The 57,026-nt window shown below is 71.8% G+C and carries 47 protein-coding genes, 1 tRNA gene, 1 other RNA gene and 1 pseudogene; 15 read left to right on the forward strand and 35 right to left on the reverse strand.

The annotated features are described in order from the left end of the window. Positions 1-74 (forward strand): annotated as a pseudogene (locus tag IE212_RS35700) (PucR family transcriptional regulator); the annotation flags it as partial. A gap of 137 nt (positions 75-211) precedes the next feature. Here IE212_RS35700 and hppD read toward each other — a convergent pair. Continuing rightward, positions 212-1,357: a 4-hydroxyphenylpyruvate dioxygenase gene (gene hppD, locus IE212_RS32165; protein WP_190201518.1), complete on the reverse strand. Its 1,146-nt coding sequence runs from the start codon at positions 1,355-1,357 to the stop codon at positions 212-214. Between the two features lie 122 nt (positions 1,358-1,479). On the opposite strand from hppD, the gene IE212_RS32170 reads away from it, so the two are divergent. The 7 genes from IE212_RS32170 to IE212_RS32200 are packed head-to-tail and all read left to right on the forward strand — an operon-like array spanning position 1,480 to position 6,496. Then, a complete protein-coding gene (locus IE212_RS32170; RefSeq protein ID WP_190201519.1) occupies positions 1,480-1,950 on the forward strand; it encodes an Lrp/AsnC family transcriptional regulator in 471 nt (156 codons plus the stop codon). A 19-nt stretch (positions 1,951-1,969) separates the two neighbouring features. Further along, positions 1,970-2,617, forward strand: coding sequence for an ABC transporter permease (locus tag IE212_RS32175; protein ID WP_190201520.1), 648 nt, complete (start codon positions 1,970-1,972; stop codon positions 2,615-2,617). Continuing rightward, the gene (locus IE212_RS32180; protein ID WP_190201521.1) at positions 2,610-3,869 is read left to right on the forward strand and encodes a betaine/proline/choline family ABC transporter ATP-binding protein; all 1,260 of its coding nucleotides are present in this window, start codon (positions 2,610-2,612) and stop codon (positions 3,867-3,869) included. Before IE212_RS32175 ends, IE212_RS32180 begins: the two co-directional genes overlap by 8 nt. Beyond that, positions 3,866-4,714 carry an ABC transporter permease gene (locus tag IE212_RS32185; protein WP_229864672.1) on the forward strand — a complete coding sequence of 283 codons (849 nt, stop codon included), beginning with the start codon at positions 3,866-3,868 and terminating at the stop codon, positions 4,712-4,714. Before IE212_RS32180 ends, IE212_RS32185 begins: the two co-directional genes overlap by 4 nt. Next, on the forward strand, positions 4,711-5,673 hold the full coding sequence (locus IE212_RS32190) for a glycine betaine ABC transporter substrate-binding protein (RefSeq protein WP_190201522.1): 963 nt from the start codon (positions 4,711-4,713) through the stop codon (positions 5,671-5,673). The genes IE212_RS32185 and IE212_RS32190 overlap by 4 nt, the downstream gene beginning before the upstream one ends. 54 nt (positions 5,674-5,727) lie before the next feature. Beyond that, positions 5,728-6,312: an ArsR/SmtB family transcription factor gene (locus IE212_RS32195; RefSeq protein WP_190201523.1), complete on the forward strand. Its 585-nt coding sequence runs from the start codon at positions 5,728-5,730 to the stop codon at positions 6,310-6,312. 1 nt (position 6,313) lies between these two features. Next, complete coding sequence (locus IE212_RS32200; RefSeq protein WP_190201524.1) at positions 6,314-6,496, forward strand: hypothetical protein; 183 nt, start codon at positions 6,314-6,316, stop codon at positions 6,494-6,496. Between the two features lie 343 nt (positions 6,497-6,839). Here the strand turns inward: IE212_RS32200 and IE212_RS32205 are convergent, their stop codons facing one another. After that, positions 6,840-7,229: a RidA family protein gene (locus IE212_RS32205; protein ID WP_190201525.1), complete on the reverse strand. Its 390-nt coding sequence runs from the start codon at positions 7,227-7,229 to the stop codon at positions 6,840-6,842. Between the two features lie 72 nt (positions 7,230-7,301). Between IE212_RS32205 and IE212_RS32210 the strand changes: the two genes are divergently transcribed. Further along, complete coding sequence (locus tag IE212_RS32210; protein WP_190201526.1) at positions 7,302-8,210, forward strand: LysR family transcriptional regulator; 909 nt, start codon at positions 7,302-7,304, stop codon at positions 8,208-8,210. On the opposite strand, the gene IE212_RS32215 is transcribed toward IE212_RS32210, so the two are convergent. The 4 genes from IE212_RS32215 to IE212_RS32230 form a co-directional block, all read right to left on the reverse strand. Then, positions 8,207-9,001, reverse strand: coding sequence for a S16 family serine protease (locus IE212_RS32215; protein WP_190201527.1), 795 nt, complete (start codon positions 8,999-9,001; stop codon positions 8,207-8,209). The two genes, IE212_RS32210 and IE212_RS32215, sit on opposite strands and share 4 nt — an antisense overlap. Positions 9,002-9,143: 142 nt before the next feature. Further along, positions 9,144-9,785 carry an IclR family transcriptional regulator gene (locus tag IE212_RS32220; protein ID WP_190201528.1) on the reverse strand — a complete coding sequence of 214 codons (642 nt, stop codon included), beginning with the start codon at positions 9,783-9,785 and terminating at the stop codon, positions 9,144-9,146. Positions 9,786-10,123: 338 nt separating this feature from the next. Beyond that, entirely contained in the window at positions 10,124-11,923 is a 1,800-nt protein-coding gene (locus tag IE212_RS32225) for a DEAD/DEAH box helicase (RefSeq protein WP_190201529.1), read from the reverse strand. A 115-nt stretch (positions 11,924-12,038) separates the two neighbouring features. After that, complete coding sequence (locus IE212_RS32230) at positions 12,039-13,553, reverse strand: MFS transporter (protein ID WP_190201530.1); 1,515 nt, start codon at positions 13,551-13,553, stop codon at positions 12,039-12,041. 192 nt (positions 13,554-13,745) lie between these two features. Here IE212_RS32230 and IE212_RS32235 point away from each other — a divergent pair. Further along, positions 13,746-13,820: transfer RNA gene (locus tag IE212_RS32235), tRNA-Cys, on the forward strand. Between the two features lie 104 nt (positions 13,821-13,924). Here IE212_RS32235 and IE212_RS32240 read toward each other — a convergent pair. The 7 genes from IE212_RS32240 to IE212_RS32270 all read right to left on the reverse strand — a co-directional run bounded on the left by IE212_RS32240 (position 13,925) and on the right by IE212_RS32270 (position 24,059). Further along, positions 13,925-15,118, reverse strand: coding sequence for an SUKH-4 family immunity protein (locus IE212_RS32240; protein WP_229864673.1), 1,194 nt, complete (start codon positions 15,116-15,118; stop codon positions 13,925-13,927). Between the two features lie 292 nt (positions 15,119-15,410). Beyond that, on the reverse strand, positions 15,411-17,729 hold the full coding sequence (locus tag IE212_RS32245; RefSeq protein WP_190201531.1) for a xanthine dehydrogenase family protein molybdopterin-binding subunit: 2,319 nt from the start codon (positions 17,727-17,729) through the stop codon (positions 15,411-15,413). After that, positions 17,726-20,221: a 2Fe-2S iron-sulfur cluster-binding protein gene (locus tag IE212_RS32250; RefSeq protein WP_190201532.1), complete on the reverse strand. Its 2,496-nt coding sequence runs from the start codon at positions 20,219-20,221 to the stop codon at positions 17,726-17,728. Before IE212_RS32250 ends, IE212_RS32245 begins: the two co-directional genes overlap by 4 nt. Next, positions 20,218-21,111 carry an FAD binding domain-containing protein gene (locus IE212_RS32255; RefSeq protein WP_190201533.1) on the reverse strand — a complete coding sequence of 298 codons (894 nt, stop codon included), beginning with the start codon at positions 21,109-21,111 and terminating at the stop codon, positions 20,218-20,220. The genes IE212_RS32250 and IE212_RS32255 overlap by 4 nt, the downstream gene beginning before the upstream one ends. Before the next feature lie 260 nt (positions 21,112-21,371). Then, a complete protein-coding gene (locus IE212_RS32260) occupies positions 21,372-22,997 on the reverse strand; it encodes a beta-N-acetylhexosaminidase (RefSeq protein WP_190201534.1) in 1,626 nt (541 codons plus the stop codon). A gap of 178 nt (positions 22,998-23,175) precedes the next feature. After that, the gene (locus IE212_RS32265; RefSeq protein WP_190201535.1) at positions 23,176-23,457 is read right to left on the reverse strand and encodes a DUF3039 domain-containing protein; all 282 of its coding nucleotides are present in this window, start codon (positions 23,455-23,457) and stop codon (positions 23,176-23,178) included. A gap of 29 nt (positions 23,458-23,486) precedes the next feature. Continuing rightward, the gene (locus IE212_RS32270; protein WP_190201536.1) at positions 23,487-24,059 is read right to left on the reverse strand and encodes a YqgE/AlgH family protein; all 573 of its coding nucleotides are present in this window, start codon (positions 24,057-24,059) and stop codon (positions 23,487-23,489) included. 253 nt (positions 24,060-24,312) lie between these two features. Here IE212_RS32270 and murA point away from each other — a divergent pair, with 253 nt between their 5' ends. After that, the gene (murA, locus tag IE212_RS32275) at positions 24,313-25,653 is read left to right on the forward strand and encodes a UDP-N-acetylglucosamine 1-carboxyvinyltransferase (RefSeq protein WP_190201537.1); all 1,341 of its coding nucleotides are present in this window, start codon (positions 24,313-24,315) and stop codon (positions 25,651-25,653) included. Between the two features lie 164 nt (positions 25,654-25,817). Here the strand turns inward: murA and IE212_RS32280 are convergent, their stop codons facing one another. The 8 genes from IE212_RS32280 to IE212_RS32315 all read right to left on the reverse strand — a co-directional run bounded on the left by IE212_RS32280 (position 25,818) and on the right by IE212_RS32315 (position 36,005). Next, complete coding sequence (locus IE212_RS32280) at positions 25,818-26,099, reverse strand: HU family DNA-binding protein (RefSeq protein WP_003990598.1); 282 nt, start codon at positions 26,097-26,099, stop codon at positions 25,818-25,820. A gap of 340 nt (positions 26,100-26,439) precedes the next feature. After that, positions 26,440-27,873 carry an NAD-dependent malic enzyme gene (locus tag IE212_RS32285; RefSeq protein ID WP_190201538.1) on the reverse strand — a complete coding sequence of 478 codons (1,434 nt, stop codon included), beginning with the start codon at positions 27,871-27,873 and terminating at the stop codon, positions 26,440-26,442. A gap of 333 nt (positions 27,874-28,206) precedes the next feature. Next, positions 28,207-30,492: a HelD family protein gene (locus IE212_RS32290; RefSeq protein ID WP_190201539.1), complete on the reverse strand. Its 2,286-nt coding sequence runs from the start codon at positions 30,490-30,492 to the stop codon at positions 28,207-28,209. A 60-nt stretch (positions 30,493-30,552) separates the two neighbouring features. Next, positions 30,553-31,386, reverse strand: a complete 834-nt coding sequence (locus tag IE212_RS32295; RefSeq protein WP_308430264.1) for an anti-sigma factor family protein — start codon at positions 31,384-31,386, stop codon at positions 30,553-30,555. Next, positions 31,386-31,907 (reverse strand): sigma-70 family RNA polymerase sigma factor, encoded by a 522-nt coding sequence (locus IE212_RS32300; protein ID WP_019056398.1) that lies wholly within the window; start codon positions 31,905-31,907, stop codon positions 31,386-31,388. Before IE212_RS32300 ends, IE212_RS32295 begins: the two co-directional genes overlap by 1 nt. A 451-nt stretch (positions 31,908-32,358) precedes the next feature. Further along, the gene (locus IE212_RS32305) at positions 32,359-32,952 is read right to left on the reverse strand and encodes a CGNR zinc finger domain-containing protein (protein WP_190201541.1); all 594 of its coding nucleotides are present in this window, start codon (positions 32,950-32,952) and stop codon (positions 32,359-32,361) included. A 309-nt stretch (positions 32,953-33,261) separates the two neighbouring features. Further along, positions 33,262-34,425, reverse strand: a complete 1,164-nt coding sequence (locus IE212_RS32310) for a uroporphyrinogen-III synthase (protein WP_190201542.1) — start codon at positions 34,423-34,425, stop codon at positions 33,262-33,264. 194 nt (positions 34,426-34,619) lie between these two features. Continuing rightward, positions 34,620-36,005, reverse strand: a complete 1,386-nt coding sequence (locus tag IE212_RS32315) for a nitrate/nitrite transporter (RefSeq protein ID WP_190201543.1) — start codon at positions 36,003-36,005, stop codon at positions 34,620-34,622. 452 nt (positions 36,006-36,457) lie between these two features. Here IE212_RS32315 and IE212_RS32320 point away from each other — a divergent pair, with 452 nt between their 5' ends. Further along, complete coding sequence (locus IE212_RS32320) at positions 36,458-38,959, forward strand: Ig-like domain repeat protein (protein WP_190201544.1); 2,502 nt, start codon at positions 36,458-36,460, stop codon at positions 38,957-38,959. Continuing rightward, positions 38,956-39,486, forward strand: a complete 531-nt coding sequence (locus tag IE212_RS32325; protein WP_190201545.1) for an Ig-like domain-containing protein — start codon at positions 38,956-38,958, stop codon at positions 39,484-39,486. The genes IE212_RS32320 and IE212_RS32325 overlap by 4 nt, the downstream gene beginning before the upstream one ends. Positions 39,487-39,511: 25 nt before the next feature. On the opposite strand, the gene IE212_RS32330 is transcribed toward IE212_RS32325, so the two are convergent. The 10 genes from IE212_RS32330 to ftsE form a co-directional block, all read right to left on the reverse strand. Beyond that, positions 39,512-40,714, reverse strand: a complete 1,203-nt coding sequence (locus IE212_RS32330) for an acyltransferase family protein (RefSeq protein WP_190201556.1) — start codon at positions 40,712-40,714, stop codon at positions 39,512-39,514. A gap of 2 nt (positions 40,715-40,716) precedes the next feature. Further along, positions 40,717-42,912: a bifunctional polysaccharide deacetylase/glycosyltransferase family 2 protein gene (locus IE212_RS32335; protein ID WP_190201546.1), complete on the reverse strand. Its 2,196-nt coding sequence runs from the start codon at positions 42,910-42,912 to the stop codon at positions 40,717-40,719. Positions 42,913-43,220: 308 nt separating this feature from the next. Beyond that, on the reverse strand, positions 43,221-44,264 hold the full coding sequence (locus IE212_RS32340; RefSeq protein ID WP_229864674.1) for a hypothetical protein: 1,044 nt from the start codon (positions 44,262-44,264) through the stop codon (positions 43,221-43,223). A gap of 282 nt (positions 44,265-44,546) precedes the next feature. After that, positions 44,547-45,554, reverse strand: coding sequence for a hypothetical protein (locus tag IE212_RS32345; protein WP_229864675.1), 1,008 nt, complete (start codon positions 45,552-45,554; stop codon positions 44,547-44,549). Between the two features lie 12 nt (positions 45,555-45,566). Next, positions 45,567-45,812, reverse strand: coding sequence for a hypothetical protein (locus IE212_RS32350; protein ID WP_190201547.1), 246 nt, complete (start codon positions 45,810-45,812; stop codon positions 45,567-45,569). Positions 45,813-46,022: 210 nt separating this feature from the next. Then, positions 46,023-46,427, reverse strand: a transfer-messenger RNA (tmRNA) gene (gene ssrA / locus IE212_RS32355). Between the two features lie 120 nt (positions 46,428-46,547). Continuing rightward, positions 46,548-47,027 carry an SsrA-binding protein SmpB gene (gene smpB, locus IE212_RS32360; protein ID WP_190201548.1) on the reverse strand — a complete coding sequence of 160 codons (480 nt, stop codon included), beginning with the start codon at positions 47,025-47,027 and terminating at the stop codon, positions 46,548-46,550. Positions 47,028-47,073: 46 nt separating this feature from the next. Continuing rightward, positions 47,074-48,243: a S41 family peptidase gene (locus IE212_RS32365; protein ID WP_190201549.1), complete on the reverse strand. Its 1,170-nt coding sequence runs from the start codon at positions 48,241-48,243 to the stop codon at positions 47,074-47,076. 68 nt (positions 48,244-48,311) lie between these two features. Next, positions 48,312-49,229, reverse strand: coding sequence for a permease-like cell division protein FtsX (gene ftsX, locus IE212_RS32370; RefSeq protein WP_190201550.1), 918 nt, complete (start codon positions 49,227-49,229; stop codon positions 48,312-48,314). 41 nt (positions 49,230-49,270) lie between these two features. Continuing rightward, positions 49,271-49,960 carry a cell division ATP-binding protein FtsE gene (gene ftsE / locus IE212_RS32375; protein ID WP_003990615.1) on the reverse strand — a complete coding sequence of 230 codons (690 nt, stop codon included), beginning with the start codon at positions 49,958-49,960 and terminating at the stop codon, positions 49,271-49,273. A gap of 313 nt (positions 49,961-50,273) precedes the next feature. Here ftsE and IE212_RS32380 point away from each other — a divergent pair, with 313 nt between their 5' ends. Continuing rightward, positions 50,274-50,465, forward strand: a complete 192-nt coding sequence (locus IE212_RS32380) for a hypothetical protein (RefSeq protein WP_190201558.1) — start codon at positions 50,274-50,276, stop codon at positions 50,463-50,465. Positions 50,466-50,564: 99 nt separating this feature from the next. On the opposite strand, the gene IE212_RS32385 is transcribed toward IE212_RS32380, so the two are convergent. The 4 genes from IE212_RS32385 to IE212_RS32400 form a co-directional block, all read right to left on the reverse strand. After that, positions 50,565-51,251 (reverse strand): hypothetical protein, encoded by a 687-nt coding sequence (locus IE212_RS32385; RefSeq protein ID WP_190201551.1) that lies wholly within the window; start codon positions 51,249-51,251, stop codon positions 50,565-50,567. A 290-nt stretch (positions 51,252-51,541) separates the two neighbouring features. Next, positions 51,542-52,648: a peptide chain release factor 2 gene (gene prfB, locus IE212_RS32390; RefSeq protein WP_190201552.1), complete on the reverse strand. Its 1,107-nt coding sequence runs from the start codon at positions 52,646-52,648 to the stop codon at positions 51,542-51,544. A 59-nt stretch (positions 52,649-52,707) separates the two neighbouring features. After that, the gene (locus IE212_RS32395; protein WP_190201553.1) at positions 52,708-53,955 is read right to left on the reverse strand and encodes a serine/threonine-protein kinase; all 1,248 of its coding nucleotides are present in this window, start codon (positions 53,953-53,955) and stop codon (positions 52,708-52,710) included. Between the two features lie 149 nt (positions 53,956-54,104). Next, positions 54,105-55,781, reverse strand: a complete 1,677-nt coding sequence (locus IE212_RS32400) for a serine/threonine-protein kinase (RefSeq protein WP_190201554.1) — start codon at positions 55,779-55,781, stop codon at positions 54,105-54,107. A 361-nt stretch (positions 55,782-56,142) separates the two neighbouring features. On the opposite strand from IE212_RS32400, the gene IE212_RS32405 reads away from it, so the two are divergent. Further along, on the forward strand, positions 56,143-57,026 hold an 884-nt coding region (locus IE212_RS32405; RefSeq protein ID WP_190201559.1), incomplete at its 3' end, for an FHA domain-containing protein.

The raw sequence follows: 57,026 nt of genomic DNA on the forward strand, positions 1-57,026 counted from the left end.
GGCACGCGGCCGAGACGGCCACGGCGGCCCAGGGCCTGCCCGACCGGCCCTGGTACGACGCGCGCCGCCTGGACACCACTGCGAGCCGACGCGCCGGCGGCCGGCCGCGGCGCCGTGGGCCGGCCACCGCGTCGCAGGCCCGCGGAGTCGAACCAGCGGGCGAGCGCTCCCCGGGCGTCCACCCGGGGGTCTGCCCGGGCGGGCCGCCGGGCTACAGGTTGCCGCGGCGGGCCTGTTCGCGCTCGATCGCCTCGAAGAGGGCCTTGAAGTTGCCCTTGCCGAAGCCCATCGAGCCGTGGCGCTCGATGATCTCGAAGAAGACGGTCGGGCGGTCCTGGACCGGCTTGGTGAAGATCTGCAGCAGGTAGCCGTCCTCGTCGCGGTCGGCGAGGATCCTCAGCTCGCGCAGGGTGTCGATCGGGACCCGGGTCTCGCCGACCCACTCCCCCAGCGTGTCGTAGTAGGAGTCGGGCGTGTTGAGGAACTCGACGCCGGCCGCGCGCATCGTGCGGACCGTCTGCACGATGTCGTTGGTGTTGAGCGCGATGTGCTGGACGCCCGCGCCGCCGTAGAACTCCAGGTACTCGTCGATCTGGGACTTCTTCTTGGCGATGGCCGGTTCGTTGATCGGGAACTTGACCTTCAGCGTGCCGTCCGCGACCACCTTGGACATCAGCGCGCTGTACTCCGTCGCGATGTCGTCGCCCACGAACTCCTTCATGTTCGTGAAGCCCATCACCTTGTTGTAGAAGCCGACCCACTCGTTCATGCGGCCGAGTTCGACGTTGCCGACGCAGTGGTCGATCGCCTGGAAGGTGCGCCGCGCGGGCGGTTCGACGATCGGCTTGGCCGCGACGTAGCCCGGCAGGTAGGGGCCGTCGTAGCCGGAGCGCTCGACCAGGGTGTGGCGGGTCTCGCCGTACGTGGCGATCGCGGCCAGGACGACCGTGCCGTGCTCGTCCTTCCGCTCGTACGGCTCCGCCACGGAGCGGGCGCCGTGCTCGAGGGCGTAGGCGTACGCGGCGCGGGCGTCCGGCACCTCGATGGCGAGGTCGACCACGCCGTCGCCGTGCTCCGCCACGTGCCTGGCGAGGAAGTGGCCCCAGTCGGTGACGGGCTTGATGACCGAGGTGAGGACGAAGCGGGCGGAGCCGTTCTCCAGCACGTAGCTCGCGGTCTCGCGGCTGCCGTTCTCCGGTCCGGAGTAGGCGACCAGCTGCATGCCGAAGGCGGTGGAGTAGTAGTGCGCCGCCTGCTTGGCGTTGCCCACGGCGAAGACGACCGCGTCCATTCCCTTGACCGGGAAGGGGTCGGCCTGCCGGGCGGTGTCGGGAGTGTGGTGTGTGGTCTGCGTCATGGCGGCAGGGTCTCCCCGCTCGGCAAGGTGCGCAATAGTTTGTGTTTCAGTTGGGCAATCTGTTCAGCGGAACGGGCGCGGTACCGGTCTTTCTGTACAGGATGACCACTCGGGAGGCTGCTGTGGCGATCGATCATCTGGACGGCCGGATCATCCTGCTGCTGGCGCGGGAACCGAGGATCGGGGTGCTGGAGATGTCCCGGCGGCTGGGGGTGGCCCGGGGCACGGTGCAGGCGCGGCTGGACCGGCTTCAGTCGAACGGAGTCATCCGCGGGTTCGGCCCCGAGGTGGACCCGGCCGCGCTCGGCTACCCGGTCACGGCGTTCGCCACGCTGCAGATCCGGCAGGGCCAAGGGCCGGACGTACGGGCCCACTTGGCGACCGTGCCCGAGGTGCTGGAGCTGCACACCACCACCGGCAGCGGGGACATGCTGTGCCGGCTGGTGGCCCGCTCGAACGCGGATCTCCAGCGTGTGATCGACCGGGTCGTCGGTTTTGATGGCATCGTCCGGGCCTCCACGGCGATCGTCATGGAGAACCCCGTTCCGCTGCGGATCATCCCGCTCGTGGAGCAGGCAGCGGAGGAGACCTGACGCCTTGGGGTGAGCGCGTGTGACGTTCTGGGAGTATCTGGACAACCGGCACCAGCAGCTGCTGACGGACGCCTACCAGCACGCGAGCGTCGTCTTCCAGTGCATGGTCGTGGCGACCGCCCTCGGGGTCCTGATCGGGGTCGCCACCTACCGCAGCGAGTGGGCCGGGAGCCTGGCGACCACGAGCACCGCCACCGTCCTCACCGTCCCGGCGCTGGCTCTGATCGGTCTGCTCGTCCCGGTCGTGGGGCTGGGCGTGCCGCCGACGGTGATCGCGCTGACGCTGTACGGGCTGCTCCCGGTCGTGCGCAACGCGATCGTCGGGCTGCGCGGGGTCGACCCGTCGCTGGTGGACGCGGCCACGGGCATCGGGATGTCCGGCACGTCCCGGCTGCTGCGGATCGAGCTGCCGCTGGCCTGGCCGCCGATCCTGACCGGCATCCGGGTGGCGACCCAGATGCTGATGGGGATCGCGGCCATCGCGGCGTACGCCTCGGGGCCGGGCCTCGGCAACGTCATCTTCCGCGGCCTCGCCTCGCTGGGCAGCGCGAACGCGCTCAACCAGGTCCTCGCGGGCACCCTCGGGATCATCATCCTCGCGCTGCTGTTCGACGCCGCGTACGTGCTGATCGGACGGCTGACGATCTCCAGGGGGATCCGTGTCTGAGACCGGTGACCACGGTGCCTCCATCGAGCTGGAGAGCCTGACCAAGTCGTTCCCCGGCAGCGCGCGGCCGGCCGTGGACAACGTCAGCATGGAGATCAGGGCGGGCGAGGTCGTCGTCCTGGTCGGCCCGTCCGGCTGCGGCAAGTCGACCACGCTGAAGATGATCAACAGGTTGATCGAGCCGACCGGGGGCCGTATCCGGATCGGCGGCGAGGACGTCACCGACATGGACCCGGTCGAGCTGCGCCGCAAGCTCGGCTACGCGATCCAGTCCGCCGGGCTCTTCCCGCACATGACGGTCGCGCAGAACATCGCGCTGGTACCGAAGCTGATCGGCTGGCCCAAGGCCCGCATCCGGCAGCGGACCGAGGAACTGCTCGACCTGGTCGGCCTCGACCCCGGCGAGTTCCAGGGCCGCTACCCGCGCCGGCTCTCCGGCGGTCAGCAGCAGCGCGTGGGCGTGGCACGGGCCCTCGCCGCCGACCCCCCGGTGCTGCTGATGGACGAGCCGTTCGGGGCGGTGGACCCGATCACCCGCGAACACCTCCAGGACGAGCTGATCCGGCTGCAGCACGAGCTGCGCAAGACGATCGTCTTCGTCACCCACGACTTCGACGAGGCGATCAGGATCGGCGACCGTATCGCCGTCCTGCGCGAACGGTCCCGCATCGCCCAGTTCGACACCCCGGAGGCCATCCTGACCGACCCCGCGGACGACTTCGTCTCCGGGTTCGTGGGTGCCGGGGCGGCGCTGAAGCGGCTGAACCTGACCCGCGTCCGGGATGTGCAGATCACCGACTGTCCGACGGTCACGATCGACGACCCGTGGCAGCAGATCTTCAACCGGCTGCGGGCCGGGGGCACCGGTGAGGTCCTCCTGCTCGACCGGCGCGGCCGGCCCTGCAAGTGGCTGCGGCGGGGCGACCTGATGCGGGCCCGGGGCTCGCTGGCCCGGGCCGGGACGCCGGTGCACGACACGGTGACCCGGGACGCGACCCTGCGGGACGCCCTGGAGGCGGTGCTCACCGACAAGGCGGGGCGGGTGGCGGTGACCGGGCGGCGCGGCGAGTACACGGGCGTCGTCGACATGGAGACCCTCCTGAACTCCGTGCACGGCCTGCTGGAGGCCGACCGGCTCGACGCGACGGAGCACCAGCACGAGCCGGCGGAGCTGCGGGCGGCGCGGAAGCACCCGGAGCGGCAGGGCGGCCAGGGAGTCACCGGCGCGGGCGGCCCCGGAGGGGCGCGGTGACGGCCTTCGAGGTGGAGGGGACCGAGGCGGAGAGCACCGAGACCGCGCGGACCCAGGCGGCGCGGGCGGCCTCCGGGCCGACGCGGGAGGCGCCGCCCCCGACGTCACCACGGCCCCGCATCGGCTGGCAGAAGCTGACCGTCCTGCCCACCGTTCTGGTCGCCGTGCTGCTCGCCACCTGGCTCTGGTTCGAGCAGGCGGACCTGGACGCGCTCACCCGGAACGCCCTGTCCGGCGGCCAGGTCACGAAGGCGTTGTGGCAGCACATCCAACTGACCGTGATCTCCACGTTCTTCGTGCTGGTCATCGCGATCCCGCTGGGCGTCCTGCTGACCCGCGGGGGGTTCCGCAAGGCCACCCCGGTGGCGACGGCGCTGGCCGGCACGGGCCAGGCGACCCCGGCGATCGGCCTGCTGGCGCTCCTGGTCATCTGGCTGGGCATCGGCCGCAGGGCCGCCCTGATCGGCATGGTCATCTACGCCGTCCTGCCCGTGCTGTCGAACACGATCACCGGCCTCGAGGCGAACGACCCGACCCTGCTGGAGGCGGCACGGGGCATCGGCATGTCCCCCGTGGGCGTGCTGGCCCGGGTCGAACTCCCGCTGGCCATCCCGCTGATCCTCGCGGGCGTGCGCACGGCCCTCGTCCTGAACGTCGGTACGGCGACCCTGGCGGTCTTCGGCGGGGGCGGCGGACTGGGCGTACTGATCACGACCGGGATCACCAACCAGCGGATGCCGGTACTGGTGCTGGGCTCGGTCCTCACGGTCGCCTTGGCGCTGCTGGTGGACTGGCTGGCCTCGCTGACGGAAGTGCTGCTGGGGCCACGCGGGTTGCGGGCATGAGGGCCCGGGCCGGCCTTCTCGCGCTGGCGCTGCTGGCGGTTTCCGGTTGCGGCCTGACCAGCGGCTCCCCCATGGCCGACGACGTGCGCCCCGGGTCGATCGGGCGGGGCGAACCGCTCCGGGGCGCGAGTCTGACGGTGACGTCCAAGTCGTTCACCGAGGGGCTGATCCTCGGCACAATCATGGGCATCGCCCTGGAGGCGGCCGGGGCGGAGGTGCTCGACCGCACGGGCATCCAGGGCTCCATCGGCAGCCGGGAGGCCGTACGGAAGGGCGACGCGGACGCCGGGTACGAGTACACGGGCACGGGGTGGATCACGTACCTGGGCCACACCGATCCGATCGCCGACCCGCATGAGCAGTGGGAGGCGGTGCGGAAGGAGGACGCGGCGAACGGCCTGACCTGGCTGCGGCCGTCGTCCCTCGACAACACGTACGCCCTGGCGATGAGCCAGGAGAACGCGAAGAAGTACGGCACGAAGACCATGTCGGACGTGGCGAAGCTGGCGAGGTCCGACCCGGGGGCCGTGCGGCTGTGCGTGGAGGTGGAGTTCGCGAACCGGGCGGACGGGCTGCCGGGCATGCAGAAGCGGTACGGGATGGACCTCCCGGCGCGGAACGTCACACAGATGGACACGGGGATCATCTACACCCAGACCGCGAAGGGCAACTGCACGTACGGGGAGGTGTTCACGACCGACGGGCGCATCAAGTCCATGCACCTCGAGGTCATGGAGGACGACCGGACGTTCTTCCCCAACTACAACGCCGCGCCGATGATCAACACGAAGACGCTGAGGAAGTGGCCGGCGATGGCGGACGTGCTGGATCCGGTGACGGCGCGGCTGAGCGACGAGGTGGCGCGGACGCTGAACGCGAGGGTGGATGTGGACGGGGAGGATCCGCATCAGGTGGCGTTGGAGTGGATGGTGGAGGAGGGGTTCGTGCGGGAGGGCTAGACGAGTTACAAAGAAACCCTTGCATAGAAACCTTTGCAAGGATAGCTTTGTATCGTGACCGATCCCCAGAACCCACAGGTACGGCAACTCGACGCCCGGTCCCTCCGCGGACTCGCGCACCCCCTGCGGATGCAGCTGCTGGACGCCCTGCGCTTCGGCGGCCCGGCCACCGCTTCGCAACTGGCCGTCAAGCTGGGCGAGTCCAGCGGCGCCACCAGCTACCACTTGCGCCAACTCGCGGAGTACGGCTTCGTCGAGGACGCCCCCGAGCGGGGCAAGGGACGCGAGCGCTGGTGGAAGGCGACCCATCACGGCCTCCGCTTCGACGACGCCCTGCTCACCGATTCGGACCCGGCCGTACGCGGGGCGGCGGACCTCTACCTGCACGAGATCGCCACCACGCAGACCAGGGACCTGTCGACGTGGCTGGGCAACCGCGACTCATGGCCGGAGGAGTGGAGTCGCGCCTGGGACATGAGCAGCGCGACGCTGCGACTGACGCCCGAACTGACGCAGGAACTCGTCGAGAAGATGCACGCGCTCGTCGAGACCTACCGCGACCGCGCGGCCTCCGAGAACACCCCCGGCGCCGAGCAGGTCCGCTTCCACACCCACGCCTTCCCGATCAGGACGGACTGAGATGCACCCCGACATCCACCTCGCCATGCACCACGCCCGCGCCGCCGAACTCCGCGCCGGAGCCGGCACACACCGCCCCGTCGCCGCCGTCCGGCGTTCACAGCTGCGGACCCGTCTCGGCTGGACCCTCGTGGAGGTCGGACTGCGACTCGCCGCCCGCCCCGGAACGGCGGCAGTCGCCTAGTGACCTGAGTCGGAGATATTCGGGTAGTTCTCGTGAGCTGCCTGGCGTGCCGGAGGCCGGGTTCCAGCAAGCCTGTCCGGACCCGGCAGCCGCACGGCATCCGGTTGACGGCCTCGGATCTGACGAGGAATCTCTGACTCAGGCCACTAGGTGTGCTGTCCGGACAGGTTGGTAACGCGGCTGGCTGGGGTGTGGCCGCTGATTCCGGTGATCGCTCCACCGGCTGCCCGGCCGGCCGCTGCTGGGGCAGCAGCGGCTCCAGCCGAGTCCACTCCTGATGGGTCAGATCGCCCCGCCCGCCGTCGGGCACGACGCCCCCGTTTCTCCAACGCAGATCGGGCTGCTACGCGATGACCCGCCGCGCGTACACCTCTATCTCGATCTTCATGCGGGGGTCTGAGAGGCCGCACATGAGCATCGTGGCGGCCGGCCGGACGTCGCCGAAGTAGCGGCGTAGGACCGGCCAGCAAGGCTCGAAGTCTGCGCGGTCGGGCAGCAAGTAGCGCACCCGCACCACGTCGGCGAAGGTGCACTTCGCCTCGGCCAGCGCGGCCTCGATGTTCCGCAGACACTGCTCGGCCTGCTCCACCACGTCGTCGGAGATCGTCATGGTGGTGTAGTCGAAGCCGGTCGTCCCGGACACATGCACCCAGTCGCCGTCGACCACGGCACGGGCATAGCCGATCTGCTCCTCAAAGGTCGAACCGCTGAGGATCGCACGTCGCTCTGTCATGCGCGGAACGCTAAGTGACCAGCACAGATACGTCTAATACAGCTGAAGGCATGGCCTGATATCTCTAGGCGTATGGAGCGCCCCGAACTCCCCCTCCCACAGCTGCACGCCTTCGTCGTGCTCGCCGAGGAACTTCACTTCGGCCATGCGGCCGCCCGCCTGGGCATCGCCCAGCCACCGCTGAGCCAGCAGATCCGCCGCCTCGAAGACAAGGTCGGCCACGCGCTGTTCAGCCGCGAACCAGGACGCGTCATGCTCACCCCAACGGGCCTCGAACTGCTGCCCGCCGCGCGACGGGCGCTCACCGATCTTGCGGACGGGCTGGCCGCCGCCAGGGCCGTTGGCAGCGGCCGAGCCGGCCACCTACGGATCGGTTTTGCCGCCTCCCTCGCCCTGACCGTCCTGCCCGGCCTGCTGTTCAACTTCCGGCAGCGGTTCCCCGGGGTTCATCTGGACATCCGTGAGATGACCACCGCGCCGCAGATCGCAGCCCTACACGACAAGACCATCGACATCGGCCTGCTGCGCGAACCCCCCGCCGACGAGGCAGAGCTCGGCCTCAGGACGGTACTCAGCGAGCCCTTTGTGGCCGTGCTACCGGCCACGCACCCTCTGGCCGCCCAACGGACCGTGAAACTGGCGCAGTTGGCGGACTCGCCCTTCGTGCTGCTGCCCCGCGCGGTCGGCCCACAGCTGCACGACCAGATCACCGGCCTGTGCACCGCAGCAGGCTTCACACCGCAGATAGCCCAGCACGCGGTGGAGTGGCAGACCGTGTGCGCGCTCGTGGAAACCGGTCTGGGGGTCTCCCTGGCCCCGGCGAGCATCCGACGCATCCGCCTCAAAGGCGTCGCCTTCCGAAGGATCGAGCCCAGCACCGCTCGCACGAGAGTCGCCGTCGCCTGGCGCAGGGACGACCAAAGCCCCCTGGTCACACACCTGCTGGCGACCCTCGGCCAAGATCCGCCGGACAGGCCCTAACAGCTCGGCACTGAGCCCTTCCCCGTCTCCAGGGCCACCAGTGAACTCACCGTGCTCTTCAGGTTGGTCACCGGAATCAGGCGCAGCCCCTTCGGGAGCTCCGCGCGCGCGTCCGCGCATTCCGCCTTGGGGACGAGGAACACCGTCGCACCGTCCCGCCTGGCGGCCTGCGTCTTGAGGGCGACGCCGCCCACCGCCCCGACCGTGCCGTCCGCGTCGATCGTGCCGGTACCGGCGATGACCCGGCCGCCCGTGAGGTCACCGCCCGTGCCGTCGCCGTCCAGTTTGTCGACGATGCCGAGGGAGAACAGCAACCCCGCGCTCGGCCCGCCCACGTCCGCGAGCTTCAGGCTGACCTTGACGTCCTTGGCGTCGAGGCCGAGGTAACCGAGCGCGGCCTCGGTCGCCGCGTCCTGGGACTCCTTCATCTGCGCCTCGTTGTGCCGCTCGATCTCCTTGACGGTTTCCCCGCTCGGGTAGATCGCATCGCGCGGCATGACGGCTTCGTCGGTGCGGAACCAGCTGTCGACGATGTCCGGGAGTGAGACGCGGGTGTCGGGTGACGTCGCCACGATGGTCGTCATCCGCAGCTGCCCACGGGTGGTGTCCTGGACCGGCGCCCCCGAGATGCTGATCACGGGCGTGCCCCTGTGCTCGCCGAGCACGTTCGCCGTCTCTCCCGGGCGCGCCACCGAGAACGGCAGCGGCGCGAACGCCGCCGTGGCGAGCAGCGCCGCGACGGGCAGGGCGCAGACGGCGATGGCCTGGGGACGTGTGAGGCGAGAGAACACGGGATCAATCTAACGCGGAGGCGGGACGCCGCCAGGGCCAGGTGGGCCGGGGCCTCCCGGCGACCCGGCTCAGGCCTCCCGGCGACCCGGCTCAGGCCGGCGCAGCACTCCGCTCAGCTGAGCGCAACGACCCCGCTCACGGTCAGCGCAGCGCCTCCGCGACCTCCCGCGCCGCCTCGACGACCCGGTCCCCCACCCGCTCCGGCACCACGTCCGCCAGCATCACCACGCCCACGCTGCCCTCGACACCGGTCACACCGAGCAGCGGCGCCGCCGCCCCGCACGCCCCGGCCTCCAGCTCGCCGTGCGTCAGGGTGTATCCCGGATCCGCCATGGGCTGCTGCCGGGCCGCGAGTATCGCCTTGCCCGCGGCGCCCCGGTCCAGGGCGTGCCGGAAACCGGCCCGGTAGGCGACGTGGTAGTCCGTCCAGGTCGGCTCCACGACGGCGACGGCGAGCGCGTCCGCCCCGTCCACCAGGGTCAGGTGTGCCGTCGCGCCGATGTCCTCGGCCAGCGATCGCAACGCCGGCATCGCGGCCTCCCGCACCAGCGGATGGACCTGCCGCCCCAACCCCAGCACCCCGAGCCCGACCCGGGCACGTCCGCCCAGGTCACGGCGGATGAGCGCGTGCTGTTCCAGCGTGGCGAGCAACCGGTACACCACTGTCCGGTTCACGCCCAGCCTGAGGGAGAGCTCGGTCACGGTCAGCCCGTGGTCCGTGTCGGCGAGCAGCTTGAGGACACGCAGTCCCCGGTCGAGCGTCTGAGAGGTCTCCGCGGTCACGACGCCCACTCCTTAGTGGTGAGGTCGGCGGCCCTCTGGCGGCGGGTGCGTCACCGAGTCCCGTCGGCGACGCGCCTCAGGGGCCGCCGATCGGTCGGCGGCCCGGCCTGTCCGGACCGCGTCGCTTCACGGCTGCGCTCCGCGGCGGCGCTGCCACGGGGCGTGTGCGTAGCGGGACAGTAGCGAAGGGGGTTCGCTCAGCGGAAGGCTCCGTCCAGAATCCGGGCACGGGTCGAGGCGTACTGGTCAAGATTGCGGCGGTATGAGCGCCCCCTTCAGGGGCGCGGGGAACCGCGCGACCAGCCACACCAGACCCGCAGACGAAGACGACACGCGAGTCACTTCATCCGCGTAGCCCACTCCTGCACCTTGGCGATCCGCTGCCGCAACTGCCCCGCCGTCGCCTCAGCGGCCGCAGGCCCCCCGCACACGCGCCGCAGCTCCGTGTGGATCACACCGTGCGGCTTGCCGCTCTGGTGCACGTACGCGCCGACCATCGTGTTGAGCTGCCGGCGCAGCTCCATCATCTCCTTGTGGGAGACCACCGGCCGCCGCTCCGCGGGCACCTCGAGCAGGTCGGCCTCCTCGTCCGGCTTCTTGCGGCTGTGCGCGATCTGCTTGGCCTGCCGCTTCTGGAGCAGCAGCTGCACCTGGTCGGGCTCCAGCAGCCCGGGAATGCCGAGGTAGTCCTGCTCCTCCTCGCTGCCCGGGTGGGCCTGCATACCGAACTCGGCGCCGTTGTACATGACCCGGTCGAAGACGGCGTCGGACTCCAGCGCCTCGAACGGCAGCATGTCCTGCTCACCGGTGTCCTCGTCCTGCTCCTTGTTCGCCTCCTCCATCTCCTTCTCGGATTCGGCGTACGGGTCCTCCTCGCCCTCCTTCTTCGGCTTGTCGAGGACGTGGTCGCGCTCGCGCTCCATCTCGTTGGCGAAGGAGAGCAGGTCCGGCACGGTCGGCAGGAACACCGAGGCGGTCTCGCCGCGCCGCCGGGACCGTACGAAACGCCCGACGGCCTGGGCGAAGAACAGAGGGGTCGAGATGGTGGTGGCATAGACCCCGACCGCGAGCCGCGGCACGTCCACGCCCTCGGACACCATCCGGACCGCGACCATCCACCGGTCGTTGTTGCCGCTGAACTCGTCGATCCGCTCGGAGGCGCCGGAGTCGTCCGACAGCACGAGGGTGGCCTTGTCGCCGGTGATCTCCCGGATGAGCTTGGCGTACGCGCGCGCCGAGTCCTGGTCGGAGGCGATGACGAGCGCACCGGCGTCCGGGATGGCCTTCCGCACCTCGGTCAGCCGCTGGTCCGCGGCCCGCAACACGGCCGGCATCCACTCACCGCGTGGATCGAGCGCGGTCCGCCAGGCCTGGCTGACGGCGTCCTTGGTCATGGGCTCGCCGAGCCGCGCCGCGACCTCGTCACCGGCCTTGGTGCGCCAGCGCATGTTGCCGCTGTAGGAGAGGAAGATGACCGGCCGGACCACGTTGTCGGCGAGCGCGTTGCCGTACCCGTAGGTGTAGTCGGCGGCGGAGCGCCGGATGCCGTCCTGCCCCTCCTCGTAGGTCACGAACGGAATGGGGTTGGTGTCGGACCGGAAGGGCGTACCGGTCAGCGCCAGCCGGCGGGTGGCCGGCTCGAAGGCCTCGAGGCAGGCCTCACCCCACGACTTGCTGTCGCCGGCGTGGTGGATCTCGTCGAGGATCACGAGGGTCTTGCGCTGCTCCACGCGATTGCGGTGCAGCATGGGGCGGACGCCGACGCCCGCGTACGTCACGGCGACCCCGTGGTACTCCCGGCCGAGCGGTCCGGCGCTGTACTCCGGGTCGAGCTTGATGCCGATCCGGGCGGCGGCCTCGGCCCACTGCTTCTTCAGGTGCTCGGTGGGGGCCACCACCGTCACCTGCTGGACGACGTGGTGGTGCAGCAGCCAGGACGCCAGCGTCAGCGCGAAGGTCGTCTTGCCGGCGCCGGGGGTGGCGACCGCCAGGAAGTCCCGGGGCTGCTCCTGGATGTACTTGTCCATCGCGCCCTGCTGCCAGGCGCGCAGCTTGCTGGCGGTGCCCCATGGGGCGCGGCCGGGGAACGCCGGGGACAGGTGGTGCGAGGCAGAGCTTGTGCCGGCGGTGGTAGTCACGGTCTCCGTCGGGGGTCGGGCGGCTCGTTCGAGCGAGCCTGACGGCTCGGCTCCGTATGACAACCGGGCCACCCTACCGGCGGCCCGGGGGTGTCCATGCGGGGACCGGGCCGGGTCACCCCCGGGTGGGATCCACGTCACAGCGCACTCGGCCCGCGTCCGGGGCCGGGTGCTGCGGTCGCCGCTCCCGCAACCGCGTCGACACCCACGCCCCGACCAGCGCCACCGCCGCCATCGGCAGGAACACCGCGGCGAAGGCGGCCGGGTGGGAGCCGGAGGTGTGCGTGGTCGTGTGGGTCACCGTGCCGCCGCCGAGGGCGGCGAAGGCGGCGCCGCCGGCGGAGAGCAGGACTACGTTGGAGAGGCCGTCGGAGATCTGCAGGGCGGCGGAGTTGGTGCCGGCCTCCTCGGGGGCGGAGAGCTTCAGCAGCAGCACGCTCGTGGAGGAGATCACGAGCCCCATGCCGAAGCAGCCGAAGCCCCAGGCGACGGCCACGGTCCAGACGGGCACGGAGTCGACGAGCACACTCGGCGCCGCGGCTACCGCCGCCGCCACCAGCAGCATCCCGACGGTCGTCAGCCGCTCCCGGTACGGCTCCACCCGCGACCGCGACTGCACCCACGAGCCCAGCGCCCAGGTCCCGCCGCCCGCGGCGAGCGAGAACCCGGCCAGGGTCGGACTGAGCCCGCGCTGGGTGACCAGCATCAGCGGCACGAACGACTCCGCGGCGATGAATGACCCCGCGGCGACGCCGCGCAGCAGCACGACGGACGGCAGCCCGCGGGCGGCCCGGTAGGTGCCCTTCGGCAACAGCCCGAGCGCGGCGGGCACGAGGAGGGCGAGTCCCGCCGCACCGGGCAGGAGGGAGAACGGGCGCAGGTCCTGGGCGGCGTACTGGAGCAGGCCGGCGCCGAGGGAGATGGCGAGGGCCAGGCGGATGCGGCGGCGGTCGAGCGAGTGGGCCTTCCCGTCCGGCGTCGCCACCGGGCCGGAGGCCCGGCGCCGTATCTGCGGCAGGGCCAGGGCGAGCGGGAAGACGACCAGCACGGGTATCCCGACGAACACCCATCGCCACCCGAGCCGCTCGGTCACCGCGCCGGCGGCGAGCGGGCCGACGATCGACGGCAGGATCCAGCTCGCGGCGAACGCGGCCATGATGGCGGGCCGCAACCGCTCCGGATACGCCCGCCCGACTACGACGTACAACGCGACGATCACCAGCCCGCCGCCGAGCCCCTGCACGGCCCGCCCCAGGATGAACACCCACATCGCCCCGGCGGTCCCCGACAGCAACAGCCCGGCCCCGAACGAGGCGATGCCGGTGGTCAACGGCCCGAGCGGGCCACGCCGGTCGGACCACTGGCCCGAGAGCACCATCCCGAACAGGCTGGTGGTGAAGTACCCGGAGAACGCGAACGCGTACAGCGACACCCCGTCCAACTCCCGTGCGGCGACGGGCATCGCGGTCCCGACGGCCGTCGCCTCGAAGGCGATGAGCAGCACGACGGAGACGATGCCGAGGCTCAGCGCCCGGTAGGCGCGCCCCAGCACCGTCTCGTCCGCCTCGGCGACCGAGGGGGCTCCGGCGGCATACACGACATCTGCGTCACGCGGCTTCGGGACGGTCATGCCCGCCAGCGTAAGGTGCGCCCGCCCCCTTGACCCCTGTCGCGAGACGGTCGACCGCCACGACCTTGGTCCTACGACCAGAGCCGCACGCCCCTTCCATGAACGGCGTGTGGCAGTCCCGTTGCGGCCCGGCCGATGCCCTTGAACGCCGCTTCGGCCTCGGCCTACGGTCACTGCACCAGTTCAGAACACGGCCGTGTGCCCGAGTGGTTCAGGGGCTCGCCTGCAAAGCGAGTTACGCGGGTTCGAATCCCGCCACGGCCTCCAAGCCCCACCAGGCAGATGCCTCACCAGGCAGACGGTGGAACGCCCGTTGCCACACGGACCACTTGGCGTGATGAGGAGCTCTCAGCGTCCTTCGAGCCCGGAATTCACCGGTCAACGCCCCTGCGCCCGGCCCGGCACGCCACCGGTTCACGGAGCGGGCGGGCGGAGGGCTTCGGGCGCGGGGGCCGCCCGCACACCGTCGGGTCGACCGCCGACAGGACCTGCAGCATGGTCATGGCCAACTGGTCGTACGTGTCGGTCGTCAGCTCGTGGGACGAGTGCGCGTCTATCGCCCGCTCCCGGTGCAGGAGCCAGAGGGTGAAGGCGAGGGTCGAGACATCCGTGTTCAGGGGGTGCGGTGTCGCGTCGGGTTCGCTCCAGTTGAGGACCGCGCCCGTCTCGCCGTCGACGACCAGGCTGTTGGCCTCGACCAGGTGGCCGAGGCGGATCAGGCGGTGGGCCCCGGAGGGGAGCTCCGCCGGGCCGTCCGCCTGCGCGTGGTACTCGGCGAGCGTCGCCAGGGGGACGTCCGTGTCGAGGGAGAAGACGTGCGCGTCCTCCGGGAGCCCCACCTCGCGCAGGAAGCGGCGGGTCGGCTCGTGGGTGAGGGTCGCGGGGAAGTCGACGTCCTCGAAGCGGGCCACCTTGCGGGGGCCGAACTCCTGGTCCAGCAGGCGGTGAGGGAGGTCCAGGGCGAGGCCCGACGTCCCGCCCCGGCCGGCCACCAGGGAGAGCGGGCGGATCAGGGCCGCCATCTTCCAGAAGGGGGCCGGTTCGCCGTCCGCTCCGTCACGGAAGACCGACAGCAGGTGCTGTGAGGCCTCCGCGACCGCCTTCGGGCCGTAGCGGCCCGCGTAGGAGGCGAACTGGCCGCGCAGGCCCGCCAGTTCGTCCGTCGCCTCGGCGAAGCGGACCAGCGTCCGCAGGGAAGGCGCCAGGGGGCGGCGGTCCATCGGGTCCGGGCCGGGGCGGTCGTGAAGGAGGTACGTCGTCGAGATCTCGCCGGTCGCGCCGTCGAGCAGGACGGACTCCGTCTCCAGGCCGCCGGGTCCCAGCAGTCCGCCTATGACCAGCTGCTCGCGCAGCTCAGCCGACAGCCGGTCCGACGAGGCGTCGCCCGTCGCGTCCGCCACCCTCCGCAGATCCTCGCCGCGCAGCTCGGCGAAGCTCACGACACCGTTGTCGCAGGGCAGTCCGGGGCCGGTCAGCCAGTGCCGGGTCGGCGCGTGCGTCACCCACGGGTCCAGTTCGGTCTCGGTCAGGGTGATCACCGCGACACCGGCGTCGGTCGTACTCATGGGCTCCCCCGCATGTGCTTGCTCACCGTCCCCTGGCGGAGCACGGCAGACCGCCCGGCCAGGTCCGGCAACCGTCCCCCAACTGCCCAGAACACTACGCCCCGCCACTGACAACGCCCCGGAACGGCGACGCGCGCCCCGCGACCGGGAAAGCGCTCACTTCACATGACGCGCAGAGGGCTCCGCGAGTTGCCTTTCCGTCGGAATCGCCTCCACGCCGGACCGTCCGCGCAGGGGTGTGCCTCTCCCGGGCGAGACAGTCATGTGGCGGAGCGCGTCCCGGGGAGGGGCGTCAGGACCTGTCCGTGACCACCGCGGCCTGCGGGCGGATCGGCAGGCGGTTCACCGGGCGGCCGGTGGCGGCCCGTACGGCGGACGCGATCGCCGCCGGGGACGTCACCACCGGCACCGCGCTGACCGCCTTCGCCCCGAAGGGGGCGACCACGTCCCGTTCCTCGACCAGCCTGACGATGCGGATGTCGGGCGCGTCTAGGGCCGTCGGGAGGGCGTAACCGGTCAGGTCGGGGTGGCGGACGAGGCCGCGCGGGGTGCGCAGGTTCTCGGTGAGCGCGACACCGAGGCCCTGGGTCACGCCCGCCTCGATCCGGGCGGCCAGCTGCGCCGGGTTCAGGATCCGCCCCACGTCCTGTGCCACGGCCAGTTCCACGACCCGGACCGCACCGATCTCGATGTCGACGTCCACCACCGCGCGGATCGCGCAGAAGGACATGCCGACGAAGGCGTCACCCTGACCGGCCTCGTTCAGCGGCTCGGTCGGGTGCGGACGGCACTGGGCGGTGGCCCACAGTTCCTTGCCGTCCAGCGCCTCGGTGACGGTCGTCGAGAGGACACCGTCGTACGACGTGATCTTACCGTCGGTGATCTGGAGGAGCTCCGTGGACATGCCGAACTTGTGGGCGAGCGGCTGGAGGAGCTGCGTACGGACCATCTTGGCCGCGCGCTCCACCGCGCCGCCCGACACCCAGGTGTGCCGGCCGCGGCAGCCCGCGCCCGCCGGGGGCTGGTCGGTGTCGACCGGCGCCACGTGCACCTCGTCTATGCCGAGGGTCTCCTGCACGATCTGCCGGGCGAGGGTGGTGAAGCCCTGGCCGGTCTCGACGGCCGCGCACAGTACCGTCGCCACACCGTCGTGGACCTTGACGGTCGCCGTGGAGACCTCGTCCGCGCCCTCGGCGCCCAGCATGTGCACCATGCCGAGGCCGTAGCCCACGCCCCTGCGCACCGCGCCCGGCTCGCCCGCGCCCTCGGGGCCGCCGGGCAGCAGCCAGTCCTCCTCGGGGGTGTCCTTGGGCAACGGCGGGAGGGGGAAGTCCCTCACAGCTTGGAGGAGTTCGGCGACCGGAGCAGGGCAGGTCACCGTCTGGCCGGTCGGCAGGACGTCACCCGTCGCCATGGCGTTGATCAGCCGTACCTCGGCCGGGTCGAGGCCGAGTCTCTTCGCGATCTTGTCCATCTGCGCCTCGTAGGCGGCGCAGACCTGCATGGCCCCTTCGCCGCGTACGTGGCCCGACGGGGGGTTGTTGGTGCGGACGGCCCAGCCCTCGATGAAGGCGTTCGGGACGACGTACGGGCCGCAGGCGAAGCCGACGGCGGCGGCCAGGGCGTCGGCGGAGGTGTCGGCGTAGGCGCCCGCGTCGAGCAGGATCTGCGCCTCGACCTTGACGAGTCTGCCCTCGGCGTCGGCGTGGTGGCGGTAGCGCAGGAGGGTGGGGTGCCGGTGGGCGTGGCCGAGGAAGGACTCCTCGCGCGTGGCGGCGAGTTTCACCGGGCAGCCCGTGCGCAGCGCCAGCAGGCCGAGCGGGAGCTGGAAGCTCTGGTCCTCACGGTCGGCCGTGGCGCCGGGGACGCCGGTGACGACGACCTTGACGCGCTCGGGTTCCAGCGCGAAGGCGGCGGCCGCGGTGTCGCGGTCGGCGTGCGGGTCGGTGGAGGCGAGGTACAGCTCCACGCCGCCGTCCGGGCGCGGTACGGCCAGACCCGCCTCGGCTCCGATGGGCGCCGGGTCCGCGCGGCCGATGCGGTACAGGCCCTCGACGACGATCTCACCGGCCGCCTCCGGGTCGCCGTGGTGCAGCGGGATGTGCCGGATCAGGTTGCCGTCGGGGTGCAGCGGCTCGGCCTCGAAGGCCTGCTCCGGGTCGGTCACCGGGTCGAGCACCTCGTACTCGACGATGACGGCGGCGGCGGCCATGCGCGCGGTGTCCGGGTGGTCGGCGGCGACGGCGGCGATCGGCTCGCCGTGGTGGCGTACGACCTCGGAGGCGAAGACCGGGCGGTCCGCCCTGCCCCGGCCGTGCAGCGGGCGGCCGGGGACGTCCTCGTGGGTGACGACGGCGCGGACGCCGGGCATCTCGCGCGCGTGGGTGGTGTCGATGGAGACGATGCGCGCGTGCGGGTGCGGTGAGCGCAGCACGGCCGCCCACAGCAGGCCCTCGGCCCACAGGTCGGCGGCGTACGGGAAGGTCCCCTCCGTCTTGGCGCGGGCGTCGGCGGCCGGGAGGGAGGCGCCGAGGCCGTGCGGCAGCGGTTCGGGAGCGGGGGCGGCCTCCGCGGCCTGTGCGGCCGGTGCGGTGGCTGCTTCGTTGCTCACGCGGGGCCTCCGTCCTGGCCGTAGGACTGGTCATGAGGGTCTGGGGAGTGCGCTTCCGGGGCGTGCGGGCCCTGGGAGTGTGCTTCCGCCGAGGGTGTCTCCGGGGGCGAACCGAAGGCCGACGGGTTGACGCCGCCCGCCCCCGGGCCCGCCTGGTGCGGGATACGGGGCTCGCCGGTGTCGCCGTCGGCGGGTGCGGCGTGGGCCTCGCGTTCGGCGACGACTTCCTTCACGGCGTCCACCACGCCCCGGTAGCCGGTACAGCGGCACAGGTTGCCGCAGAGTGCCTGGCGGGTCTCCAGCTCGGTCGGCGCCGGGTTGCCCTCCAGGAGGTCGTGCACGGTCATCGCCATGCCCGGTACGCAGAAGCCGCACTGCACGGCGCCGCAGCGGGCGAGCGCCCGCTGCACGTCCGACGGCTGTCCGTCCTCGGCCAGGCCCTCGACGGTACGGACCTCACTGCCGGCGGCGGTCACTGCCGGGACCAGGCAGGACGCGACGAGCCGTCCGTCGACCTGGACGTTGCAGGCCCCGCACTCCCCCTGCGAGCAGCCGTCCTTGGCGCCCGCGAGCCCGAGCCGCTCGCGCAGCACGTACAGCAGGGACTCGCCGATCCACGCGTCGGTGACGGGGCGCTCGGTGTCGTTGACCCGCAGGACGTACGACGCGAGGGGGTGCTCCTCCCGCGGCATCGCGGGAGGCGTGTCGTGGTCGTGGCCCGCCCGGTCGTGCGGGGTGCCGGTGGCGTCGTGCCCGGTGGCCTGCTGGTCTTCCGGGGCCGGGGCGTTCGTGGGCCCGGCGCCGGCGGCCTCCGGGCCGGCGTCCGTGTCCGCCAGGGCCGGGAGAGCTCCGGCCTCCGGCTGCACGGGGCCTTCAGCGGCGTCCGCGTTGTCTGCGGCGTCCACGGCCTCCGGGGCGTCCTCGGTGGCCTCACCGGCCCCGGGGGCGGGCTGTGAGGCTTCCTGCGCCTGCTCCGGCCTCCCGGTGGTGTCCTCGGCTGCCTCGGGCGCCTCGTGGGCGGGGACGCCGGGGAACTCCCCGGGTGCTTCGGGGTACGGCTGGGGCGACGACGCGGCCGCGGGCCGCTCGGGTTCCGGGTGCGCGTGCGCGGCGCGATCGGAGGGCTCGGCCGGGTCACCGGCGGGGCCGGAGAGCTCCTGCCCGTGGCCGGAGTCTCCCGACGGTTCCGTTCCCCGGCCCGGCTCTACGGACGGTTCCGAGCCGTGACCGACGAAGCCGGAGTGCTCCGGCCCGCCCTCGGCGAAGGGGACGGACTCCGAGCCGTGACCGGTGAAGCGAGAGGCCTCCGCCTCGGGCGCCCGGCCGGCCTCGCCGGACGGTTCCGAGCCGTGACCGGTGAAGCCGGAGTGCTCCGGCCCGCCCTCGGCGAAGGGGACGGACTCCGAGCCGTGGCCGGTGAAGCCGGAGGCCTCCGCCCCGTGTTCCCCCGGCGCCCGGCCGGCCTCGCCGGACGGCCGGTGTGTGTGCTCGGCGTCGGGCATCTCCGGTCCGTGACCGGCGAAGGCGGACGACTCGGGTGCGTGACCGGTCTCCTCGTACGGCTGCGGCCCGTGACCGCCGTCGTCGTGAGTCCCCGCCGCGTGACCGGTGCCCTCGGGAACTGCCGGGGCCTCACCGGGCGCCCGGTCCGTCTGACCCGTCTGGTCCGTCTGCTGCGGGAGAGCGGCGGGCGGCTGCTCCGGCGCGTATCCGGAGGCCGGTCCGGCGGCGTCCTGCCGCCCGTGCTCATGGCCGTGCTCGTGCGAGTAGGCGGGCGCGGCCTGCTCCTGGGCCGCCGGGTCCTGCTCCCCCCACGGCCGGCCCGCCGCGTGTGTCGCCCAAGGCGCGGGCGCGCCGCCGGGCAGCGTGGGCGGCGGGGTACCGCCCCACTGCTCGACCAGCGAGGAGGTGGTGAACTCGCCCGACTCGTCCGGAAGGTCACCCCCGGCGACGGGGATGGACCACTGCCCGGTCACGTCATGGCCGGGCGCGGTCTCCGCCGCCGCGGCCTCTTCGAAGCTCCACTGCCCCGTGGTGCCCGGGTTGTACGTGAACCGGTCGTCACCGCCGTGCTGCCCCGCGCCCGGGCCGTACGGCGTGCCGGTGTCGTAGGGGTTGCCGGTGCCGTACGGGGCCTCGTACGGCTGCTCCCCCACGCCGTGCCCCTGCTGGTGCCCACCGTGCTCGTGCCCCTGCTGGTGTGCGGCGTGCGGGTCGTGCCACTGGGTGCCGTCGGCGGGCGCGCCGGGCGCCGGCCAGCCCATGGCCGCCGGGTCGGTTCCGGCGGTCATGGCGGGGTCGACCGCGATCTGCGGCGGTACGTAGCCGTGGCCGGGCGCGGCGAGAGGGCTGTCCGCGGCCAGCAGGGCGTCGACGCCCCCCTCGGGGAGTTCGACGAAGGCGGTGGCGCCGTCGTCGTACTCGCCCTGGGGCAGCGGGTCCCAGCGACCGCCGCTCCGGGGCGTGCCCTCTCCGTGCTGGTCGTCGGTCACGACAGCGCCCTCCCCAGTGCTCGTCGGGCCAGCGCGGCGACGGTGCGCCGCAAGTGCAGTACGGCGGGCGGAAGCTGCGGTACGGAGCCGTCCTCGGCCGGGGCCGCGTCGGGGATGCAGGCCGCGGCGACGTACTCCCCGAAGGCGCTGAGCGCCTCCGGCACGATCGCGCGGTTGTTGTCCCAGTCGATGAGCCGGCCCACCCACTGCTCGGCCTCCAGGGGGCGCAGCGGCATCGGCGCTATGGCACCCACCGCGCAGCGCACGCCCCGGCGTGCGGGGTCCAGGACCAGGGCCACCGACGCCACCGCGCGCCCTGGCCCGGTGCGGCCGGTCGCCTTCAGGAAGACCTGCGGGGCGTGCAGCAGCGGTACGCGCACGTAGCCGATGAGTTCACCGGCGCGCAGCAGGTCCATCCCGGCCAGCAGGTGCGACACCGGGATCTCCCGGCGGGCTCCGCCCGGGCCCGCGACGATCAGGGTCGCCTCCAGGGCGGCCAGCACCGGCAGCGCGTCCCCGGTGGGGGCGGCCGAGGCGATGTTGCCGCCCAGGGTGCCCGCGTTGCGGATGTGCGGCGGGCCCGCGGCGCGCGCGGCGGCGGCGAGCGCCGGGATCAGGGCCGCGAAGTCGGGGCGGCCCATGCGCGCGTGCGTGAGGCCCGCGCCGAGCAGCGCGTGGCCGTCCTGGTACTGCCAGCCGCGGATCTCGCTGATCCGGCCGAGTCCCACCAGGGCGGCAGGCCTGAGCTGCCCGGAGTTGACGGCGGCCATCAGGTCGGTGCCGCCTGCGACGGGCACGGCCGCGGGCATGGCGGTGAGTGCCGTCACGGCCTCGTCCAGCGTCGTGGGCAGCGTGACGGCCTGCGCCGCCTGCGGTGCGTGCGTGGTCAAACCGGCTGCCCCTTCCCGCTGCCCCACCTGGTCCCACCTGTGCTGCCGTACGGTACGTGCTGACAGGGCGGACGTGGCAACTCTGGCACATCTTGGCGAGAGCCGAAGACACGGGTCCACTAGGAGGCATTCGCCCACCTCACTGGGGAGATGGTCCGTTTTCGTACAGGTTCGCCAGTGCATCACGATTGGCACTTTCGGTGACCCTTGTGCGCATTTTCTGTTGCCTGTTCGACCTGTTCGGTCCCGACGGCCGGGCGCTACCGGTGGGGCGGCGGGCCGTCGAGCGGGCGGCCCGGCACCCCGGGGCGCCGTTGCCAGGGCAGGGGGCCGGAGGGTGGCCGGTAAGCGACGCCGAGGGCGTCGAGCCGCCGGTAGTGGGCCGTCATGCGGCGCTCGAAACCGGTGAAGTCCCGTGCCGCCGGGGCGGGCAGGTCACTCCAGGCGACCTCGGCGAAGGCCGCGAGCCGGGGGAACGTCTGGTAGTCGACGCGCGCCTGGTCCTCCATCACCTCGGTCCACACGTTGGCCTGGGTGCCCAGCACATGGCGGGCCTCCTCGGGGGACAACTCCGGTGGAACCGGCTCGAACCGGTAGACGTCCTCCAGGGTGCGCACCCACCCGATCGGTACCGGCTCGTCGGGGCCCGGAGACTGACGGTGGTCCAGATACACCTGCTGCTCGGGGCACATGACCACGTCGTGGCCGGCCCGGGCGGCGGCGACGCCACCGGCGTAACCACGCCAGGAGGACACGGCCGCGCCCCTCGCCAGCCCGCCCTCCAGGATCTCGTCCCAGCCGATCAGCCGGCGCCCGCGCGCGGAGAGCCAGTCGTCGAAGTGCCCGATGAACCAGGACTGGAGCTCGTCCTCGTCGGCGAGGCCGAGTTCCCTGATGCGGGCCTGCGCGGTCGCCGACCGCCGCCACTGGCCCTTGGGGCACTCGTCGCCGCCGACGTGGACGAACTCCGAGGGGAACAGCTCGAGAACCTCCTCGAAGACGCCCTCGTAGAAGCGCAGGGTGTTGTCAGTGGGGGCGAGTACGTTCGGGTTGACTCCCCAGGTGTCCCGGACGGAGAGGGCGGTCGTGTCGATGACGTCGGTGTTGCCGAGTTCCGGGTAGGCGGCGATGGCGGCCTGCGAATGGCCGGGCACGTCGATCTCGGGGACGACGGTGATGTGCCGCTCGGCGGCGTAGGCGACGATCTCCCGGATGTCGTCCTGGGTGTAGTGGCCGCCGTGCGGCTTCTCCTCCCACAGCGGCGAGGTCCCATGGCCGGTTTTGGTCCGCGCCCGCCAGGAGCCGATCTCCGTCAACAGGGGATGTCTTCTGATCTCGAGGCGCCAGCCCTGGTCGTCCGTCAGATGGAAGTGGAAGACGTTCAGTTTGTGCGCCGCCATCAGATCGAGGCAGCGCAGGACACCCTCCTTGGGCGTGAAGTGCCGGGCGACATCGAGCATGAGACCGCGCCATGGGAATCGGGGCGCGTCCGCGATCGTCACGTGCGGCACGGCCCAGGTGCGGTGGCGGTCGAGCGGGGCCCTGCGGTACGCGTCGGGGCCGAGGAGCTGCCGCAGCGTCTGGGCTCCCCAGAAGGCACCGGCCGCGCTGCCGCCCTCGACGAGGACGCCGTTTTGGTCACTGACGAGGCGGTACTCCTCGGGGCCGAGGTCCGTGTCGAGCTGGAGCCCGATGCCGTCGCCACCGGCGTCGCCGAGTTCCCGCCCCTCCCGCAACGGCAGGCCGGTGGCCTCCCGCAGGACGGTGCGCAGCCAGTGGCCGACGCCCTCGGTCGCGGCGTCGGCGTAGAGCCGGGAGTGCGCCGTCAGCCGCACCTCGCCGGAGCCGGCGACGACATCGCGGGGAGCCGGAATCAAGTCAGTCACGTCAGTCCTTCACCGCCCCGCCCAGACCCGGCGCCGGAACCGGAATCGCGCCACTGCGGTCACGGCGCGCAACGCGACGGGGGACCGGCCGACCCACCCTGCGCGACACCCGGACAGCACGAAAGCCCCCAGGGTGCACAGGACGCACCCTGAAGGCCGTACGCCGCTCGGGCAGGCGCTACTTCTCGCCCTTGCCGCTGTCGTCGTCGCCGGAGCCCATGGACTCGTAGATCTCCTTGCACATGGGGCACACGGGGTACTTCTTCGGGTCGCGGCCCGGCACCCAGACCTTGCCGCACAGCGCCACGACGGGGGTGCCGTCGAGGGCGCTCGCCATGATCTTGTCCTTCTGGACGTAATGGGCGAAGCGCTCGTGGTCACCGTCACCATGGGAGGTCTGCGGTGTCGGCTCTACGAGGGTCCCCGTACCAGTCCCGCGCTCGGGCTCGAGAGTGCTCATAAGCAACAGGGTACTGAAGGTCACAGACATCAGTTGAGCGACGGGTCGTCCGGGTACGTGGCGACCATCGCCAGCTCGCCCCGCTGGCGGCGCAGCACCTCGCGCCAGAGCCGCTCCGGGACCGGGCACGAGACGTCGCCGGGCTCCGACTCGACCACGTACCAAGCGCCGTCCACCAGCTCGTCCTCCAGCTGGCCCGGGCCCCAGCCGGCGTATCCGGCGAAGATCCGCAGGGAGCCGAGGGCGGAGGCCAGCAGTTCCGGCGGGGCCTCCAGATCGACCAGCCCGATCGCGCCGTGCACCCGCCGCCAGCCCAGCGGAGCGGCCTCCCCGGTCGCACCGCCGGGAACGACGGCGACCCCGAGCGCCGAGTCCAGCGAGACCGGACCGCCCTGGAACACGACGCCGGGCTCACCGGCGAGATCCCCCCAGCCCTCCAGGATGTCGTTCACGTCCACCGGCGTCGGGCGGTTGAGGACCACACCGAGGGAGCCCTCCTCGTCGTGGTCGAGGAGCAGCACGACCGCGCGGTCGAAGTTCGGGTCCGCCAGGGCCGGCGTGGCCACGAGCAACCGCCCTGTGAGCGAGGACACCTCGGTCATGCCAGACATGATCCCGCATCTTCCCTTCCCGTGGGGAGCAATGAGGACGACCGGTGTGCACGCAGCTCAGGGCACGCCGACGCGTCCCCACGTGCACGAACCTGACCGTGACCCCTTGTGCCCGGCACGAAACCGTTCGTGTTGTGACAGAGCTATGACGTGGCTGGGTCTGACTCAGGCTTACAGAAGGGGGGTGGAAGGCGATTACCCTTTCCCTCCTGACCCCTGCCCGACTCCACGGAACGCGAGATTCATGACCGTCAACGACGATGTCCTGCTTGTCCACGGCGGAACCCCGCTGGAGGGCGAGATCCGTGTCCGCGGTGCGAAGAACCTCGTACCCAAGGCCATGGTCGCAGCGCTGCTGGGCAGCGCTCCGAGCCGGCTGCGCAATGTTCCGGACATCCGTGACGTACGCGTCGTACGGGGTCTGCTGCAGCTTCACGGTGTGACGGTCCGTCCGGGTGACGAGCCCGGCGAACTGGTGATGGACCCGACGCGCGTCGAGAGCGCGAACGTCGCTGACATCGATGCCCACGCCGGTTCCAGCCGTATCCCGATCCTCTTCTGCGGCCCCCTGCTGCACCGTCTCGGCCACGCCTTCATCCCCGGCCTCGGCGGCTGCGACATCGGCGGCCGGCCCATCGACTTCCACTTCGACGTGCTGCGGCAGTTCGGCGCGCGGATCGAGAAGCGCGCGGACGGGCAGTACCTGGAGGCGCCCCAGCGGCTGCGCGGCACGAAGATCCGCCTGCCGTACCCGTCCGTCGGCGCGACCGAGCAGGTGCTGCTGACGGCCGTCCTCGCGGAGGGCGTCACGGAGCTGTCCAACGCGGCCGTCGAGCCGGAGATCGAGGACCTCATCTGCGTGCTGCAGAAGATGGGCGCGATCATCGCGATGGACACCGACCGGACCATCCGCATCACCGGTGTGGACCAGCTCGGCGGCTACAACCACCGTGCCCTGTCGGACCGCCTGGAGGCCGCCTCCTGGGCGTCGGCGGCGCTGGCGACCGAGGGTGACATCTACGTCCGGGGCGCGCAGCAGCGTTCCATGATGACGTTCCTGAACACCTACCGGAAGGTGGGCGGGGCCTTCGAGATCGACGACGAGGGCATCCGCTTCTGGCACCCCGGCGGGCAGCTGAAGTCCATCGCGCTGGAGACGGACGTCCACCCCGGCTTCCAGACCGACTGGCAGCAGCCGCTGGTGGTGGCCCTGACGCAGGCCACGGGCCTGTCCATCATCCACGAGACGGTCTACGAGTCCCGCCTCGGCTTCACCTCGGCCCTGAACCAGATGGGCGCGCACATCCAGCTCTACCGCGAGTGCCTGGGCGGCTCCGACTGCCGCTTCGGCCAGCGCAACTTCCTGCACTCGGCGGTCGTCTCCGGCCCCACCAAGCTCCAGGGCGCCGACCTGGTCATCCCCGACCTGCGCGGTGGCTTCTCGTACCTGATCGCGGCCCTGGCGGCCCAGGGCACCTCCCGGGTCCACGGCATCGGCCTGATCAACCGGGGCTACGAGAACTTCATGGAGAAGCTCGTGGAGCTGGGCGCGAAGGTCGAGCTGCCGGGCAAGGCGCTCGGGTAGTCCCCGCCTGACCGTGCACGCCGAGGGGCGGCCACCTGAACCAGGTGGCCGCCCCTCGGCATGTCATGCGGCTCTCGGCGGGCTCGCGCCCGGAAGGGGCGCGGGGAACTGCGCGACCAGCCACTGGCGGCCCGCAGTTGCCCACGGCGCACGCGATGGAACGCTTACTTGCCCTTGGCGGCTTCCTTGAGCTTCGAGCCCGCGGAGACCTTCACGCTGTAGCCGGCCGGGATCTGGATGGGCTCGCCGGTCTGCGGGTTGCGGGCGGTGCGAGCGGCACGGTGGGTGCGCTCGAAGGTCAGGAAGCCGGGGATGGTGACCTTCTCGTCGCCCTTGGAGACGATGTCGCCGACGACGTCGGCGAACGCGGCCAGCACGGCGTCGGCGTCCTTGCGAGTCACCTCGGCGCGGTCGGCCAGCGCGGCCACCAGCTCACTGCGGTTCATGTTCTTACTCCCGTGTTCATCTTGCCGTTGAGGCGTCAGATCGAAGCCGATGCTGCCAGGGTCCTCACTGAGTCCCCGGACCCGGGTCCGTCGTCAGACCCTCGCGCCCAGGGAGGCATCCTGCCTCTACCTGCGGCGGGAAAGCCAATCCGGCACCCGCGTGAGCCGTGCAAACACCCTTGGGGGTCACACGAAAAGAGGGCCTGAGCCTGGCCGACACGATAGGGCTCCCCTGGTGACGGGTGTCCTGCGACGCGCCGGTCTCCAGGCCGCGTGGGGATCCTCACAGTCCGGGGGCACCGCCCCCGGACCCTGTGTCGCGGCCCTGAAGGCGGCGCCCTCAGACGCCGGACGGGCTGATCGCCGCCGCGCCGGCCGCCTTCGCGGCCTCGCGCACGGCACCGGCGACGGCGCCCGCGACCTTGTCGTTGAAGACGCTCGGGATGATGTAGTTCGGGTTCAGCTCGTCCTCGGTCACCACGTCCGCGAGGGCCGTGGCGGCGGCCAGCATCATCTCGGTGTTGACCGTGCGCGACTGGGCGTCCAGGAGGCCGCGGAAGACGCCCGGGAAGACCAGCACGTTGTTGATCTGGTTCGGGAAGTCGGAGCGGCCGGTGGCCACGACGGCCGCGGTCTGACGGGCGACCGCCGGGTCGACCTCCGGGTCGGGGTTCGCGAGCGCGAACACGATCGCGCCGTCGGCCATGGCGGCCACGTCGTCGCCGTCCAGGACGTTCGGGGCCGAGACGCCGATGAAGACGTCGGCGCCGCGCACGGCCTCCTTGAGCGTGCCGGTGAGGCCCTCGGGGTTGGTGTTGTCGGCGATCCAGCGCAGCGCCGAGCCGGGGGCGGCGTCCACCAGGTCCTCGCGGCCGGCGTGCACGACACCGTGGATGTCGGCGACGACGGCGTTCTTCACGCCCGCGGCGAGCAGCAGTTTGAGGATGGCCGTACCGGCGGCGCCGGCGCCGGACATGACGACCCGGATGTTCTCGATGGCCTTGCCCGTGACGCGCAGCGCGTTGGTGAGCGCGGCCAGGACGACGATCGCGGTGCCGTGCTGGTCGTCGTGGAAGACGGGGATGTCGAGGGCCTCGCGCAGCCGGGCCTCGATCTCGAAGCAGCGGGGGGCGGAGATGTCCTCGAGGTTGATGCCGGCGAAGCCCGGGGCGATCGCCTTGACGATCTCGACGATGGCGTCGGTGTCCTGGGTGTCGAGGCAGATCGGCCAGGCGTCGATGCCGGCGAACCGCTTGAAGAGGGCCGCCTTGCCCTCCATGACGGGCAGCGCGGCCTTCGGGCCGATGTTGCCCAGGCCCAGCACGGCGGAGCCGTCCGTCACGACCGCAACGGAGTTGCGCTTGATGGTGAGGCGGCGGGCGTCCTCGGGGTTCTCGGCGATCGCCATGCAGACGCGGGCCACGCCCGGCGTGTAGACCATGGACAGGTCGTCACGGTTGCGGATGGGGTGCTTCGACGCCATCTCGATCTTGCCGCCGAGGTGCATGAGGAAGGTCCGGTCCGAGACCTTGCCCAGGGTGACGCCCTCGATGCCGCGGAGTTCCTCGACGATCTCGTCCGCGTGCGCGGTCGACGAGGCCGCGATGGTGACGTCGATACGGAGCTTCTCGTGACCGGACGCGGTGACGTCGAGGCCGGTCACCGAGCCTCCGGAGGACTCCACGGCGGTGGTGAGCTGCGAGACGGCGGTTCCGCTCGCGGGCACCTCCAGCCGGACCGTCATCGAGTAGGAGACGCTGGGCGCCGTTGCCATGGCCGACTTCCTCTGCTTTCACCTGACGCTGAGTTGTGCCGTCCGATAGTCGCACCTACCGCTGGGTAGCAGGTAGCCGCCCATGATTGCGAACGTTTTGTTCGCGGAACAGGGCGGCAAAAAGAGACCCACGTCACTGAGGACGTGGGTCTCCGGGGAAGTCAGGTGGCACCGACCCGCCATGCTCGCCTCGCGGCAAGTGGTCGCTCGTAGCGACGATGGTTGGGCCCGGGGGCTTGGATCGGGCCGGTGCCACGTCCAGGCTAACAAAGAGATCCCGTAAGGCCATTCCCGTAGCGGGAGTTCATTTCGCCGCCGACTGGGTAACCCCGGTCAGTCCCTGAGCAGATCCGGGATTCCCGCCCCGTCGGGCTCGTCCCGCTCCGCCGAGACGACCGTGAGCTGCTGGGTGGCGCGGGTCAGGGCGACGTAGAGCACACGCAGGCCGGCCGGGGACTCGTCGGCGATCTCCGCCGGGGAGACCACGACCGTCGCGTCGTACTCCAGCCCCTTGGCCTCCAGGCTGCCGAGCGCGACCACCCGGTCGCCGAGTCCGGCGAGCCAGCGCCTGGCCTCCTCGCGGCGCTGCATGGCGACCACCACGCCGACCGTGCCGTCGACGCGCTCCAGCAGCCGGGCCGCCTCGGCCCGGACGGTTTCGGCGAGGGTGTCGCCCACGACCGTGAAACGGGGCTCGACGCCGGTGGAGCGGACCGCCTTCGGGGACGCCGAGCCGGGCATGGCGAGGGCCAGCACCTTCGAGGCCAGCTCGGCGATCTCGGCCGGGTTGCGGTAGTTCACCGTCAGCTCGAAGCGGCGGCGCGGCCGGGTGCCGAGGGCCTCGTCGCGGGCCTCGGCGGCCTCGTCCGGGTCGGACCAGGAGGACTGGGCCGGGTCGCCGACGACCGTCCAGGTGGCGTGCCGGCCGCGGCGGCCGACCATGCGCCACTGCATCGGCGTGAGGTCCTGGGCCTCGTCGACGATGACGTGGGCGTACTCGGTGCGCTCCTGGGCGAGGCGCTCGGCCCGCTCGCGCTGGGACTCCTCGCGCACCGGCATCAGCTCCTCCAGGCCGGTGAGCTGGTCGAGCGGGTCGAGGTCGCGCCTCTTGCGGGGGCGGGCGGGTGCGCCGAGGATCGCCTGCAGCTCATCGAGCAGGGCGATGTCGTGCACGGAGCGGCCCTCACGTCTGAGGGAGCGGGCGACCTTGCGGACCTCGCCGGGGTTGAGGATCCGCCGGGCCCAGCGGCCGAGGCGGCGTTCGTCGGCCATGGCGTCCAGGACGGCGGCCGGGGTCAGCTCGGGCCACCAGGCGTCGAGGAAGGAGACGAAGGAGTCCTCGCCGGTGATGTCCTCGTCGAAGGAGGAGCGCAGCTCGGCGGCGAGTTCCGGGTCGGTGTGCCGGCCGGCCGCGCCGGACCGCTCCCACAGGGCGTCCAGGAGCAGCTTGCGGGCCCGGGGGCGGAGCAGGTTCACGGGGGCGGTGCCGCCGAGGGCGGCGCGGCGGACACCCGCGAGTTCCCCGGCCTCCAGTTCCAGGCGGCGGCCGAAGGCGACCACGCGCAGCCGGGCCGGTGGGTCGTTCAGCTCCAGGGCGCCGCGGGCGGCCTTGCGCAGCACCTTGAGCATGCGGGAAGAGCCCTTGGCGCGGGCCACGGCCGGGGAGTCGTAGAGCGTGGCCTCGGCCCCGTCGACCAGGGAGCCGATGGCGCGGATGGCGACCTGGCCCTCCTCGCCGAGGGAGGGCAGCACGCCCTCGGTGTAGGCGACGAGCAGCGGGGTGGGCGAGACGATCAGGATGCCGCCCGCGTACCGCCGCCGGTCCTGGTAGAGGAGGTAGGCGGCGCGGTGCAGGGCGACGGCGGTCTTGCCGGTGCCGGGGCCGCCCTCGACGTAGGTCACGGAGGCGGCGGGGGCGCGGATGACCAGGTCCTGCTCGGCCTGGATGGAGGCGACGATGTCGCGCATGGTGTGGCTGCGGGCCTGGCCGAGGGCGGCCATCAGGGCGCCGTCGCCGATGACGGGCAGTTCGTGGCCGTCGAGGTGGGCCTTCAGCTCGGGGCGCATCAGGTCGTCCTCGACGCCGAGCACCTTGCGGCCCTTGGAGCGGATGACCCGGCGGCGGACGACCCGGCCGGGGTCGACGGGGGTGGAGCGGTAGAAGGGGGCGGCGGCCGGGGCGCGCCAGTCGATCACCAGCGGCGTGTAGTCCTGGTCGAGGACGCCGATGCGGCCGATGTGCAGGGTCTCGGCGATGTCGGCGGTGCCGTCCTCGCGGACCGCGCCCTCGGCGGGCTCGACCGCGGTGTACGCGCCGTCGGGGCCCTTCTTGCCGTCCTTGCCGAGCAGCAGGTCGATGCGGCCGAAGAGGAAGTCCTCGAACTCGTTGTTGAGCCGGTTGAGGTGGATGCCCGCACGGAAGACCTGCGCGTCCCGCTCGGCCAGCGCGCCGGGCGTGCCGACCTGGCCGCGCTGGGCCGCGTCGTTCATGAGGAACTCCGCCTCGTGGATCTTCTCCTCGAGGCGTCGGTACACCCGGTCCAGGTGTTCCTGTTCGACGCTGATCTCTCTGTCTCGCAGGGAGTCGAGCGTGGTTCCCTGTTGAGCCTGAGCGGCCACCGGGCCCCCTTCTGACGTGCTGGGCAGCCGTCTACCGTACGCGAAGGGGACCCGCCAAGGCTACGCGTCGACCTCGACGAGCCGCTTGCCGTCGAAGGTGACGACCTCGAAGTGGTCGATCTCGTTCGGGTCGAAGGCGGCGCCGCCCTGGACGTAGAGGGGCTGCTTGGCCCGGTCGGTCTTGGCGTCCGGAATGCCGTAGCCCCAGTCCGGGACGGACCAGGAGGACAGGGTCTCCCGCTCGCCGTTCTTGCCGACCGCGACCAGGGCGCACTTCAGCGGGCCCTTGAGGTTCTTCAGCTCCGTGATCGTGCCGGTGCCCCAGTCCTTCTTCTGGAGGGCGACCGTCGCGGTGACCTTGCTGGTCGGGTCGGTGGCGGTGATCTTGTCGGAGATGCCGTCGAAGGCTTCCTTGGCGGGGCTCGCCGCGAGCGGGCGGTTCTGCGCGCCGCCGCCCCCGTCGCCACCGCTGTTCGTCGCGACCGCGACGAAGGGGCCGCCGATGATCAGCGCGCCGGCCGCGGCCACCATGTAGAAGCTGCGGCGGCGCTTCTGGGCGCGGCGTTCGGCGACCTCGTCGACCAGCTTCTCCACCAGGCGCGGCCGGGGCTTGGCCGACAGCGAGTCGCCGATCGCGGGGGTGCTGCCGGAGCCCGGCAGGTCGGCGAGGGCGGCGAGCATCGGCTCCATGCCGGCCAGCTCGTCGAGCTGCTGGGCGCACCACTCGCAGGTCGCGAGGTGGGCTTCGAAAGCGGTCGCTTCGGCGTCGTCGAGGATGCCGAGGGCGTATGCGCCGACGGTCTCGTGCTCGTTCGGCACCGGAGACTCCTGCATGGGACCAGACATACCCATGCCTCCCGTACCGAACCCTTGGTTACCCCCGTAAACACTCATCACGCCGTCACCCCCCGCTCCTCCAGTGCGAGCTTCATCGAGCGCAGGGCGTAGAAGACCCTGGAGCGGACGGTGCCGCTGGGTATGCCCAGGGTCTCGGCCGCCTCGTTGACGGTACGCCCCTTGAAGTACGTCTCGACGAGCACCTCCCGGTGAGCCGGGGTCAGGTCGTCGAGTGCGTCCGACAGAGTCATCAGCCACAGCGCCTTGTCGATCTCGTCCTCCGCGGGGATGACCTCCAGCGGCGACGGGTCGACCTCCTGCGGCCGGGCCTGCCGGCTGCGGTGGCCGTCGATGACGATGCGCCGGGCGACCGTCACCAGCCAGGGGCGTACCGATCCGGTCGCACGATTGAGCTGACCGGCGTTCTTCCAGGCACGGATGAGCGTCTCCTGGACGACGTCCTCGGCGCGCTGCCGGTCTCCGGCGACCAGGCGCAGGACGTACGCCAACAGGGGGCCGGCGTGTTCTCTGTAGAGCGCACGCATCAGCTCCTCGTCGGGTTCCGAGGACTGGGACATGCGATGTCGGGCCCTCGGTGCTCGTTCATTGGCCACGACGGAATCCTTGCGCACGCCCACCTCCGATGTCCGGGGGTTCCCCCAGTCGGTCGCTCCACATGCCGTACGGAGACGAGGCGTTGGGCGTTCAAAGAGGCGCGGCAGATTTCTTCGAAGTGACGTGACGAGGGGGACATGAGGTCACATTCCCACCCCGCGTTCTTTACATTTCCGCCACATCGGAAAGAACAAGCCAGGGCTTCCCTACGGGGGCGTAGGTAAACGGGATGTAACCGAAATCACTTCGGCGGCCGGGTCTCAGAAGTCGCATTTAGGACAGGGGAATTGACTGCAGTTGGCACGCAAATCCCTTGCGTGACCGGGCAAAAGGGAATTAGGGGCCTTCCGAAGTCCGGTGCGGCGAGATGCGATGCCAGGCCGCGCGACCCGGGCGGGCACGGTGAAAGGACCCCTAAGCCCTCGCGAGCGCCACGCGGCGGCGGTGCCGGGCGACGCGTTCGCGGTTGCCGCAGACCTCGCTGGAGCACCAGCGCCGCCGGCGTCCCCGGGAGGTATCGAGGTACACGATCGGGCAGTTGTCGCCCTCGCACTGGCGCAGGGCGGCGCGGGCGACGGGGTCGGTGAGCAGATCGACGGCGTCCCGGGCGACCGCCGCCAGCAGGGCGGCGCAGTCGGGCGGGCCGTCCAACCGCCGTACGAGTTCACCGTCTGCGTCGCGGACGGCGCGCGGGGCGGGAGGCGCGGCACGGGCCAGGTCGTTGAGGCGCGCGAGCGCGAAGTCGTCCGCCCGGGCGGCGGGTCTCGACCAGCCGCGCACCAACCGGTTCATCAGGCCGCGCAGTTCACGGAAGGCGGCCAGCCAGCCGTCGTCGACGTGGGTCAGCACGGTGCCCGCCGGAACGAGCCCGGAGCCGGAGATCCAGGCGCGCAGCACGTCCACGGAGCCCAACCGCTCCTCCGGGTGGGTGGTGGAGAGCAGGTCCAGGCAGATCCGCCCGGCGTCGAACCGCAGTTCGTTGGGGGTCGTGGCCGTACCCAGTGCCATGTGCCTGTCACCGCCTAGAGGTTCCCCTCGGACGGGAGAGTCCGGTGAGACGCCAGTGAGAGGGCTGGGAAACCGTTCCCTCCAACAGTGCCTGCCCGCCGCGCCGCCGGAAACCCCTCGCACGGGCCGGGCGCGCCGGGGCGCTCGAACGGCCGGGGTTTTGGCCATGGTCGGAGCACCCGACGCCGGCCCGGCTCACGCGCACGCCGCCGGCGTGAAGACCCTCCCGTCCGGCTCGCAGGGGCACCCGGCCGCGGGCCCGGGACCCCACGCCTCGATGGCGGCTTTTCGCTCAACCCGCGGGCGGGTTCACGCGTCCGCGTACTTCGTCTCCGCCGAGGGGTCCAGGGCCAGCCGGTAACCCCGCTTGACCACCGTCTGGATCAGCTTCGGGGTGCCGAGGGCGGTGCGGAGCCGGGCCATGGCCGTTTCCACCGCGTGCTCGTCGCGGCCGGCCCCGGGCAGGGCGCGCAGCAGCTCCGCACGGGCGACCACCCAGCCGGGGCGGCGGGCGAGGGCGCGCAGCAGGGACATGCCGGCGGGTGGTACGGGCTTGAGGTCGCCGTCGACCAGGACGGCGTGGCCGCGGATCTCCACCCGGTGCCCGGCGATCGGCAACGAGCGTGCCCGGTTGGGCAGTTCCTGGCAGAGGAGCTGGACGAGGGGGCCGAGCCGGAAGCGTTCGGGCTGGACCGTGTCGATGCCATGGGCCTGCAGCGGCAGGGCGGTGACCGGGCCGACGCAGGCCGGCAGCACGTCATGGCCCAGGGCGGCAAGGACGTCCGGGACGAGTCCGCGCTCCTCGGCCCGGGACAGCAGGGAGGCCGCCGCCGGGGCGCTGGTGAACGTCAGCGCGTCCAGGCCGCGGGAGACCGTCGCGTCGAGAAGGCGGTCCACCGGGCCGATGTCCTCCGGCGGCATCCAGCGGTACACGGGCACGCCGACGACCTCGGCCCCGCCCTCCCGCAAGGCCTCCACGAAGCCGGGCAGCGGCTCACCGTGCAGCTGGACGGCGATCCGCAGTCCGTCGACGCCCTCCTCCAGCAGCCGGTCGAGCACCTCGGCCATGGACTCCGACGACGGCGACCACTCCTCCGTCAGTCCGGCGGCCCGTACCGCGCCCTTGACCTTGGGCCCGCGCGCCATGATCCGTACGCCGCCCAGCCGCGACAGCAGGTCGTCGCCGAGCCCCCAGCCGTCGGCGGCCTCGACCCAGCCACGGAAGCCGATCGCGGTCGTGGCGACCACGATGTCCGGCACCTGCCGGATGATCTCCTTCGTCGCGGCCAGCAGCTCACTGTCGTCGGAGAGCGGCACGATCCGCAGGGCAGGTGCGTGCAGGACGGCGGCTCCGCGTCGCTGCAGCAGCGCCCCGAGCTCATCGGCCCGGCGCGCGGCCGTGACGCCCACGGTGAAGCCGGCCAGTGGCCCGTGGTCCGGCCCCTGGTCCGGTCGCTGTTCTTTCTGGTACATGGCTCTCGTCCCGCACTCGAGTCGTCGTACTTCATGGGTACGGCGTACCTACATGCCGATCGAGCCTGTCAACGGCTCGTGACAGGCTCGGATCGGCTTGATGTCGTCAGTGTTACCGATGCCGCCTTCCGCCGGGGTCGGCGGCTGCGAACTCGGCCGGGGGCCCGGGGGGTTGCCCCCGGGTCAGCTCAGCGTCACACCTCCGCGTAGCTGAGCTGCGGCTTCGCCTCCGAGGTGGCCGTGTTCACGGGTACCCGCGGGGCCGTACGGCGAAGGTATACGGACCAGGTGACGGCGAAGCAGACCGCGTAGAAGGCGAGGAAGGCGACGAAGGCGCCGGTGCCGGAACCGTAGGAGAGGAAGGACTGGCGGAAGGCGAGGTTGATGCCGACACCGCCGAGCGCGCCGACCGCGCCGATGAGTCCCATGGAGGCGCCGGAGAGCCGGCGCCCGTACGCCGCGGCCTGCTCGCCCTGCAACCCCTTGGCCAGGGCCTTGTTCTGGAAGATGCCCGGGATCATCTTGAACGTCGAGCCGTTGCCGAGCCCGCTGAGCACGAACAGCACCACGAACGCCGCCGTGAACAGCGCCAGCGACTTCTCCATGGAGGCACCGATCAGGACCGCCGTCGCGACGCCCATGCCGACGTAGTTCCACAGGCTGATCCGCGCGCCGCCGTACCGGTCGGCGAGCCAGCCGCCGAGAGGCCGGATCAGCGAGCCGAGCAGCGGACCGATGAAGGTGACGTACGCGGCCTCCAGCGGCGTACGGCCGAACTGGTTCTGCAGGACCTGGCCGAAGGCGAAGCTGTAGCCGATGAAGGAGCCGAAGGTGCCGATGTAGAGGAAGGACATGATCCAGGTGTGACCGTCCCGGGCGGCGTCCTTGGCGGCACCGGTGTCGTTCTTGACGTTCTCGAGGTTGTCCATGAACAGCGCGGCCATCACGGCGGCGACGACGATCAGCGGGATGTAGACGCCGAGCAGTACGCGCGGCCCGCCACCAGCTCCGATGATCGCGAGCGCGGCCAGCTGGATCACCGGTACGCCGATGTTGCCGCCGCCCGCGTTCAGGCCGAGGGCCCAGCCCTTCTTCCGCAGCGGGAAGAACGCGTTGATGTTGGTCATCGAGGAGGCGAAGTTGCCGCCGCCGACGCCGGCCAGCAGGCCCACCAGCAGGAAGGTGGAGAAGGAGGTGCCCGGCTCCATCACGGCGAACGCGGCGACGGTGGGGATCAGCAGCATGCCGGCGGAGATGATCGTCCAGTTCCGGCCGCCGAAGATCGCCACGGCGAAGGTGTAGGGGACGCGGACGACGGCGCCGACGAGCGTGACCATCGAGGTCAGCATGAACTTGTCGGCCGGGGTCAGTCCGTACTCCGGGCCCATGAAGAGCACCAGCACCGACCACAGGGTCCAGATCGAGAATCCGATGTGCTCGGACAGGACGGAGAAGTAGAGGTTCCGGCGGGCGACCTTCTCTCCGGTCTCCTTCCAGAAGGTCTCGTTCTCAGGATCCCAGTGCTGGATCCAGCGTCCGCCCTTGCTCGGGGGTGCGGGTGCCGTGCCAGGGCCTGTCATGACGCCTCCACTGTGCTCCGGGGCCGGGTCGTACTTCGAGTGACTGACCCGAAGGTAGGGAGGGCGCGTTTCGTGACTGTGCCAGCGAGTGACCGCGAGGGAACTTTGCTCTCACCCCGCGCCGGGGCGGGGTGAGAGGTTCCCCGCCCTCCGACTGCTCCGTCCGGGTGATTCGACCCGTGGACTCTTGTCACCCGATTGGCCCTGTGGGTCACTGAGAGTGTGAACCGGCGGGCTGCCCATCCCCGCGTCGGGGGACGCCGAGACAGGTGGCTGTCGCCGGTTTCTCTTCGCCCGAGGAGATCCGGGACGCTGCCCGTGCGTCCACCCGCGCTCGCGACCCGCGTCGTCGCCCCGCGGCCCCGGCAGCGTTGACCGCGTGACGCCTGCTGTCCGTGTGTGATCCGTGGCAGGTGACCGACTGGTTCGTCCCGAGGAACAGGGAGCTGTCCATGTCCGTCGATGTGCTTCCGTCCGCACGTGCCCTGGCCCTCACGGCCGAAGCCGACCCGATCGCCACGATCCCGGTGGGTGACGCCCCCACCGGAATCGCCGTCGGCCGCGTCGGCCGGGTGGGGTACGTGACGAACTTCGGCTCGGGCACGGTCACCGCCCTGGACATCGTGACCCTGACCGCCACCGCCACCGTCACCGTGGGTGCCGGGCCCTTGGGCGTGGCCGTCGACCCCACCGGGACGGAGGCGTATGTGGGCAACTCCGGTTCCGGAACGGTCAGCGTGATCAGCACCGCGACGAACACGGTCGCGGCGACCATCGAGGGCATCCCGGGACCGGCGGGCATCGCGTTCTCCCCCGACGGGACGCGCGCCTACGTGGTCAGCCAGGACACCGACAGCCTCTTCGTGCTGAACACCGCCACCCGTGCGGTCCTGACGAGCGTGACGGTGGGCAGTGCGCCGTACGGGGTCGCCGTCGCCCCGGACGCCCCGTACGCGTTCGTCAGCGACTTCGGCGGCGGCACGGTCACCGTCATCGACACCGGCACCCCCGCGGCCGTCGCCACGATCGGCGGCTTCGTCCAGCCGCGCGGCCTGGCCGTCGCCCCGGACGGCCAGCGGCTGTACGTCGCCGATCAAGGAGGGGGCACGGTCGGTGTGGTGGACACCACCACGTACACCGTCGCCACGGTGATCGGCGGCTTCACCACCCCCGACGCGCTGGCCATGGGCCCCCGCGGTGTCCTGGGCTACGTCAGTGACAGCGGCTCCGGTTCGGTCACCGCCGTCAACCTGGCCACCAACTCGCGTGCCGCCACCGTCACCGGCCTGAGCGCGCCGAGCGGGCTCGCCGTCACCCGCAACAGCCGCCACCTCTACGTCGCAGGCACCGGCTCCGACACGGTCAGCGTCCTGAACATTCCGGTGCCCGTCTCCCCCGACCAGGGACCCAACGGCGGCGGGACCCCGGTCATCCTCTCCGGGCGAGGCTTCCTCGGCGCCACCCAGGTGCGGTTCGCGGGCCGCCCGGCACTCTCCTTCTCGGTGGTGGACGACACCACGATCACCGCCGTCACCCCCGCGGGCACCGGCGCGAGCCCGGTCACCGTCACCGTCGCCGGCGTCGCCCACACGATCGGCACCTTCTTCTACCTGGACCCTCCGCGGATCCGGTCCATCTCGCCCGTCTCCGGCCCGACGGCCGGAGGCAACACCCTCACCATCACCGGCATCGGCCTGTACACCACGCAGGAGGTGCGTCTCGGCACCACGAGCGTGTATCCGACCGTCGTCTCCGACGCCCGGCTCACCCTCACCGTGCCACCCGCTCCCCTCGCTCCCCCCGGGACCGTCGCCAAGGTCCCGGTGGTGGTGACCACGCTCGGCGGCGTCGCCGATGGCCCCGCCTACACCCATCTCGACCCGCCCACGACCACCACACTGGACTCGTCGGCCCAGCAGCCCGTCATCGGCGAGCAGGTCACCTTCACCGCTGCCGTCGCCCCGGTCACCCCCAGTGCGGGTACCCCCACCGGCACGGTCTGGTTCGACTTCGGCGACGGCTCCGTGCCCGTCACCGCCGTGGTCCTGGACGGGCTGGCGACAGCGACGCACGCCTACACGAGCACCGGCGGCAGTCCGTACACGGTCACCGCCTCCTTCAGCGGGGACAGCCACTTCGCACCCTCGTCCGACTCCGCGGAGCAGGCGGTGGCGCCGGCCCCGACATCGACGACCGTCCTGTCCTCCCCGGAGCCCTCGCCCACCGGGGACCCGGTGTCCGTCACGACGCGGGTGATCGTGGCGGCTCCCGGCGCCGGGCGTCCCTCGGGGACGGTGACCATCGACTTCGGCGACGGCACACCGGCCGTGCAGCAGACACTGGTGGACGGCGTGGCCGCGGTCGCCCACTCCTACCCCGCTGTGGAAGCCACCTACACGATCACCGCTCACTACAGCGGAGACACCGACTACGCCTCGTCCACGGACGTCCACACCCATCGGGTGCTGTCCGACGTCCTGGCCACCACCACGACCGTGACCTCCGCACCGGACCCGTCGACGGCGTGGCAGTCGGTGACCTTCACGGCCACCGTCACCACCACCGACCCTGAAGCGGGCGACCCCACCGGCACCGTCACCTTCGACTTCGGCGACGGCACCCCGCAGGTCCCGGTGGCTCTGGCGGGCGGGACCGCCGCCGTCAGTCACACCTACACCTCCGGTGCCGGCAGCCCGTACCCGGTCCTCGCCACCTACACCACCGACGACGAAGCGTTCAGCTCCTCCGTCGGGCACGACGCCCAGACGGTGAACCCGGCGCCCACGTCGACCTCGGTCGGCTCCTCGCCCGAGCCCTCCGTGGCGCCGCCGCCTACAGCGGCAGCAACGCCTTCACCGGCTCCACCGGAACCGACACCCACACCGTCAACCAAGCGGCCACCACCACCAGCGTCACCTCCAACCCCGACCCGTCGGTGGTCGGCCAGCCGGTGACCTTCACCGCCGCCGTCACCCCCCTCGCCCCCGGAGCCGGCACCCCCACCGGCACCGTCGCCTTCGGCTTCGGTGACGGCACCGGCCTCGTCGTCGCGACCCTGACCGGCGGGACCGCCACCGTCACCCGCCCCTACACCACCCGGTCCAGCGGTCAGTACGCGGTCACCGCCACCTATATCGGCAGCAACGCCTTCACCGGCTCGAGCGGCACCGACCCGCACGCCGTCGACCGGGCCCTGACGACCACCACCGTGGTCTCCTCCCCGGACCCGACGCGCCCGGGACAGTCCGTGACCCTCACGGCGACGGTGGCCTCCGTGGCGCCGGGCGCGGGCACCCCCACGGGCACCGTCACCTTCACCGTCGGCAATCGCACCCCGTTCAGCGCCGCGCTGGTCAACGGCAGCGTCACCGCGAGTCTCCCGTTCCTGAGCGTGGGCACGCACCCCGTGATCGCCGCGTACACAGGCAGCGCGGACCACACCGCCTCCAGCGGCACGGACACACACACCGTCGCGCCCTGACCCGAGTGCTTCCGGACGACAAGGCTCAGTCGGGCTGCGCCCGCCGCCGGCCGCCGCGTGTCCTGACCCGAGGCGCACCCGTCGGCCACAGGCGGGGCCGCTGCCTCGCCGCCAGGTCCTCCACCCAGCCGAACGCCAGAACGCAGCAGCCGATCAGCACCCACACCACGGCCAGCACCGGCCAGACGCTCTCCAGCAGCCCGGGCACGTTCTGCTCCAGCGCCTCGAAGCCCCACAGCCGGTCCCACAGGGTCGCGGCGACCAGGATGCAGATGTTGTGCCAGAGGTAGATCGTCACGGCCCGGGAGTTGAGCAGGGTGATCGCCCCGGACCAGCGGCGCAGCCGGTGCGGCCACTCGGTCCAGGACGGGCTGACGTGCAGCAGCAGCACCACCGTGCCGAAGGACCACAGGGCCTGCGCCAAGGGCATGCTGTCGAGGTCGTTGCCGGGGCCGAAGCCGTGGTGCAGGGCGTACCAGAGGCCGGCCAGGGCGATGACGGGCGCCACGGACGGGACGACGTAACGGGGCAGCCGCCGCAGGATGCCCTCCTGGTGGGCCATGCCGAGGATCCAGCAGGCGCCGAAGGTGGAGAAGTCCGTGAGCGCCGAGGGGATCCGCTCGCCGGGCAGGTCGATCCAGCCCTGCTCGAAGGCGACCGCCAGGGCGACCGGCGCGAGAATCGTGCCCACCGGCAGGGCCCGCAAAGCCTTCAGCAGCACCGGGGACAGCAGGACGTACCAGAGGTAGGCGCGGATGTACCACAGCGGGCCCGCGAAGTCCGCCGCCCAGTTCTCCCCGACGAAGCCGTGCAGGCCGGGCAGCCCCTCGCCGTACGGAGGGTCGCTGAGCGGGACGATCCAGAAGGTGAGGTGGAGCCACCACCAGCCGGGGTGCCCGTCGGCGTCCGGCCCCCAGCCCTGGAGGACCATGCCGGTGACGCCGACGACACCGAGCAGCCACAGCGGAGGCAGCAGGCGGCGCATCCGGCCCCGGATCACCTGCACGGCAGGCCGCCTCAGCGAGCGGGCCATGAGGTTGCCGGCGAGGGCGAACATCACGCCCATGGAGGGGAACAGCAGCGGCAGCCAGGCCCAGCCCGTCAGGTGGTACAGCACGACCCGGAACAGCGCGAGGGCGCGCAGCAGGTCGAAGTACCGGTCGCGGGCGGGTTCGGTGCCGGCGGCCCGCTCGTCCTTCGGGGCCTCGGTCACGGTCGTCTGTTGCATGGTCACCGGGCGGCCCTCCCGCCCACCGGCTGCTGGGGCGTGCCGCTGCCCGGCAGCCCCACCGCGCCGGTGCGCCGGAGCTTCTGCCAGCGCAGTCGGCCCCCGGTGAGCGCGGTGATCCAGGACTGCAGGAGGACGACGTACATGAGCTGGCGGTAGAGGATCTGCTGAAGCGGGAGCGAGATCAGATGGGTCATGGGTTCCTTGTCCAGATGGAACGCGTAGGCCGCGCACACCCCTTGCACGGCGAGGACGCCCAGCCAGGCGCCGATGGTCTTCTCCGTCGGGCCGAACACCAGCCCGTACAGCAGGAACACGTCGATCAGCGGGGCCAGCAGCGGCGCCACGACCATGAACATCGACACCAGCGGCAGGCCCACCCGGCCGAAGCGTCCCGAGTGGCCCCGGTCGAGCAGGGACCGCCGGTGCTTCCAGATCGCCTGCATCGTGCCGTAGGACCAGCGGTAGCGCTGGGACCACAACTGCTGCACCGACTCCGGGGCCTCGGTCCAGGCGATGGCCTTCTCCGCGTACACCACGTGCCAGCCGTCGCGGTGCATGGCCATGGTGATGTCGGTGTCCTCGGCGAGCGTGTCCTCGCTCATGCCTCCGACGCGTTCCAGGGCGCTGCGGCGGAAGGCGCCGACCGCGCCGGGGATCGTCGGCATGCAGCGCAGCACGTCGTACATCCGGCGGTCGAGGTTGAAGCCCATGACGTACTCGATGTGCTGCCAGGCGCCGATGAGCGAGTCGCGGTTGCCGACCTTGGCGTTGCCGGCGACGGCGCCCACCCGCGGGTCGCCGAAGGGCTGCACCAGTTCGCGGACCGTGGCCGGTTCGAAGACGGTGTCGCCGTCCATCATCACGATCAGGTCGTACTTGGCGTTGGCGATGCCCCGGTTGAGGGCGGCGGGCTTGCCCGCGTTGAGCTGGCGCACGACGCGCACGCCGGGCAGGCCGAGGTCCTCGACGATGCGCGCGGTGCCGTCGCTGGAGCCGTCGTCGATGACCAGCACCTCGATGGGATGGTCGCTCGCGACCAGGGAACGGACCGTCTGCTCGATGCACTTGGCCTCGTTGTAGGCGGGCACCAGGACGGACACCGGTTCGGTGACGGGTTCTCCCCAGCGGAAGTTCCGGCGCCGGACCCGTCGGGCGTGCGCGATGGACAGGACCAGCATCAGCCCGAGCCGCGCGAAGACCAGCACCCCGACGACGGCGAGCCCGGCGACGAGAATGTCGGTGATCTTCTCCGAGGCCTGCACGAGGAAGACCCACGCCTCACCCTTCAGCGACTCCAGCCCGGCGACCGGGGTGTGCGCGCTGGGGGCGTTCAGGGCGGCGGTGAGGGTGTCGAAGCGGTAGCCGGCGCCCTGCAGGCCGGTGATGTACCGGTCGAGCGCGGCCACGGTCTGGGAGCGGTCGCCTCCGGAGTCGTGCATCAGCACGATGGCGCCCTGGCCGTTCTTCGGCGTGGAGTTGCGGATGATCTCGGCGACCCCGGGCCTGCGCCAGTCCTCGCTGTCGGTGTTGTTGACGACGGTGAGGTAGCCCTTGCTGCCGAGGTACTGGGTCACCGGCCAGGTGTTGTTGTCGATGTTCTGGGCGAACGACGAGTAGGGCGGGCGGAACAGCGAGGTGCGGATGCCGGCCGCCCCGGCCAGCGCGAGCTGGTTCTGCGACAGCTCCCAGTCGACGCGGCTCCTGCTCTGCAGTGACAGGTCCGGGTGGTTGAAGGTGTGCAGCCCGATCTCGTGGCCCTCGTCGACCATGCGCTGGACGAGGTCGGGGTGGCGGGAGGCCATCGTGCCGGTGACGAAGAAGACGGCGCGGGCGTCGTGCTTCTTCAGCACGTCGAGGACCTTGGGGGTCCACCTCGGGTCCGGCCCGTCGTCGAAGGTCAGCACCAGTTCGCGGTCCGGGAGGTCGAGGCTGGTCGCCCGTCCTTCCCGGGTGTCGATGACGGGCCCGCCCTCGAGGATCTCCTCGGGGACCCGGTCGCTGGAGGCGGGAGGTCCGACCCGGTGGTCGGCCAGGATCTCGCTGTGCACGTAGCCGCGCAGCATGAGCATCGCCATGAGGGCGGCCAGGACCAGCAGGGGCAGCAGCAGACGCATGGGCAGGCGGCGGCGCGAGCGGTTGCGGGAGCCGCCACGGTCTGGGGTCGCGCGGCCGGGGCGGGAGGAGAGAGTTGCCATCAGGGGTGGGACTCCGGGGTGGTGCGGGGACGGTGTGCCCGCGGCTGAGGCGGGCGGCGGGCCTGGGCCTTTCACGGCGGTCGGCCGAGCGGGGCGGACCGGGTGACGGATGCCGTCGGCGGGTGCGGGCGGAGGTGTGGCGGCCCTGAGCCGGCCGGCACGGGTGGTCCGGCGGGGGCGCGGTAGCGCGGTCCGGCCGGGCGCGGCAAGACAGCTGAACGTCGGCGGGGCCGGTCCGCCTGACGACGTGTCTGACCGACAGCCGTCAGGCGTGCCGGCCCTGGACGACCGGCCGGCCTGCGGGGCGGCTACGCGGCAGGTGACTCGGTGACCGGCTGGGGCTGCGCGGCCGGATCGTCGGCGACCGGCTGGGGCTCCGCCGGGCCGTTGGCGACCGGGCCGGTGTCGCCGCCGTCGCCGGTGCCCGTGGTGACGGTCGGCTCGGGCGTGGGTTCGGTCGTCGGCGTCGGGGCGGTGGCGGGTGTGGCCGGCGGGTCCGCCGGCTTGCTCGGGGTCGGGTCGGTGACGCCGGTGCCGGGGGCCGGTGAGGTGCGGGTCGTGGTCGGCGAGGGCTTGGCGGTGGTGCCGCGACGGCCGGGGTCCGCGGCGTCCGCGGGTGCCGCGGGTGCCGCGGGCCGGCCGGCGCTCACGCCGGGCGAGGGTGCGCCGACCTCGTCGGTGGTCGGAGTGCTGCCCGGGGTCGTGGCCCCGGTGCCGGCGCTCGGTGCCGACTGCTCCGGCTGGGGCGGTGTGTCGACCTGCCCCGCCGGCTGGTCCTCCTTCTGCCCCGGCACGGGCAGCCAGGGCGCGTTGGAGTTGCCCGACAGCAGCGTGGCGACGATGACGACGGCGTAAACCCCGCAGGCCAGCGCGACGGCCATGCCGATCCGGCGGAAGCGGCGGCTGCGGCGGCCGGACTCGTCGACGAACACGGGCCGGTCGGCGGCGGTCTCGGGGGTGCCGGCGCCTTCGTTGTCCTGCCGGAGGAACCCGTCACCGAGCACTACGGCGTCGAGTTGGACGGTGACCTCGTGCGGGTCATGGGTGTGCTCGGCGGGGCCGTCGTCCGGCGGGGCGGTCCCGGCCGGCTGGGCGTCGGCGGGGCCGTCGTCCGGCGGGGCGGTCCCGGCCGGCTGGGCGTCCTCCTGCCAGGGGTCACGAACGGCGGGCACGGCCGGGGCTTCCGGGGCGGGCGAACCGGCCCTGCCCTCGCTCTGCCGGGGGATGCCGCGCAGATTCTCCGTCCCGGCGGGGAGCCGGCCGCCGGTCGCCCGGACGTCGCTCCCGGCGAAGACCTGCGTGGCCCCCCGGTGCCGGACTCTGCCGTCGGAGGAGAGTTCACGGGTCGTCAACGCGACCTCGGGCCATTCAGGTTGGGCGTCTTCTCGCCACTTTTTCACGCGCACGCACTTCCCCCCACGGGATGGTCCAGGTGCGCGTACGACCTGAGCACTCGTCGTCGGATCCGGGCCCCCACCCGTCCCGAGCGCCCCCTTTTACCACAATGTGCTCAGGAGTCGAATGTAGCGCACGCGCAGGTTTTGTGCGGACCGCGTGCCGAATCGTGTCAATCGTGGGACTCTGCGCGGACATCGTCCGTGGCCGGAACTCACCCCGGGAGGGGCCGGTGACCGTCAGGCCCCGGCCCCCCTCTGAGGCCCGTCGCCCTGCCCCGTCGCCCCGCCACCGGGGATCTCCCCACCGGCGGGTTCCTTCGGTGGCGTCTGCCCCACGCGGTGCCGCGGCACCGTTCGTACGGGCGGACGGGTCAGCGTGATCTGACGGACGACCTGCTGGAAGCAGGCCAGCGCCGCCAGCCCCGGCAGAGCCGCCGCGACGGTGCCGAGGACCGTCCTGGGTGCCTGGGCGACACACAGGAGCACGGCGACACAGGAGAAGACCAGGACCACGCACCAGGAGTGCACGGCACGTCGCTGGTGGAGCGCGGCCCGCAGGACGGACAGGGAGGCCACCAGCCAGGGCCCGTACACCAGCAGGGGCCACCAGGCGCGGAGGCCTGTGGCCGCGGGGGACACGGCGACGAGGCGCAGTGGGTCGTAGGCGACCATGCCGCTCAGGAGGCTCACGGCGGAGGCGGCGACGGCCGCCATGGCTGCGACGAGGAAGCTGGTGGTGCGGAGCAGGCCCGGCGCCTTGCGGGTCCGGACCTTGCGGTGACGCCGGGGGAGGTCCCGCACGGGCGGCAGTTCCTCGGTGATGTCCTGCAGCCGCCTCATGTGGCCGTCCGGGGCGACGTCCGCAGCCCCGGCCCGCGCCTCGTCGCGAGGGGCGGGAATCCTCGGCCCCGGCTCCTCGTCCCGGACCCGTCCGTACTCTTCGCGGACCTGCCCGTATTCTCCGCGGGACTGTCCGTGCTCCCCGCGGACCTGCCCGTGCTCCCCGCGGACCTGCCCGTATTCTCCGCGGGACTGTCCGTATTCCCCGCGGACCTGCCCGTATCCTCCGCGGGTCTGCCCCTGCTCTCCGTGGCCCTGCCGGTGTTCCCCGAGGGCCTCCTCGAGGATGAACGCCAGTTCCTCGGCCGGGTCCCAGGTCGGGTCCGGCGGCGTGAGGGGTGTCACGAAATCCCGTGTCGGGGCCCGGTGCCGCCCGGTGCCGCCCTCGATTCCCTTGTCGTACATATGCAGGCCCGACTATTCCGCGAGCGCGAAAGCGGGCCGTTCCGTCGCACTGCTCCACCGTCGGGCGAGATCGCTCTGCAGCACGCTCATGGCGTCGAGGAAGTCGCGCAGCACCGGCTCGGTCACCTGCAACGTGACCGGGCAACCGCCTTTAGTCAGTGTGCCGTTGACTGTGGCCGACGAGTGCGCCGGAGCGGGGATGTAGATGTAGGGGCCGAGCGTTACCGCCCACCCGTCTTTCCTGGTCGCCTCGGTCATGTACCGACTAACCGTCGGCCTACTTCACCGGATGCGCGGCAAACGAGTGAAGGATTTCCCCGTTGAGCATCTTTTCCATGTGCCATTAGGGCTCTCCATATCTCTGTATGAAAAGCAGCAAACAGTCATTTCCCCTGCTGCGGGATCGCGGTCGCCGCATGACAAAGGCCCCGCCGCTCCTGAGCGACGGGGCCTGTGCCCACATGGGATGAGTGGAGATGGCGGGAATCGAACCCGCGTCCAACGGTGCGGAACCAGGGCTTCTCCGTGTGCAGTCGGCTGTGCTTTTCTCGGCCCCGGAGATCACGCCGACAAGTCTCCGACGGGCCCAGTCACTGTGTGGTTTCCCTCTTCACCCCGTGACCGGGATCGAGGTTTAGTTCCCTAGATGATGCCAGGATCCGGGTCGGGAACACCCCCGGGCTGACACTCCCTTTAAGTAGGGGAGCCGCTGCTCGCTACCTGAAGATCAGGCAGCGAGGGCGAGCTCGCCCTGGGAGACAGATCGCTTGGAATTGGCGATTATTTTTCTCGGCCTGTGGTTTACGAGATCATGGCCGCTTCCTCGACACGCTTCCCCTGCTTCGACAGCCGCTGTCGAAACCGATCATCCCCATGTTGATTTTTCAACCTGCCCCGCGAGGGGGCCCGCACCCGCTGTGAGGTGCAGGTGCCATCGTACGTGACCAACGCCCGACCATGCCACCGTATTCCCCCGAGCCGGGACCTTACGCCCTACGCCCGGGCCTTCCGGCGGACGGCCGAGATCGCCCGCTCGGTCTCGCGCCGGTCCTGCTTCTCGCGGAGCGCCTGGCGCTTGTCGTACTCCTTCTTGCCCTTCGCCAGCGCGATCTCGACCTTGGCGCGGCCGTCCTTGAAGTACAGCGCGAGGGGCACGATGGTGTGGCCCGTCTCCTGGGACTTGGCCTCCAGCTTGTCGATCTCGGCGCGGTGCAGGAGCAGCTTCCGCTTGCGCCGGGCGCTGTGGTTGGTCCAGGTGCCCTGGCTGTACTCGGGCACGTGCACGTTGTGCAGCCACGCCTCGTGCCCGTCCATCTGCACGAAGCCGTCGGCCAGCGACGCTCGTCCCTGGCGCAGTGACTTCACCTCGGTCCCGGTGAGGACCAGGCCGGCCTCGTAGGTGTCGACGATGAGGTAGTCGTGCCGCGCCTTCTTGTTCTGCGCGATCAGCTTGCGCCCTTTTTCCTTAGCCATAGTGCCGCCCATTTTCGCACTACGGAGGGGGCCTGCGGGAAGTCGATTACGAAGGGGCCGCGAGACCGCGCAGCACCGTCTCGGCTCGCCGGAGGGCGCCTTCGTCTGCCTCCAGGTCGGGCGTGATGCCCCGGCCGTCGACCCCGCGGCCCGAAGGGGTGCGGTAGTGCCCGACGGTCAGCTCCGCGACGGAGCCGTCGGGCAGCCGGCTCGGCATCTGGACCGAGCCCTTGCCGAAGGTCCGCGAACCCACGACGAGGGCCCGTCCCCTGTCCTGGACGGCGCCGGTGAGGAGTTCGGCCGCGCTCATCGTGCCGCCGTCGACCAGGGCGACCAGGGGTCTCGTCGTGTCGCCGCCGGACTCGGCGTGCAGGGCACGCTGCTCGCCGTCGACGTCGTACGTGGCGACCAGGCCGCCGTCGAGGAAGGCGGAGGCGGCGGTGACGGCCTCGGTGACCAGGCCGCCGGAGTTGCCGCGCAGGTCGAGGACGACGCCGGCACCGGGCGGGGCCTGCCGGACGGCCTCGCGGACCTGGTCGCCGGAGCCCTTGGTGAAGGTGTCGACCCGGATGAGGGTGACGGAGCCGGGCAGCTCCCGCACGGTGACCGAGTCCGCGGACAGCTGGGCACGGCGCAGGGTCTCGGTCCACGCACGCGTACCGCGTTCCAGGCCGAGGCGGACGGTGGTGCCGGCCGGTGCGTCGGTGGCGTCCCCGCGCAGTAACGAGACGACCTCGGTGACGGGCCGGCCGTCGGTCTTCCGGCCGTCGACGCTGCGCAGCAGGTCCCCGGGCCGGATCCCGGCGGTGGCGGCGGGCGAGCCGGCGCGCACCTTCGTCACCTCGATACGGCCGTCACGTGCGCTGCGCGCCCACAGTCCGACGCCGGTGTACTGGCCGTCGAGGGCCTGCTCGAACTCCTCGTACTCGCCCTCGGAGTAGACGGCCCCCCAGCGGTCGCCGCTGCGGCTGACGGCACGCTTCGCGGCCTCCATGGGGGACTTGCCGTCGGCCATGGCCTCCTCGGCCGCCCTCGCGACGTCCGCGTGGTGCCCGGCAGGGACGGTCGAACGGGCCTCGTCCGGCGCGGACTTGCGGTCGGCCGGCGGGAAGGCCCCGGTGGCCGCGCCGGCGACGAGCACGCTCGTGAACAGCAAGGTCAGGGCGGCCCCTCGGCGGATGCGGTGGGGCTGACAGAACGGGTCACGGCCTGACATGCCGGTGAGTCTAGGACAGACCGAAGGGCCGTACGGTCGCTTGTCCGTACGGCCCTTGTTGGGATGCGTCACACCTTCAAGTACTTGCGCAGCGCGAAGAACGCGGCCAACGCGGGCATCAGCAGACTCGTCGCGAGGATGAGCGGCAGATACTTCAGCACCGCGTCCCATCCGATGAAGTTGATCAAGCTCAGCTTCTGCGACAGGGCGAGTCCGTGGTCGATGATGAAGTATCTGGCGGTCACCAGGAAGGCGCACGCGAGGGTGCCGCCGATGAGCCCGGCGACCGCGGCCTCCATGATGAACGGCGCCTGGATGTAGAAGCCCGAGGCGCCGACCAGGCGCATGATGCCGGTCTCACGCCGCCGGCTGAACGCCGAGACGCGCACGGTGTTGACGATCAGCATCAGCGCGACGACGAGCATGAGCGCCATCACCGCCCGCGCGGCCCAGTTCATACCGTTGAGCAGCTCGAACAGATTGTCCAGGATGCCCTTTTGGTCCTGAACGGACTGCACGCCGTCCCGGCCGTCGAAGGCGGTCGCGATGACCTGGTACTTCTGCGGGTCCTTCAGTTTGATGCGGTACGACTCCTGCATCTGGTCCGGCGTGAGGGAGCTGGCCAGCGGGGAGTCGCCGAACTGCTCCTTGTAGTGCTTGTACGCCTGGTCCTGCGACTCGTACGTGACCGTCTGGACGACGCCCATCTTGTCGAGGTCGGCCTTGATCTGCTGCTTCTGGTCGTCCGTGACGGCGCCCTTGGCGCAGTTCGGGTCCGACTCGGCGTCGCTCTTGTTGCAGAGGAAGATGGAGACGTTGACCTTGTCGTACCAGTAGCCCTTCATGGTGCTGACCTGGTCGCTCATCAGGAGCGACCCGCCGAACAGGGCGAGCGACAGGGCGACGGAGACGATGACGGCGAAGGTCATCGTCAGGTTGCGGCGGAGACCGACGCCGATCTCCGACAGGACGAACTGGGCGCGCATGGCGGCTGGTTATGCCTTTCCGTGGATCTCGGGGTGCGGTCTCAGTGCTGGTAGCCGTAGACACCGCGGGCCTGGTCGCGCACGAGGCGGCCCTTCTCCAGTTCGATGACGCGCTTGCGCATCTGGTCCACGATGTTCTGGTCGTGTGTGGCCATCACCACGGTCGTGCCCGTCCGGTTGATGCGGTCGAGCAGCTTCATGATGCCGACGGAGGTCTGCGGGTCGAGGTTGCCGGTGGGCTCGTCCGCGATGAGCAGCTTGGGCCGGTTGACGAACGCCCGCGCGATGGCGACGCGCTGCTGCTCACCACCGGACAGCTCGCCGGGCATCCGGTCCTCCTTGCCGCCGAGCCCGACGAGGTCGAGCACCTGCGGCACGGACTTGCGGATCTCACCGCGCGACTTGCCGATGACCTCCTGCGCGAAGGCGACGTTCTCACCGACCGTCTTGTTCGGCAGCAGGCGGAAGTCCTGGAAGACCGTCCCCAGCTGGCGCCGCATCTGCGGCACCTTCCAGTTGGAGAGGCGTGCGAGGTCCTTGCCCAGGACGTGCACCTGACCGTGACTGCACCGCTCCTCGCGGAGGATCAGCCGCAGGAAGGTGGACTTTCCGGAGCCGGAGGACCCCACGAGGAAGACGAACTCGCCCTTCTCGACCTCCAGGGAGACATCCCTGAGGGCGGGGCGGGTCTGCTTGGGGTAGACCTTGGAGACATTGTCGAATCGGATCACGGATGCACCACGGGTCGCCGGGGGTAGATGAGCGTGACCATACGCGAACCGGGTACGTGACCGCAGTCACCAGTGGCGGTTGCACCTCGGATGTGCTGTTTTGTACGCCCTGGGGGCGGGGCTGTGCCGACACGCGGCTCCGCCGTGCGGGCGTGACCAGCCCCCATACCGCCCCGCCGGCCGCGAGACAACCACAACCACCCCTTTGGCAGCGGCCGCGCAGCCTCCCGCGGAACCTGGCACAGTGGGGAGGGGAACATTCCCCCACCCACGGACGTTGAACACGTGGAACCGGCGCGAGGAGGGCGAGCGCATGACGTACGACCGGCTGGTGTGCGCGAACTGCGCGGCCCCCGTGAGCGAGGGCCGCTGCCCCGTGTGCCGCGCGAACCGCGAGCGGCTGCAGCAGGAGAACTTCCTCGCGAACCTGAGTCCGCTGGCGCTGATCGCCCTGCTGACGGTGCTGGTCGCGGCCGTCGCGCTGCTGGCCCACCAGGCGGCGTGACAGGCCCTCGCCCCGAAGGCACGGCCGAGGGCCCGGAGCGTGACGCTCCGGGCCCTCGGTGTTGCGCTGTACCCGCGGTCCGTACGGACGCGGCTGCCGTCAGGCGGCGGCTCCGCCGCGGCCGCCCATGAGGCGCGGCAGGACGCGGAAGCCGACACCGCCGGCGATCATGGTGGCGGCGCCGATCACCAGGAAGGCGATCTCCGTGGCACCCGTCTCGGCGAGCTCCTCGCCGCTCCCGGCGGCCTGGGCCTGCGGGGCCGGGGTGGCGCCCGAGCCGGTGTCGGTGAGGGCGGAGGAACCCTCCTGCTGCGGGGAGGTTCCGCCGTCGGGGTCGGTGACGTTGCCACCGCCGGTGCCGCCGCCGGTGCCGTTGCCACCGCCGTTGCCGTTGCCGCCGCCGTTTCCGTTACCGCCGCCGTTGCCGCCGCCGTTGCCGTTACCGCCGCCGTTGCCGTTGCCCGGATTGCTCGGCTGGGCCGTCGGGTCCTCGGTCGGCTCGGTGGGCTCGTCCGTCGGCTCGGTCGGCTCGTCGGTCGGCTCCTCGGTCGACGGCGGGTCCGTCGGGAGGTCCGTCGGCGGGTCGGTCGGGATGTCGGTCGGAACCGGCGGGGTGGTCGGCGGTTCCGGGTTCGGGACCGGCGACTCCTTGGCGCACAGGAGGCCGAGCAGGCAGTCGTCGGCCTCGGTGGCCGATGCGGCGCCAGCGGCGGTCAGCGAGGCACCGGCAGCGATCACGGCCCCGGCCGCTATCCGTGCGACACGGATCCGCGTCTTCTTCGTCATGTGGTTGCTACCCCCAGTAGCTCATCGTCATTAGGCAGCGCTCGGGGCTGTGCTCGACGGGGGGCAGCTGAGATGAAAAGGCCCCCGGTTCACATGCGCCCCAGAGACACGCATGCCGCGCTTTACCCTTCCCATTTTTCAAAGACACGTCAAGGGCGTTTGCGGGCGCCATGTCCAACTACGGGGCCAATGCCGGGAGTCTGAGCCTGTGAGTGTGATGTAAAACCCAGACACGCGGACACGAAAAAGGCAACTGCCGCACTGACGTGGGCAGTTGCCTTGTCGATAAATTACTTCTCCTGCTGCTTGCGCCAGCGAATTCCGGCCTCGAGGAACCCGTCGATCTCGCCGTTGAACACGGACTCCGGGTTGCCGACCTCGAACTCGGTGCGCAGGTCCTTGACCATCTGGTACGGGTGCAGCACGTAGGAACGCATCTGGTTGCCCCAGGAGTTGCCGCCGTCGCCCTTGAGGGCGTCCATCTTGGCCTGCTCCTCCTGGCGGCGCCGCTCCAGCAGCTTGGCCTGGAGGACGTTCATGGCGGTGGCCTTGTTCTGGATCTGGGACCGCTCGTTCTGACAGGAGACGACGATGCCCGTGGGGATGTGGGTGATCCGCACCGCGGAGTCGGTGGTGTTCACGCCCTGGCCGCCGGGGCCCGAAGACCGGTAGACGTCGATCCGCAGGTCGCTCTCGTCGATCTCGACGTGGTCGGACTGCTCGACGACGGGAAGGACCTCCACGCCCGCGAAGGACGTCTGGCGGCGGCCCTGGTTGTCGAAGGGCGAGATGCGCACGAGGCGGTGGGTGCCCTGCTCGACGGAGAGCGTGCCGTACGCGTAGGGCGCCTGGACGGCGAAGGTGGTCGACTTGATGCCGGCCTCTTCCGCGTACGAGGTCTCGTAGATCTCGGTCTTGTAGCCGCGCTGCTCGGCCCAGCGCAGGTACATGCGCTGGAGCTTCTCGGCGAAGTCGGCGGCGTCGACGCCACCGGCCTCGGCGCGGATGTTCACCAGGGCCTCACGGGAGTCGTACTCGCCGGAGAGGAGGGTGCGGACCTCCATCTCGTCCAGGGCCTTCCTCACCGCGGCGAGCTCGGACTCGGCCTCGGCGCGGGTGTCCGGGTCGTCCTCCTCCTCAGCCATCTCGAAGAGGACGGCGAGGTCGTCGATACGACCGCGCAGGGCCTCGGCCTTGCGCACCTCGGCCTGGAGGTGGGACAGCTTGCTGGTGATCTTCTGCGCCTCATCGGGGTTGTCCCACAGGGACGGCGCGGCCGCCTGCTCCTCGAGCACGGCGATGTCTGCCCTCAGCTTCTCGAGGTCCAGAACGGCCTCGATCGACTCCATGGTCGAGGAGAGGGACTTGAGCTCTTCGGATACATCGACGACTGCCACGCCCTCCAGCGTAACGGCTCCGCCCGGCGGCCATCGCCGGGCGGCCGGAACCCCGAGGATCAGGGGGACTGCGGGGCCGAGTTCTTCGTGTCCTGGGGTGGCGCGCTCGAGTCGTCGCCCGACGTGGACAGCCAGGCCCCGACGCCTATCGCGGCCGCCACGGCGACCGCGCCCGCTCCCAGGGCGAGGCGGCGACGCCGGGCGGCGGCGCGGTTGCGGGCCGATCCCGGCCGGGGGGTGCCCGACGCGCGCGGGGCCCGGGCCGTGCCGTGTGCGCCCCCGGCCAGCTCATCGGGCGCGGGCACGCGCATGGAGGTATGGGTGTCCCGGTTGGAGTCGGCCGGTTTCGCGCCCGGCACCAGCGGGACCGCGCCCCGCCGCCGGACCCGCTCACCGGCCGGTTCCGGCCCGGCGGGGCGCTCCTCCCGGTCGGCCTCCTCGACGGACTCGGTGTCCGGCTCGTCCACCTCCAGCGGCGCCATGCCCGCCAGCATCGGCAGCAGCTCCCGCAGCCGCGACCCGAGCTCCGAGGCCCGAAGCCGCGAGGCCGGGGCCTTGGCGAGGCACTGGATGATCAGCTGCCACAGCTCGTCCGGGATGCCGGGCAGCGGGACGACGGTCTCCGTGACGTGCCGGCGCAGGACCGCGCCCGGGTGGCCGCCGCCGAACGGGGTGAAGCCCGCCAGCAGCTCGTACAGGACCGTGGCGAGCGCGTAGATGTCGACCGACGCGCGTGGGGGCAGCCCCTCGACGATCTCCGGGGCGAGGTAGTCCGGCGTGCCGATGATCTTCGTGGCCTTGGTCCGGCGCGGGGTGTCGATGAGCTTCGCCACACCGAAGTCGGTGAGCAGCGCGCGGTGGGAGCCGCCGGGGCCGAGCGGGCCCTGCATGTCCAGGAGGACGTTCTCCGGCTTGACGTCCCGGTGCACGACGCCCATGGCGTGCGCGGCCGCCAGCCCGTCGGCGATGTCGGCCGCGATGGCGACGGCGGCCTCGGGCGCGAGGCGCCGGTCCCGGTCCAGCCGGGTCCGCAGGTCCGTGCCCCGGACGAGGTCCATGACCAGGGCCAGGTCGTTGCCGTCCACGACCAGGTCGCGCACGGACACGACGTGCGGGTGCTCCAGACCGAGCAGTGCCGTCCGCTCCTGGACGAAGCGGCCGACGAGTTCCTGGTCGGACGCGAGGTCCTCACGCAACAGCTTGATGGCGACGGGGCCTTCCGGACCCTCGCCCAGCCACACCGTGCCGGCACTGCCCCGCCCCAGGATCTGGTGGGCGGTGTACCGGCTGCCGATCTTCCGTGCCAAGGCTGCTCCTACCGACGCGTGTTGTCGCTAAAACTACGCGTCCGAAGAGCCAACCTTCACCGCCGAGGCGGAAATCACCCGCCAGGTGTCGACAAATCACCAACCCTGTAGGCGGGTTCCGGTCAGCTCGGACCCTGAGCGGGCACCCCCTAGGCGCCCCCGCTGCCGCCCAGCTTCTCGAACCAGCCGGTCACGGTGCCGAACCAGTCGGTGAGCTGGTCCCAGTAGCCCTTGCCGGTGCCGATCCACTCCTGGAGCGGGCTCAGTTCCCAGATCAGCCAGCCGGCGACGAAGAGGATGACGATCGTGAAGAGGCAGCCCTTCAAGCAGCCGAGCCCGGGGATCCGCATCGGGTTGGCGCTGCGCTGCCGCGGCTGCCGGGGCTCGCGCTGGGGCCGCTGCGGCTGCTGGGGCTGGGGCGGCGGCGCGGGCGGTGCGTAGCGCTGCGGCGGCTGGGGCCGCTGGGGCTGCGGGGCGTACTGCTGGGCCTGCTGCGGATGGCCGTAGCCGGGCCCGGGCGGGGGCGCCTGGCGGCGCGGGGGCTGCTGCGGCCGGGCGACCTGCCGCTGGGGGCGGCGGCGCAGCGGGTCCTCGTTCGGGTCGAGGTACTGGACCTGCGTCTGCTCGTTGCGGTCGCGGGCGGCGCGCAGCTGGTTCTGCCAGGGGTGCGGGTCCTCGGGCCCGCCCTGGCTCTGCTGGCCGGGGTGGCCGGGCGAGCCCGGCGGGACCGGCGGCATGACGGCGGTCGGGTCGGCCGCGCCCCGGTTCGGCAGCACGGCGGTGGGGTCGGCGGCGCCGGGGCCGGCGGTGTGCGGCAGGACGCTGGTCGCGCCGTTCGGGTCGTACGAGCCGGCGCCCTGCGGGAGGACCTGGGTCGGGTCGGCCGCGCCGGACACGTCCGGCACGGGTGCCGGCGCCGGGTCGGGCACCAGGAGCGCTCCGACTCCCTCGGCGGCGGCGATCTGCGCCGAGTTCGCGTGCACCCCGATGCCCTCCGCGACGACGCGCAGGCCACGGGCGAGGTTCACGGCGCTGGGCCGCTCGTCGGGGTTCTTGCGCAGACAGCGCTCGATCACCGTCCACAGCGGGTCGGGGACCGTGGAGGGGCGGCGCGGCTCGGCGCTCAGGTGCTGGTGCAGCACCTCGAGGGCGGACGAGCCGGCGAACGGCGGACGACCGGTGACCAGCTCGTACAGCAGGATCCCGGCGCCGTAGATGTCGACGGCGGAGGTCTGCGGGTGACCCTCGGCGGACTCGGGGGCGACGTACGCGGGCGTGCCGACGAACTCCTGGGTGCGGGTCAGCCCCGGGGAGTCCGCGAGGCGGGCGATGCCGAAGTCGGTCAGCAGCGGGTGCATCTGCCCGTTGTACTGCTGGAGCAGCACGTTGGCCGGTTTGAGGTCGCGGTGGACCACGCCGTCGGCGTGGCTGGCGGCGAGCGCGTCGGCGATCTGGGCGGTGAGCAGCGCCGCCGCGACGGGCGTGAAGGGCCCGTTCTCGCGGAGGTAGCGGTGCAGGTCGGGGCCCTCGACGAGGTCCATGACCAGCGCCAGCAGCTCGCCCTCGACCACCAGGTCGCGGACCCGGACGATGTTGGGGTGGGTGAGCCGGAGCAGCACGGAGCGCTCCCGGAGGAACCGCATGACGATGTCCGCGTCGCTGGCCAGCTCCTCCTTGAGGACCTTGATCGCGACGGTTTCGCCGGGCTGCCCCGGCACGGCCGCCTCGGCGCCCGCGGTCTCGCGCTGGCGGGCTCGCCAGACGGTGCCCGTGGCGCCGCGTCCGAGCGGCTCCTCGAGCAGGTACTTGCTGCCTACCGGCCGCACGTCATGCGCTCCCTGGTGCTTGCCTTGCCTGCTGGCCTGTCCGACCCACTGTAGTGCCGCGCGCCCAGGACCGGAGTGTCGTCATTCTGTGGGTCTTACGTATCCGCTCCCGCGTCTGTTCGAAGAAAAGACGCTCACCTCGGTCTCGTGGTTGCCGGGAGTAGACGTGACCGATCTCAAGTGATCGCGAGTGAGGCATTTCTCAGGCACTTTTGCGGGCAGAGCCGACCAATCAAGATCACTTGTTCCTGTGCGAGGGGCGCGCTGTCAGTGGCAGGTGCGAGGATGCGTGCAGTACTGGCCGACGTGCTGGGGCGGGGTGGGGGACTCCGCGCCTGAGCAGAAGGGACCGCTGACGGCGATGCAGATCCGGCTGACCGTCGTAGACCCACAGGGCCCGTCGGTGCCGGGGCGGGATCGCGCCCCGCGCAGCGACGTGCTGGTCACGGCGCCCGCCGGCACGGCGCTCGCGGCGGTCGCCTCCGCGCTCGCCCAGGTGGTCCAGGGCGGCGACGGCTCGGGCTCGCCCGTGCTGTACGCCGGGGAACAGCGACTGGACACCCAGCGGTGCACGCTCGGCGAGCCCCCGCTGACCGACGGTGCCGTGCTGTCCGTGGGCGCGCCGGGCGAGCCGGAGCCGCATCCGGAGCTGGCGGACGCCCCGGCCCAGCTGCAGGTGGTGGCGGGCCCCGACGCGGGCGGCGTCCACCTCCTGCACGGCGGCGAGATCCGCATCGGGCGCTCGGCCGACGCCGACGTGCCGCTGGACGACCCGGACGTCTCCCGGTTGCACTGCGCGGTGACGGTGGGCGCGGACGGCCGTGTGTCGGTCGCCGACCTGGACTCCACGAACGGCACGACGCTGGACGGCGCGCGGGTGGGCACCCGCCAGGTCCGCTTCGCCCCCGGGGCGCTGCTGCGGATCGGCGAATCGGCCCTGCGGCTGGCTCCCGCCGGGGGGCCGGGGGGCCGGGTGGACACGACGCCGGACGGGGAGGGGCACGTGCGCGTGCCGGGCCCCGTCGGCGGTGCGGGCACGGACGCGCCCGTGCCGGGCCCGGCCCACGCCGGCCCTTCGGGGCAGGCCCGGCACACGTACGGCTCGGCGGCCTGGGGCACGCCGGGCACCGCGGGGCGCGGGTCCGGTGACTCGGCCGTGGTGCCGGGGCAGGGCGGGGCGCCCCGGGTCGAGAGCAGGAGGGTGAGCGCGGCCGCGCAGGCCGCGCGGGCGGCCGGCGCCCGTCC

The sequence above is a fragment of the Streptomyces djakartensis genome (genome assembly GCF_014651075.1).
In the GTDB taxonomy this organism is placed as follows: Bacteria; Actinomycetota; Actinomycetes; order Streptomycetales; family Streptomycetaceae; genus Streptomyces; species Streptomyces djakartensis.

What these genes read in the sequence shown, in the direction of transcription:
- IE212_RS32240 (WP_229864673.1), bottom strand. Translation starts at nt 15,118, where the DNA reads ATGAGTACGACCGACGCCGGTGTCGCGGTGATCACCCTGACCGAGACC.
- IE212_RS32315 (WP_190201543.1), bottom strand. Translation starts at nt 36,005, where the DNA reads ATGACAGGCCCTGGCACGGCACCCGCACCCCCGAGCAAGGGCGGACGC.
- IE212_RS32310 (WP_190201542.1), bottom strand. Translation starts at nt 34,425, where the DNA reads ATGTACCAGAAAGAACAGCGACCGGACCAGGGGCCGGACCACGGGCCA.
- IE212_RS32320 (WP_190201544.1), top strand. Translation starts at nt 36,458, where the DNA reads ATGTCCGTCGATGTGCTTCCGTCCGCACGTGCCCTGGCCCTCACGGCC.
- IE212_RS32205 (WP_190201525.1), bottom strand. Translation starts at nt 7,229, where the DNA reads ATGACAGAGCGACGTGCGATCCTCAGCGGTTCGACCTTTGAGGAGCAG.
- IE212_RS32285 (WP_190201538.1), bottom strand. Translation starts at nt 27,873, where the DNA reads ATGGCAACGGCGCCCAGCGTCTCCTACTCGATGACGGTCCGGCTGGAG.
- IE212_RS32350 (WP_190201547.1), bottom strand. Translation starts at nt 45,812, where the DNA reads ATGACCGAGGCGACCAGGAAAGACGGGTGGGCGGTAACGCTCGGCCCC.
- IE212_RS32280 (WP_003990598.1), bottom strand. Translation starts at nt 26,099, where the DNA reads ATGAACCGCAGTGAGCTGGTGGCCGCGCTGGCCGACCGCGCCGAGGTG.
- IE212_RS32190 (WP_190201522.1), top strand. Translation starts at nt 4,711, where the DNA reads ATGAGGGCCCGGGCCGGCCTTCTCGCGCTGGCGCTGCTGGCGGTTTCC.
- IE212_RS32230 (WP_190201530.1), bottom strand. Translation starts at nt 13,553, where the DNA reads ATGACCGTCCCGAAGCCGCGTGACGCAGATGTCGTGTATGCCGCCGGA.
- IE212_RS32385 (WP_190201551.1), bottom strand. Translation starts at nt 51,251, where the DNA reads ATGACGAAGAAGACGCGGATCCGTGTCGCACGGATAGCGGCCGGGGCC.
- IE212_RS32365 (WP_190201549.1), bottom strand. Translation starts at nt 48,243, where the DNA reads ATGTCAGGCCGTGACCCGTTCTGTCAGCCCCACCGCATCCGCCGAGGG.
- IE212_RS32305 (WP_190201541.1), bottom strand. Translation starts at nt 32,952, where the DNA reads ATGGCACTGGGTACGGCCACGACCCCCAACGAACTGCGGTTCGACGCC.
- murA (WP_190201537.1), top strand. Translation starts at nt 24,313, where the DNA reads ATGACCGTCAACGACGATGTCCTGCTTGTCCACGGCGGAACCCCGCTG.
- ftsX (WP_190201550.1), bottom strand. Translation starts at nt 49,229, where the DNA reads ATGCGCGCCCAGTTCGTCCTGTCGGAGATCGGCGTCGGTCTCCGCCGC.
- IE212_RS32210 (WP_190201526.1), top strand. Translation starts at nt 7,302, where the DNA reads ATGGAGCGCCCCGAACTCCCCCTCCCACAGCTGCACGCCTTCGTCGTG.
- IE212_RS32335 (WP_190201546.1), bottom strand. Translation starts at nt 42,912, where the DNA reads ATGGCAACTCTCTCCTCCCGCCCCGGCCGCGCGACCCCAGACCGTGGC.
- IE212_RS32270 (WP_190201536.1), bottom strand. Translation starts at nt 24,059, where the DNA reads ATGACCGAGGTGTCCTCGCTCACAGGGCGGTTGCTCGTGGCCACGCCG.
- smpB (WP_190201548.1), bottom strand. Translation starts at nt 47,027, where the DNA reads ATGGCTAAGGAAAAAGGGCGCAAGCTGATCGCGCAGAACAAGAAGGCG.
- IE212_RS32200 (WP_190201524.1), top strand. Translation starts at nt 6,314, where the DNA reads ATGCACCCCGACATCCACCTCGCCATGCACCACGCCCGCGCCGCCGAA.
- hppD (WP_190201518.1), bottom strand. Translation starts at nt 1,357, where the DNA reads ATGACGCAGACCACACACCACACTCCCGACACCGCCCGGCAGGCCGAC.
- IE212_RS32380 (WP_190201558.1), top strand. Translation starts at nt 50,274, where the DNA reads ATGACGTACGACCGGCTGGTGTGCGCGAACTGCGCGGCCCCCGTGAGC.
- IE212_RS32295 (WP_308430264.1), bottom strand. Translation starts at nt 31,386, where the DNA reads ATGAGTGTTTACGGGGGTAACCAAGGGTTCGGTACGGGAGGCATGGGT.
- IE212_RS32330 (WP_190201556.1), bottom strand. Translation starts at nt 40,714, where the DNA reads ATGCAACAGACGACCGTGACCGAGGCCCCGAAGGACGAGCGGGCCGCC.
- IE212_RS32265 (WP_190201535.1), bottom strand. Translation starts at nt 23,457, where the DNA reads ATGAGCACTCTCGAGCCCGAGCGCGGGACTGGTACGGGGACCCTCGTA.
- IE212_RS32345 (WP_229864675.1), bottom strand. Translation starts at nt 45,554, where the DNA reads ATGTACGACAAGGGAATCGAGGGCGGCACCGGGCGGCACCGGGCCCCG.
- IE212_RS32300 (WP_019056398.1), bottom strand. Translation starts at nt 31,907, where the DNA reads ATGTCCCAGTCCTCGGAACCCGACGAGGAGCTGATGCGTGCGCTCTAC.